51 protein-coding genes, 3 tRNA genes and 2 pseudogenes (1 of these 56 running past the window's edge) are annotated in these 54,951 nt (G+C 73.1%); 29 read left to right on the top strand and 27 right to left on the bottom strand.

All coding sequences use genetic code 11. The features are described from left to right. Positions 1-97 precede the first annotated feature (97 nt). Complete coding sequence (locus tag ACF09J_RS06890; RefSeq protein ID WP_392304319.1) at positions 98-1,339, bottom strand: nuclear transport factor 2 family protein; 1,242 nt, start codon at positions 1,337-1,339, stop codon at positions 98-100. 60 nt (positions 1,340-1,399) lie between these two features. Here ACF09J_RS06890 and ACF09J_RS06895 point away from each other — a divergent pair, with 60 nt between their 5' ends. After that, positions 1,400-2,344, top strand: coding sequence for a LysR family transcriptional regulator (locus tag ACF09J_RS06895; protein ID WP_392304320.1), 945 nt, complete (start codon positions 1,400-1,402; stop codon positions 2,342-2,344). 21 nt (positions 2,345-2,365) lie between these two features. Here the strand turns inward: ACF09J_RS06895 and ACF09J_RS06900 are convergent, their stop codons facing one another. Both ACF09J_RS06900 and ACF09J_RS06905 read right to left on the bottom strand, forming a co-directional pair. Beyond that, complete coding sequence (locus ACF09J_RS06900) at positions 2,366-3,421, bottom strand: SEC-C domain-containing protein (RefSeq protein ID WP_392304321.1); 1,056 nt, start codon at positions 3,419-3,421, stop codon at positions 2,366-2,368. A gap of 183 nt (positions 3,422-3,604) precedes the next feature. Further along, entirely contained in the window at positions 3,605-5,038 is a 1,434-nt protein-coding gene (locus tag ACF09J_RS06905) for an MFS transporter (RefSeq protein ID WP_392304322.1), read from the bottom strand. 137 nt (positions 5,039-5,175) lie between these two features. On the opposite strand from ACF09J_RS06905, the gene ACF09J_RS06910 reads away from it, so the two are divergent. From ACF09J_RS06910 to ACF09J_RS06925, 4 genes are all read left to right on the top strand, one after another. Beyond that, a complete protein-coding gene (locus ACF09J_RS06910) occupies positions 5,176-5,703 on the top strand; it encodes a winged helix-turn-helix transcriptional regulator (RefSeq protein WP_392304323.1) in 528 nt (175 codons plus the stop codon). Positions 5,704-5,797: 94 nt separating this feature from the next. Then, positions 5,798-6,163 carry a DUF6412 domain-containing protein gene (locus ACF09J_RS06915; protein WP_392304324.1) on the top strand — a complete coding sequence of 122 codons (366 nt, stop codon included), beginning with the start codon at positions 5,798-5,800 and terminating at the stop codon, positions 6,161-6,163. Between the two features lie 81 nt (positions 6,164-6,244). Further along, on the top strand, positions 6,245-6,949 hold the full coding sequence (locus ACF09J_RS06920; protein WP_392304325.1) for a YidC/Oxa1 family membrane protein insertase: 705 nt from the start codon (positions 6,245-6,247) through the stop codon (positions 6,947-6,949). A 169-nt stretch (positions 6,950-7,118) separates the two neighbouring features. After that, positions 7,119-7,985, top strand: a complete 867-nt coding sequence (locus ACF09J_RS06925; protein WP_392304326.1) for a fumarylacetoacetate hydrolase family protein — start codon at positions 7,119-7,121, stop codon at positions 7,983-7,985. Positions 7,986-8,032: 47 nt separating this feature from the next. Here ACF09J_RS06925 and ACF09J_RS06930 read toward each other — a convergent pair whose 3' ends face one another. Next, complete coding sequence (locus ACF09J_RS06930; protein WP_392304327.1) at positions 8,033-8,935, bottom strand: LLM class F420-dependent oxidoreductase; 903 nt, start codon at positions 8,933-8,935, stop codon at positions 8,033-8,035. A 171-nt stretch (positions 8,936-9,106) separates the two neighbouring features. Between ACF09J_RS06930 and ACF09J_RS06935 the strand changes: the two genes are divergently transcribed. Then, complete coding sequence (locus ACF09J_RS06935) at positions 9,107-9,499, top strand: type II toxin-antitoxin system VapC family toxin (RefSeq protein WP_392304328.1); 393 nt, start codon at positions 9,107-9,109, stop codon at positions 9,497-9,499. 29 nt (positions 9,500-9,528) lie between these two features. Here ACF09J_RS06935 and ACF09J_RS06940 read toward each other — a convergent pair whose 3' ends face one another. Further along, positions 9,529-10,023, bottom strand: coding sequence for a heme-degrading domain-containing protein (locus ACF09J_RS06940; RefSeq protein ID WP_392304329.1), 495 nt, complete (start codon positions 10,021-10,023; stop codon positions 9,529-9,531). Then, positions 10,020-11,090, bottom strand: a complete 1,071-nt coding sequence (locus ACF09J_RS06945) for a Gfo/Idh/MocA family oxidoreductase (RefSeq protein WP_392304330.1) — start codon at positions 11,088-11,090, stop codon at positions 10,020-10,022. The genes ACF09J_RS06940 and ACF09J_RS06945 overlap by 4 nt, the downstream gene beginning before the upstream one ends. 94 nt (positions 11,091-11,184) lie before the next feature. On the opposite strand from ACF09J_RS06945, the gene ACF09J_RS06950 reads away from it, so the two are divergent. The 8 genes and pseudogenes from ACF09J_RS06950 to ACF09J_RS06985 all read left to right on the top strand — a co-directional run bounded on the left by ACF09J_RS06950 (position 11,185) and on the right by ACF09J_RS06985 (position 17,416). After that, positions 11,185-12,348, top strand: a complete 1,164-nt coding sequence (locus ACF09J_RS06950) for an ROK family protein (protein ID WP_392304331.1) — start codon at positions 11,185-11,187, stop codon at positions 12,346-12,348. A gap of 215 nt (positions 12,349-12,563) precedes the next feature. Then, complete coding sequence (locus tag ACF09J_RS06955) at positions 12,564-13,304, top strand: hypothetical protein (RefSeq protein WP_392304332.1); 741 nt, start codon at positions 12,564-12,566, stop codon at positions 13,302-13,304. A 40-nt stretch (positions 13,305-13,344) separates the two neighbouring features. Then, positions 13,345-13,938, top strand: a pseudogene (locus ACF09J_RS06960) (NAD(P)/FAD-dependent oxidoreductase); the annotation flags it as partial. After that, positions 13,937-14,119, top strand: a pseudogene (locus tag ACF09J_RS06965) (2-aminoethylphosphonate ABC transporter substrate-binding protein); the annotation flags it as partial. The pseudogenes ACF09J_RS06960 and ACF09J_RS06965, both read left to right, overlap by 2 nt. 83 nt (positions 14,120-14,202) lie before the next feature. Continuing rightward, positions 14,203-14,982 (top strand): HAD-IIA family hydrolase, encoded by a 780-nt coding sequence (locus tag ACF09J_RS06970; protein ID WP_392304670.1) that lies wholly within the window; start codon positions 14,203-14,205, stop codon positions 14,980-14,982. Positions 14,983-15,112: 130 nt separating this feature from the next. Further along, on the top strand, positions 15,113-15,595 hold the full coding sequence (locus ACF09J_RS06975; RefSeq protein WP_392304333.1) for a hypothetical protein: 483 nt from the start codon (positions 15,113-15,115) through the stop codon (positions 15,593-15,595). Between the two features lie 13 nt (positions 15,596-15,608). After that, complete coding sequence (locus ACF09J_RS06980) at positions 15,609-16,304, top strand: sortase domain-bontaining protein (RefSeq protein WP_392304334.1); 696 nt, start codon at positions 15,609-15,611, stop codon at positions 16,302-16,304. An 83-nt stretch (positions 16,305-16,387) separates the two neighbouring features. Next, the gene (locus tag ACF09J_RS06985) at positions 16,388-17,416 is read left to right on the top strand and encodes a glycoside hydrolase family 6 protein (RefSeq protein WP_392304335.1); all 1,029 of its coding nucleotides are present in this window, start codon (positions 16,388-16,390) and stop codon (positions 17,414-17,416) included. Between the two features lie 63 nt (positions 17,417-17,479). On the opposite strand, the gene ACF09J_RS06990 is transcribed toward ACF09J_RS06985, so the two are convergent. The 3 genes from ACF09J_RS06990 to ACF09J_RS07000 form a co-directional block, all read right to left on the bottom strand. After that, on the bottom strand, positions 17,480-19,414 hold the full coding sequence (locus tag ACF09J_RS06990) for a galactose oxidase-like domain-containing protein (RefSeq protein WP_392304336.1): 1,935 nt from the start codon (positions 19,412-19,414) through the stop codon (positions 17,480-17,482). Further along, positions 19,411-21,426: a glycosyltransferase family 2 protein gene (locus tag ACF09J_RS06995; protein ID WP_392304337.1), complete on the bottom strand. Its 2,016-nt coding sequence runs from the start codon at positions 21,424-21,426 to the stop codon at positions 19,411-19,413. The genes ACF09J_RS06990 and ACF09J_RS06995 overlap by 4 nt, the downstream gene beginning before the upstream one ends. A 451-nt stretch (positions 21,427-21,877) precedes the next feature. Next, a tRNA-Lys gene (locus ACF09J_RS07000) sits at positions 21,878-21,954 on the bottom strand. Between the two features lie 187 nt (positions 21,955-22,141). On the opposite strand from ACF09J_RS07000, the gene ACF09J_RS07005 reads away from it, so the two are divergent. The 4 genes from ACF09J_RS07005 (at position 22,142) to ACF09J_RS07020 (ending at position 25,939) form a co-directional block, all read left to right on the top strand. Next, positions 22,142-23,434, top strand: coding sequence for a peptidoglycan-binding protein (locus ACF09J_RS07005; RefSeq protein WP_392304338.1), 1,293 nt, complete (start codon positions 22,142-22,144; stop codon positions 23,432-23,434). A gap of 73 nt (positions 23,435-23,507) precedes the next feature. After that, the gene (locus tag ACF09J_RS07010) at positions 23,508-24,653 is read left to right on the top strand and encodes an SPFH domain-containing protein (protein WP_392304339.1); all 1,146 of its coding nucleotides are present in this window, start codon (positions 23,508-23,510) and stop codon (positions 24,651-24,653) included. A 118-nt stretch (positions 24,654-24,771) separates the two neighbouring features. Continuing rightward, on the top strand, positions 24,772-25,377 hold the full coding sequence (locus ACF09J_RS07015; protein WP_392304340.1) for a lytic polysaccharide monooxygenase: 606 nt from the start codon (positions 24,772-24,774) through the stop codon (positions 25,375-25,377). Between the two features lie 100 nt (positions 25,378-25,477). Then, complete coding sequence (locus tag ACF09J_RS07020; RefSeq protein WP_392304341.1) at positions 25,478-25,939, top strand: DUF3592 domain-containing protein; 462 nt, start codon at positions 25,478-25,480, stop codon at positions 25,937-25,939. A 42-nt stretch (positions 25,940-25,981) separates the two neighbouring features. Here the strand turns inward: ACF09J_RS07020 and ACF09J_RS07025 are convergent. From ACF09J_RS07025 to ehuB, 5 genes are all read right to left on the bottom strand, one after another. Next, positions 25,982-26,055, bottom strand: a tRNA-Lys gene (locus ACF09J_RS07025). 133 nt (positions 26,056-26,188) lie between these two features. After that, positions 26,189-27,022 (bottom strand): ectoine/hydroxyectoine ABC transporter ATP-binding protein EhuA, encoded by an 834-nt coding sequence (gene ehuA / locus ACF09J_RS07030; protein ID WP_392304342.1) that lies wholly within the window; start codon positions 27,020-27,022, stop codon positions 26,189-26,191. After that, positions 27,012-27,656, bottom strand: coding sequence for an ectoine/hydroxyectoine ABC transporter permease subunit EhuD (ehuD, locus tag ACF09J_RS07035; RefSeq protein WP_392304343.1), 645 nt, complete (start codon positions 27,654-27,656; stop codon positions 27,012-27,014). Before ehuD ends, ehuA begins: the two co-directional genes overlap by 11 nt. Then, positions 27,653-28,396 (bottom strand): ectoine/hydroxyectoine ABC transporter permease subunit EhuC, encoded by a 744-nt coding sequence (gene ehuC / locus ACF09J_RS07040; RefSeq protein WP_392304344.1) that lies wholly within the window; start codon positions 28,394-28,396, stop codon positions 27,653-27,655. Before ehuC ends, ehuD begins: the two co-directional genes overlap by 4 nt. 15 nt (positions 28,397-28,411) lie before the next feature. Further along, complete coding sequence (ehuB, locus tag ACF09J_RS07045; protein WP_392304345.1) at positions 28,412-29,311, bottom strand: ectoine/hydroxyectoine ABC transporter substrate-binding protein EhuB; 900 nt, start codon at positions 29,309-29,311, stop codon at positions 28,412-28,414. A 216-nt stretch (positions 29,312-29,527) separates the two neighbouring features. Between ehuB and ACF09J_RS07050 the strand changes: the two genes are divergently transcribed. Further along, positions 29,528-30,022 (top strand): DUF3830 family protein, encoded by a 495-nt coding sequence (locus ACF09J_RS07050; RefSeq protein WP_392304346.1) that lies wholly within the window; start codon positions 29,528-29,530, stop codon positions 30,020-30,022. Here ACF09J_RS07050 and ACF09J_RS07055 read toward each other — a convergent pair. Both ACF09J_RS07055 and ACF09J_RS07060 read right to left on the bottom strand, forming a co-directional pair. Then, complete coding sequence (locus ACF09J_RS07055; RefSeq protein ID WP_392304347.1) at positions 30,003-31,406, bottom strand: amidase; 1,404 nt, start codon at positions 31,404-31,406, stop codon at positions 30,003-30,005. The two genes, ACF09J_RS07050 and ACF09J_RS07055, sit on opposite strands and share 20 nt — an antisense overlap. A gap of 18 nt (positions 31,407-31,424) precedes the next feature. Further along, positions 31,425-32,372 carry a D-2-hydroxyacid dehydrogenase gene (locus ACF09J_RS07060; RefSeq protein ID WP_392304348.1) on the bottom strand — a complete coding sequence of 316 codons (948 nt, stop codon included), beginning with the start codon at positions 32,370-32,372 and terminating at the stop codon, positions 31,425-31,427. Positions 32,373-32,554: 182 nt separating this feature from the next. Here ACF09J_RS07060 and ACF09J_RS07065 point away from each other — a divergent pair, with 182 nt between their 5' ends. The 4 genes from ACF09J_RS07065 (at position 32,555) to ACF09J_RS07080 (ending at position 36,856) form a co-directional block, all read left to right on the top strand. Further along, positions 32,555-33,400, top strand: a complete 846-nt coding sequence (locus ACF09J_RS07065; RefSeq protein WP_392304349.1) for a decarboxylase — start codon at positions 32,555-32,557, stop codon at positions 33,398-33,400. Then, positions 33,397-34,128, top strand: coding sequence for an aspartate/glutamate racemase family protein (locus tag ACF09J_RS07070; RefSeq protein WP_392304350.1), 732 nt, complete (start codon positions 33,397-33,399; stop codon positions 34,126-34,128). The genes ACF09J_RS07065 and ACF09J_RS07070 overlap by 4 nt, the downstream gene beginning before the upstream one ends. A gap of 185 nt (positions 34,129-34,313) precedes the next feature. Continuing rightward, positions 34,314-35,468, top strand: coding sequence for a glutathione-independent formaldehyde dehydrogenase (locus tag ACF09J_RS07075; RefSeq protein ID WP_392304671.1), 1,155 nt, complete (start codon positions 34,314-34,316; stop codon positions 35,466-35,468). 296 nt (positions 35,469-35,764) lie between these two features. Further along, positions 35,765-36,856, top strand: a complete 1,092-nt coding sequence (locus ACF09J_RS07080) for an LLM class flavin-dependent oxidoreductase (RefSeq protein WP_392304351.1) — start codon at positions 35,765-35,767, stop codon at positions 36,854-36,856. A gap of 6 nt (positions 36,857-36,862) precedes the next feature. On the opposite strand, the gene ACF09J_RS07085 is transcribed toward ACF09J_RS07080, so the two are convergent. Then, positions 36,863-38,920, bottom strand: coding sequence for a putative bifunctional diguanylate cyclase/phosphodiesterase (locus ACF09J_RS07085; protein WP_392304352.1), 2,058 nt, complete (start codon positions 38,918-38,920; stop codon positions 36,863-36,865). Positions 38,921-39,321: 401 nt separating this feature from the next. On the opposite strand from ACF09J_RS07085, the gene ACF09J_RS07090 reads away from it, so the two are divergent. Further along, the gene (locus ACF09J_RS07090) at positions 39,322-40,659 is read left to right on the top strand and encodes a M6 family metalloprotease domain-containing protein (RefSeq protein WP_392304353.1); all 1,338 of its coding nucleotides are present in this window, start codon (positions 39,322-39,324) and stop codon (positions 40,657-40,659) included. A 127-nt stretch (positions 40,660-40,786) separates the two neighbouring features. Here ACF09J_RS07090 and ACF09J_RS07095 read toward each other — a convergent pair. The 7 genes from ACF09J_RS07095 to ACF09J_RS07125 all read right to left on the bottom strand — a co-directional run bounded on the left by ACF09J_RS07095 (position 40,787) and on the right by ACF09J_RS07125 (position 47,362). Continuing rightward, positions 40,787-40,860, bottom strand: a tRNA-Lys gene (locus ACF09J_RS07095). Next, complete coding sequence (locus ACF09J_RS07100) at positions 40,851-41,489, bottom strand: bifunctional DNA primase/polymerase (RefSeq protein ID WP_392304354.1); 639 nt, start codon at positions 41,487-41,489, stop codon at positions 40,851-40,853. The genes ACF09J_RS07095 and ACF09J_RS07100 overlap by 10 nt, the downstream gene beginning before the upstream one ends. A 136-nt stretch (positions 41,490-41,625) precedes the next feature. Continuing rightward, the gene (locus ACF09J_RS07105; RefSeq protein WP_392304355.1) at positions 41,626-42,000 is read right to left on the bottom strand and encodes a hypothetical protein; all 375 of its coding nucleotides are present in this window, start codon (positions 41,998-42,000) and stop codon (positions 41,626-41,628) included. A 311-nt stretch (positions 42,001-42,311) separates the two neighbouring features. Continuing rightward, positions 42,312-43,664, bottom strand: a complete 1,353-nt coding sequence (locus ACF09J_RS07110) for an AAA domain-containing protein (RefSeq protein ID WP_392304672.1) — start codon at positions 43,662-43,664, stop codon at positions 42,312-42,314. 20 nt (positions 43,665-43,684) lie between these two features. Then, positions 43,685-45,289, bottom strand: coding sequence for a hypothetical protein (locus tag ACF09J_RS07115; protein WP_392304356.1), 1,605 nt, complete (start codon positions 45,287-45,289; stop codon positions 43,685-43,687). Further along, positions 45,280-46,452, bottom strand: a complete 1,173-nt coding sequence (locus ACF09J_RS07120) for a hypothetical protein (RefSeq protein WP_392304357.1) — start codon at positions 46,450-46,452, stop codon at positions 45,280-45,282. The genes ACF09J_RS07115 and ACF09J_RS07120 overlap by 10 nt, the downstream gene beginning before the upstream one ends. Beyond that, positions 46,364-47,362: a phosphatase PAP2 family protein gene (locus ACF09J_RS07125; protein WP_392304358.1), complete on the bottom strand. Its 999-nt coding sequence runs from the start codon at positions 47,360-47,362 to the stop codon at positions 46,364-46,366. The genes ACF09J_RS07120 and ACF09J_RS07125 overlap by 89 nt, the downstream gene beginning before the upstream one ends. A 199-nt stretch (positions 47,363-47,561) precedes the next feature. Between ACF09J_RS07125 and ACF09J_RS07130 the strand changes: the two genes are divergently transcribed. Next, positions 47,562-48,155 (top strand): histidine phosphatase family protein, encoded by a 594-nt coding sequence (locus tag ACF09J_RS07130; protein WP_392304359.1) that lies wholly within the window; start codon positions 47,562-47,564, stop codon positions 48,153-48,155. 48 nt (positions 48,156-48,203) lie between these two features. Here ACF09J_RS07130 and ACF09J_RS07135 read toward each other — a convergent pair whose 3' ends face one another. Next, the gene (locus tag ACF09J_RS07135; protein WP_392304360.1) at positions 48,204-49,655 is read right to left on the bottom strand and encodes a hypothetical protein; all 1,452 of its coding nucleotides are present in this window, start codon (positions 49,653-49,655) and stop codon (positions 48,204-48,206) included. Positions 49,656-49,995: 340 nt separating this feature from the next. Here ACF09J_RS07135 and ACF09J_RS07140 point away from each other — a divergent pair, with 340 nt between their 5' ends. Together ACF09J_RS07140 and ACF09J_RS07145 are read left to right on the top strand one after the other, a co-directional pair. After that, positions 49,996-50,376, top strand: coding sequence for a hypothetical protein (locus tag ACF09J_RS07140; protein WP_392304361.1), 381 nt, complete (start codon positions 49,996-49,998; stop codon positions 50,374-50,376). 86 nt (positions 50,377-50,462) lie between these two features. After that, on the top strand, positions 50,463-51,332 hold the full coding sequence (locus tag ACF09J_RS07145) for a spermidine synthase (RefSeq protein WP_392304362.1): 870 nt from the start codon (positions 50,463-50,465) through the stop codon (positions 51,330-51,332). Positions 51,333-51,387: 55 nt separating this feature from the next. On the opposite strand, the gene ACF09J_RS07150 is transcribed toward ACF09J_RS07145, so the two are convergent. Continuing rightward, on the bottom strand, positions 51,388-51,918 hold the full coding sequence (locus ACF09J_RS07150; protein ID WP_392304363.1) for a hypothetical protein: 531 nt from the start codon (positions 51,916-51,918) through the stop codon (positions 51,388-51,390). A 139-nt stretch (positions 51,919-52,057) separates the two neighbouring features. On the opposite strand from ACF09J_RS07150, the gene ACF09J_RS07155 reads away from it, so the two are divergent. Together ACF09J_RS07155 and ACF09J_RS07160 are read left to right on the top strand one after the other, a co-directional pair. Continuing rightward, complete coding sequence (locus tag ACF09J_RS07155) at positions 52,058-52,762, top strand: response regulator transcription factor (protein WP_392304364.1); 705 nt, start codon at positions 52,058-52,060, stop codon at positions 52,760-52,762. Next, positions 52,759-54,162, top strand: coding sequence for a sensor histidine kinase (locus ACF09J_RS07160; RefSeq protein WP_392304365.1), 1,404 nt, complete (start codon positions 52,759-52,761; stop codon positions 54,160-54,162). Before ACF09J_RS07155 ends, ACF09J_RS07160 begins: the two co-directional genes overlap by 4 nt. A 97-nt stretch (positions 54,163-54,259) precedes the next feature. Here the strand turns inward: ACF09J_RS07160 and ACF09J_RS07165 are convergent, their stop codons facing one another. After that, positions 54,260-54,951, bottom strand: the 3' end of a protein-coding gene (locus ACF09J_RS07165) for a GH1 family beta-glucosidase (protein ID WP_392304366.1). It continues 745 nt past the right edge of the window; the window shows 692 of its 1,437 coding nt (coding positions 746-1,437); its start codon lies off the right edge, out of view; its stop codon occupies positions 54,260-54,262.

Genomic DNA, 54,951 nt, shown 5'->3' on the forward strand with positions numbered 1-54,951 from the left:
CCGATCCCGGATCCGCCGATCCGATGAGTCGACCAACAAGCAGCACTTTAAAGCTTGTTGGGGAGGCAGCGATCAGGTGGCCCGAGGCGGTGGCCCCTCAGTGCGGCGTGAGCCGGGGGACTCCGGCCGGGGGCGGCCCGGTGAGCCGGTGGTACGCCTTGTTCGCGATGCGCCACCTCCCCTCGGACCGCACCAGCAGGAACACGTCGGTGAAGGTGTCCGGGCCGTGTCGGAGGGTCATGGACGCGGTGACTACGGTGCCGTGGACGTCGATGGTGTCGATGCGGCGGGTGCGGGTCGGTTCGTCCGTCGCCGGACGGCAGTCGAAGAGTGCGCAGTACTCGTCCAGGCGCCATGACACGAACGCGCCGTCCCGGATGCCCTCGATGTGGGCCGTGGGCAGGAACGCCTCGCGGAAGTGGGCGGGGTCGCCGGTGGCGTGGCCCTGGATGTAGCGGCGCAGCGGTTCGAGTACGGCGTCGTCCACGGCGGGAAGCGTGGCGGCGACGGCGATGTCGGCCTCCGGATCGGCGGGGACGCCGGCCAGGTCGGCCGCGCTGCGCAGGGGGCTGTTCGACGCGGCGGCCAGGAGCGCCATGTCCTTGGCCAGCGCGCCGATGGTGAACTCCCCAGGGGCCGTGGTCGTGGTAGACCCGTCGGCGAGGAAGGTCCGCTTGCGGGTGACCAGGCCGCCGAGCTGGCCGAGTTCGAGGACGTCCAATACCTGGGTGCGGGGCAGGTCCAGGGCATCGGCCTGCCGCAGTGCGTCACGCAGGGCGAGGACGGCGCCGGCGAGGCTGCTGTTGGCGATCAGTTTGAGCGCCGCGGCAGTGGCGGCGTCGTCGACGGGTCGCACGGTGCCCAGCGTTCGCAGGACTGGTTGGACCCGGTCCAGTGCCGCCTGGCCGCCGGCGGCGAGGATCCGCAGGGCGCCCGCGGTCACGGCCGGTACGGAGCCGAGCACGGGTGCGTGGACGTAGCGCGGGCCGAGCCGCCGGGCCAGTGTCGTGGCCTCGGCGGGGGCGATGGTGCTGGTGTTCAGCACGATCGCGTCCGGTCGCAGGGCGGGGCGTACGCGGTCGACGACCTCTTGGCACGCCTGGCCGTCGAACAGTGCGAGGAGCGTGATGTCCGCCCTCGCCACGGCGTCGTTCGGGTCACGGGTCGTCTCGAAGGCCCCGGCGGCCTGACGACCGGATCGTGTCCAGCCGACGACGTCCCAGTTCTGCTCGGCGAGTCGGGTCGCGATCGCGGTGCCCATGCGGCCCAGGCCGAGCACAGCGACGGTGTGGGGTGTGGTCATGCGTCCGAGCCTCGGACACCACGAGGGCTGCGACAAGCGCAGATCTCGCAGGGCTGCTCTGCGGGATATGCATACCGACGGGCATACTTGCGGGCCATGACGCTCACTTCATGGCGGACCTTCGTGACGGTGTGCCGGCTCGGGTCGCTGTCGGCGGCGGCCGACGAGCTCGGCTACACGCAGTCGGCCGTCTCCCGGCAGATCGCCGGGCTGGAGCGCGAGCTCGGCGTGCCGCTGGTGGAGCGGCACGCGCGTGGTGTGCGGCCGTCGCCTGCCGGAGACGTGTTCCGCCGTCACGCGACGACCGCGCTCACCGAGGCCGACCGGGCGGTCCGTGCCGTGCGGGGCCTGCGTGACGGGGCGCCGGCCCGGCCCCTGGCCGTCGGTGCGACGCCGTCCCTGGCCGCCGGGATCGTGCCCGTGGCGATACGCCGCCTGCTGGACACCGCCGGCCCCGTCCGGTGGAGCCTGTCGCCCGGACTGAGCCTGGAGCTGTACGACCGTGTGGTCTCGGGCGACCTGGACGTCGCCGTGGTCACCGACGCGCCACCGGGGCTGCCCGACGACCCGCGCCTCGAACGACGGTTCCTGGGAATGGACGAGATGGTCGTCGTGCTGCCCTTCGGCCACCCGCTGGCAGGAGGCGCCCCGGTGCGTATCCAGGCCCTGGCCGACCAGACCTGGGTGGAGGACAACGAGGGCTCGGCGGCGCTGCTGCGCCAGCACGCCGCCCGCGCCGGGGTGACCGCCCGCATCGACCTCGCCGCGGCCGATCTGCCCGGCAAGCTGGCGCTGGTCGCGACCGGCCACGCCATCGCGCTGATGCCCGGGGTGCTGGTGGGCGCGCTGCGGGCCGATGTCACCGCGGTGGCCCTCGTGGATCCCCCGACCCGCGGCATCCATACGCTCACTCCACGCCGCGACCCGCACCCTCGCTCGGCGCCGCTGCTCGACCTTCTCGTGACAGCCTTCGGCGCGAGTCGTCCGGCGCGGGCCGCGCACCGGCAGGCTGAGACGGACGCCCACGACGAAAGGGACTGAGTCCGCTCGCCTCCGGCCCGCTCAGACGGTTCCGGCGGGCTCGGCGGGTTCGGTGGACGCGGCGGGTTCGGCCGCCCCGTGGCACTTTCCGTACGCCTCTCCCGAACCGCACCAGCAGTGCGCTCCGCGCTGCGGTGGCCAGGCCACCGCGCGGCCCCGGGCCGCCAGGGTCGTCGCGTACTGGGGCAGGAGGGCCGGGTCGGACGGGGAGGCGGCCTCCGAGGCGGCGAAGGCCTCGTAGGAGGGGACCGTGCCCGTGACGATGCCCAGGTTGGGGGTTCCGGAGGAGGCCAGTTCGCGCAGGGAGGCCTCTATCGTCGCCAAGTGGGCGTCGTGGGAGGGGTATTCGGACGTCAGGCCGTCGTAGGCGGTGAGGAGTTCGGACAGTTCCTCCGCCGGCCAGTGGAGGACCGCCACCGGGAAGGGGCGGGAGAGGGCGGCGCGGTAGGCGCCGAGTTCGGCGCGCAGGCGGGTGATCTCCGCCTTCAGTTCGGCCGGGTTCTCCGAACCGAGGGACCAGACGCGCTTCGGGTCGTGGAGTTCGTCCAGCGGGACCGGGGAGGTGTGCAGGGTGTCGGCCAGCATGTCCCAGTCGTCGTGGACCGCGCCCAGCATGCGGCGGACGCGGTGGCGGCCGAAGAGGAGGGGGTGGGTGTCGCGCGGGGGCGCCTGGGCCTCCGCGAGAAGAAGCTCCACGCCCTGGGTGAACGTCTCGTGTGCTGCTTCGAGTTCGTCGTGAGTCTCCAGGGACTCCGCCACGATCACCCAGGGCGCCGGGTCGCGGGGCGCCGCGGAACGGACGCCCTCGATGATCGCTCTCGCCTCCGCCTCGTGGCCGTACTCCCAGAGGTTGGCTGCCTTGAGGGCCCGGACCAGGTAGGGCTTCTCCAGGGCGGCGGAGGACAGCAGACGGTCGTAGAGGGTCGTCGCGGCGGGGCGGTCCCCGGACAGTTCCCAGTGGGCCGCGGCCTGGAGGAGGAGGGCCTCGGCGTCCTCGGGGTACAGATCGGCGGTCCGTTCGAGGCGGGCCGCTTCGGTGGCGTGGTCGGCGTCTTCGGCGGGCGTGGCGGGGCGCATGGGGGACACCGTACTGCCGCAGAGTGACAAAGGTGAGGTATCTGCAGGCCAGGGGACCCCGCCAAGGCAGGGCCCGGCCCCCGCCCGCTCATGCCCCCAGGCCCGGCCCCCGTCCGTACGCCGCCGTGCCCACCTTCCTACGCCCCCGCCCCGCCCCCGTACCACGTCCCTACGTCCGCGCCCTCACCCCCGTTTCCGCTCCCGCGACACCCCCACGCCCACCGCGCCCGCAAGCGCCAGTCCCGCCGACATCACCATCGCCACGTCGGCGCCCCGGGCCACGCTGCCCGTCGACGTCGCGAGGGCGATGGTCAGGGCGACTCCGGCGCAGGAGCCGATGTAGCGGAGGGTCTGCTGGGCGCCGGAGCCCATCGCCGCGCGCTCCGGCGGGACCGACTCCACCGACAGCAGCGGCAGCGCGGCGTTCAGCAGGCCGGCGCCCACGCCGCCCAGCAGCAGGCCCGGCAGCAGGCGGAGCCAGGAGCCGGAGCCGATCGCGCCGAGCATCGTCAGGGCGCCGGCCGCGTGGAGGACGAAGCCCACGACCAGTTGCCGGCGCGGCGTCACCCGACCCGCCAGGCGCCTGGCCTGGAGGGCCACCGCGAAGCCGGTGCCCGACCACAGCAGCAACAGCCAGGCGGTGGTCATCGGCGACATCCTCAGCGCCTGCTGGAGCAGTGCGGGCAGGAAGCTGAAGAGGCCGATCACCGCGAGGCCGGTGAAGAGGCCGCCCGCGGAGGAGGCCAGGAAGCGGGGGCGGCGCAGCAGGGACAGGTCGATCATCGGCGTGCCGGTGCGGCGCTCCAGCAGCACGAAGAGCCCGAGCAGCGCGACGGCCGCCGCGAGCAGCAGTCCCACCGGCGCCCGCAGCCAGCCGTCCCGGCCCAGGGTCAGGGCGGCCACGAGGGCGACCAGGGCCAGTCCGAAGGCCAGTGCGCCGAGGACGTCCGGCCGGCCGCCCCTCGGCGCGCGCGACTCCGACAGTGTGCGGGTGCCGAGCGCGGCGGCGACCAGGGCGGCGGCGCCCAGGACGGCGTAGGCGGCACGCCAGTTCGGCAGGGCGCCCGTGACGAGCGGGCCGACCGCGATGCCGCCGGTCACGAAGGCGCCCCAGACACCGGTCGCCTGGAGCCGGCCGCGCGGGGTGGGGAAGGCGTGCACGAGCAGGCCCAGGCTGCTGGCCAGCAGCGCCGCGCTCGCCCCGCCCTGGGCGATACGGGCCAGCGTGAACTGCCAGGTCGTCGTCGCCAGGGCGCCCAGGACGGTGGTCAGGCCCAGGGTCAGTGTGCCGGCGAGGAAGATGCGGCGGCGCCCGTAGTCGTCGGCCAGGCTGCCGGCGATCAGGAGGAGGGCGGCCAGCCCCAGCGGGGTGCCGTTGAGCAGCCACGCCTGGGCGGAGACGGGAGTGTGCAGGGCGGCCGCGGTGCCGGGGAGGGTGATGATCGGCGCCGTGTACGTCATCAGGGCCACGGAGGTGGCCGCGCTGGTCACGGCCAGGGTGGCCCGGGGGTGCGGGGGCCCGTCCCGGCGCTTGAGGCGTGGGGCGGCGGTGCGGGTGGTGGTGCCCGCTGCCACAGGGGTCGCGGTGGGGGTCGTGGGGGAGTTCAGCCCGGTCATGGGCCCGTCCTTCCGAGGGGCTGGGCGGAGAAAAGGCTATGAAGGTTCGGTCATTGAACCGACCTACCTCCTGAACCGTAACACCTTGAGGTTCGGTCATTGAACCAAGTTCTCGGAAAGTGGCTACAGTGGACGGCATGGCACTGGGCAAGGACTACGCGACGCAGGAGTGCTCGATCGCCCGCGCGCTGGAGATCATCGGTGAGCGCTGGACGCTGCTGATCGTCCGCGACGCGCTCTACGGGGTCCGGCGCTACAACGACTTCCTGGTCCACCTCGGCATCCCCCGCGCGGTCCTTGCCGCCCGCCTCCAGACGCTGACGGCGGAGGGGATCCTGGAGAAGCGGCGGTACCAGGAATCGCCGCCCCGGGACGAGTACGTCCTCACCGAGCGCGGGATCGCGCTGTGGCCCACCCTGCGGGCGCTCGGACTGTGGGGGCGCGAGCACTTCACCGAGGTCCAGCTCCGTTGCTTCCGGCACGCGGAGTGCGGCACCGAACTCGGGCCGTACGGCGAGTGCCCGGCCTGCGCAACCGTCGTACCGGTCGAGGACGTCCTCATGGAGCCGGGACCCGGACTCGATCCGGACCCGGTGGATCCGGTCGGCCGGGCCCTGCTCAAGCCGAGGCGGCTGCTGCAACCGCTCGACATCGATCCTGTATAACGAGATGGCGGGACAACGGGACAACGAGTCAACGACATGACGGGCAACGAGCTGTAGGCGCCGGAGCGCCGCACGCTCACGGGAGGGAGCCGACGTGATCAACACCCGCGTCGCCACGCGTCCCTCCGCCGTGCCACTGCTCCTGTCTCTCTTCCTGCCCCTCGTCGTCCTGCTTCCGTTCGCCCTGTCCGGCGCCGGAGGCCTCTCGGAGACGGTGGCCGTCGCGCTCGCCGCGACCGCCGCGGCCGGTTCCGCGCTCGTCGCCTGCGCCGTGCTCGCCTCCCGCTGCGCGCCCGCCGTGCCGCCCACCCGAGTGCGTACGGCCATCAGGGACCGGGACCGCCGTACGGCGTTCCTGCCCCAGCGCGATCCCGACGCCGAGGGCCGGCCGCGGCCCAGGGCACCCGGGCACGCCCTCCCGGCGACCACCGTGCAGGGCACCGTGCACTCCACCCAGTGACCCCGCGCGGGTCGTCATGCCGTCATCCCCGTACGCCATTCCCGTACGCCCGGCACGACGAGACCCCCGGAGGGCTCACTCATGTCCGTTTTCGCCGGCCTGGTCGAGCGGCTCGCCGACCTGCTCCAGCCGCTGTTCCACGCCTCTGCGGCCGCCGCCGCGATCGTCCTGTTCACCGCTCTCGTACGACTCCTCCTCCACCCCCTCTCCCGGGCCGCCGCACGCGGGCAGAAGGCGCGGGCCGCGTTGCAGCCGAGGATCGGCGAGCTGCGCGAGAAGTACCGCAAGAACCCCGAGAAGCTGCAGAAGGCCGTGCTGGAGCTGCACGCCGAGGAGAAGGTGTCGCCGCTGTCGGGCTGCCTGCCCAGCCTGCTGCAGATGCCCGCCTTCTTCCTGCTGTACCACCTGTTCTCGAGGCCGGACGCGGACGGCTCCGGGCTGCTCGGCCACCGGCTGCTGGCCGCGCCGCTGGACGGGCGGTGGGCCGACGCGCTGGCCGGGGGCGGGGCGTTCGGGGCGGCCGGGGCCGTGTATCTGGGGCTGTTCGCGGTGGTGGCCGTGGTCGCCGCGGTCAACTTCGTCCGGGCGAGGAAGTCCCTGGACACGACGGATGTGGCGGGTATGGCGGGCGTGAGCCGCGGGGCCGCGGGCGCGGTCGGCAAGGCCGTGCCGTACATGTCCTTCTTCACGTTGGTCACCGTGGCGGTGGTGCCGCTGGCCGCCGCGCTGTACGTGGTGACCAGTACCGCGTGGAGCGCGGCCGAGCGGTTCCTGCTGTACCGGTGAGCGCGCGGGCCCGGCCGTCGTCCCGGGCGGGGCTACGGTCCAGTACGTGAACGCGGTCTTGCGGAGTGCGGGTTGACCTTGGACGATCGACCAGTCCTCCGATGGTCGCGTCCGCCGCACCCAGGTCGCCCTCATCGGCCGGGCGCCCGCGATCGAGGGAGTTGGACACATGAAGCTGCTGCGAGTCGGTACGGCGGGTGCGGAGCGGCCCGTGCTGCTGGACGCGACCGGGGTCCTGCGGGACCTGTCGGGCATCGTCCCGGACATCGACGGCGCGCTGCTGGCCGACGACGCGGCACTCGCCCGTATCCGCGAGGCCGCCGCTGCGGGGGAACTGCCCGCGCTGGACGGGACCGGGCCGGATGCGTCGCGGATCGGGCCGCCGGTCGCGCGGATCGGCAAGGTCGTGTGCATCGGGCTGAACTACCACGACCACGCCCGTGAGACCGGCGCCGAGCCGCCCACCGAGCCGGTGATCTTCCTCAAGGCGCCGGACACCGTGGTCGGGCCGAACGACACCGTGCTCGTGCCGCGCGGCGCCGCCAAGACCGACTGGGAGGTGGAGCTTGCGGTCGTCATCGGCCGCACGGCCCGCTACCTCGAGTCGCACGAGGAGGCGCTCGCGCACGTCGCCGGGTACGCGGTGGCGCACGACGTCTCCGAGCGGGAGTTCCAGAACGAGCGCGGCGGGACCTGGGACAAGGGGAAGAACTGCGAGACGTTCAACCCGCTCGGGCCCTGGCTCGTCACCGCCGACGAGGTCCCCGACCCGCAGGCGCTGCCACTGCGCCTGTGGGTCAACGGCGAGCTGAGGCAGGACGGGTCGACCGCCGACCAGATCTTCCCCGTCGCCGAAGTCGTGCGCTACGTCAGCCAGTTCATGACCCTGTACCCCGGTGACGTCATCAACACCGGGACGCCGGCGGGGGTGGCCCTCGGGCAGCCCGAGCCGAAGCCGTACCTGCGGGCCGGGGACGTGGTCGAGCTGGAGATCGAGGGGCTGGGCCGGCAGCGGCAGCAACTCAAGGACGCGTAGCGCTCCGCGGGTCGGGGCCGGGGACGCGTTCCTCGTCCCCGGCCCGCTCACGCCAGCAGGGAGGCCAGCCGGCGCCACTCCTCCCGGGGCAGGGCGTCGCGCGGGCCGTCGGTGACCACCTGGAGTGCCACGTGGTCGGCGCCGGCCGCGCGGAACGCCTCGATCCGTTCGCGGATCCGGGAATCCTCGCCCCAGGCGAACACCGCGTCGATCAGGCGGTCGCTGCCGCCGCCGGTGACGTCGGAGTCGGTGAAGCCTAGGCGCAGGAAGTTGTCGGTGTAGTTCGGCAGTTCCAGGTAGGGGCCGAGGTACTCGCGGGCCACCGCGCGGGCGCGGGCCGGGTCGGTCTCCAGGACGACCTTGAACTCCGGTGCCAGCAGCGCCGTACCGCCCAGGATCTCGCGGGCCTGCGCGGTGTGGTCCGGCGTGGTCAGGTAGGGGATCGCGCCGGCCGCCCGGTCCCGGGCGAGCCGCAGCATCCGGGGGCCGAGGGCGGCCAGGGCGCGGCGCCCGGCGGGCACACCGCCCTCGCCGGACCGGTCGAGCTCGTCGAGCCGGTCCAGGTACTCGACCATCGTCGAGTACGGCTTCCGGTACTGCTGCACGCGCGGGCCGTGGCTCACTCCGAGCCCGAGCACGAAGCGGCCCGGGTGGGTCGCCTCCAGCGCGGTGAACTCCGCCGCGCTGTCGGTCGCGTCCTGCTGCCAGACGCTCTGGATGCTGGTGGCGACGACGATCCGCCCGGTCGCCTCGATCAGCGGGGCGGCGTTGCGGGCGGTGCTGTTGCCGCCCAGCCAGACTGCTCCGTAGCCGAGTTCCTCCAACTCGGCCGCTGCCTCGGCGAGTTCGCCGCGACGGGCCGCGTTCTCCGAGCGGAGCCCGATGCTCCAGATGCCGTACCGGCCGATGGCCTCCGGCAAGGGGCGCGCGGGGCCTGTGGTGTCGCTCATCGCTTCCGATCCCTCCGGACGGGGTTGCAGTCCCTCGATCGTCACGTGTCCGGCGGGTACCCGCGGGAGGGCGTCCCGCGACGGCATCCGGCTTCCCCCGAGAGCACTAACGGTGCTCCGGGACCGCTCCTGCGGCCATGATCGCCGGCAGGCCGGTGGGGCTGCCCCCTGATGCCCGGCACGCTTCTCCTCGGCAGCGAGGGTCTCTCCAAGCTCTGTCTCAAGGACCGCACCGTCATGGCGCTCGTCCAGGCCGCAGTGGAAGAGGGCGTGCGTGTGGCCACCACGGCCATGACCACCCTCGAAGCCGACTACGAGCGGATCCATCCGGCACGGACCAGATGGGTCCTCTCCCGCATCGACGTCCACGACGTCACCAAGAAGATCGCCGACCAGGCCGCCGAACTTCTGCGCTCTCACCACCTGCACGGACACAAGTACGCGATCGACGCCGTCCTTGCCGCGATCGCCCGCACGGCACCCCGGCCGGTCACGGTTCTCACGTCCGACCCCGAGAACCTCACGTTCCTTTGTGGACCGGCTGTTGAGGCGGTCAAGGTCTGAGGCAGGTCCCGAACAGGCCTGAGCTCACCTCATACCCTCGCCAGGAACCGTTCCAGCGCCTCCACCACCAGCCGGTGGTCCTCCAACTGCGGCAGGCCGGAGACCGTCACCGCTCCGATCACGCCCGCGCACTCGACGTGCAGGGGGAACGAGCCGCCGTGGGCCGCGTACACGTCCGGGTCGAGGCGGGAGGAGGCCTCGAAGCTCGTGCCCTTGGCCCGGAAGCGGGCGCCGACCAGGTAGGAGGCGCTGCCGTAGCGCTCCACCACGCGGCGTTTGCGGGCGATCCAGGCGTCGTTGTCGGGGGTCGAGCCGGGCAGGGCCGCGTGGAAGAGCTGCTGGCCCGCGCGGTGGATGTCGACGGCGACCGGGGCCTGCCGCTCCCGCGCCAGTTCCACGAGGAGCGAGCCCAGCGTCCAGGCGTCGTCGTACGTGAAGCGGGGGAGAACCAGACGGCGTTCCTGCGCCTCCAGTTCCTCGATGCCCGGCGTGTCCGTGGGGGTCGAGTGCGCGTCGTTCGTCACAGCGGCACCGCCACGCCGTCGCGGGCCGAGCGGCGGGCCGCCTCCAGGACGTCCAGGGCGGCGGCGGCCTCCTGGGCCGTCACCGGGTTCGGGGCGCCGTCGCGCAGGGCGGCGGTCACGGCCGCGTAGTACGCCGGGTAGTCGCCGGGCAGGGTCGGTACGGGGCGGCCGCCGCCGGTCAGCGGGGACTCGCCGGAGCCGACGCGGCCCCACAGGGCCTCGTCCTCGACGCCCCAGCCGTCGGTACCCGGGCGCGTGCCTTCCCGCAACGCGGCCTCCTGCGGGTCCAGGCCGTACTTCACGTAGCCCGCCCGAGAGCCCAGCACCCGGAAGCGGGGGCCGAGTTGGGCGGCCGTCGCGGAGACGTGGAGGTGGGAGCGGACACCGCCCGCGTGGGTGAGCGCGATGAACGTGTCGTCGTCCGCCTCGGCGCCCGCGCGGCGCACCACCGACTCGGCGTACACCTGGGTGACGGGGCCGAACAGCACCAGGGCCTGGTCGACCACGTGGCTGCCGAGGTCGTACAGCAGACCTCCGATCTCCGCGGGGTCGCCGGACTCGCGCCAGCCGCCCTTCGGCTGCGGACGCCACCGCTCGAAACGGGACTCGAACCGCCATACGTCGCCCAGCTCGCCCTCGGCGACCAGCCGGCGCAGGGTGAGGAAGTCGTTGTCCCAGCGGCGGTTCTGGAAGACGGACAGGAGCAGTCCGCGCTCGTCGGCCAGGGCGGCGAGGTCACGAGCCTCGGCCGCGGTCCCCGCGATCGGCTTGTCCACGACCACCGGCAGGCCCGCGTTCAGGGCGGCCGCGGCGAGCGGGACGTGCGTCTTGTTCGGGGAGGCGAGGACGACCAGGTCCAGCTCGCCGGCGCGGGCGAACAGCTCGTCGGGGCCGGCGGCGAGGCGGACGTCCGGGAACTCCGCGCGGGCCTGTTCCTGCCGCTGCGGGTTCGAGGTGACGACCGTGTCCAGGGCCAGGCCCTCTGTCGCGGCGATCAGCGGGGCGTGGAAGACCGAGCCGGCGAGGCCGTAGCCGACGAGGCCGACGCGGAGGGGGGTGGCAGTCATGGTCCTACTTTCGCAACGCTGTTGCCGAAGTGCAAGCGCCGGGCAGAATGGGTGGGTGAGCAGTACCGGGTGAGCAGCGCTTTGTGAGCAGTGCTTGGTGAGCAGTGGGAAGGGCGGAGCGGACGCGGTGACGGTCTCGGGAGTGACGGGCAGGGCAGCGGCGGGGGCGAACCTGCTCGCCCTGCGCAGCCACAACGCCGCGCTGGTGCTCGATCTGCTGCGCGGGGCGGGCGCGGAGGGGATCAGCCGGCTGGAACTCGCAGAGCGGACCGGGCTGACCCCGCAGGCGGTCAGCAAGATCACGGCACGGCTGCGGCAGCAGGGCCTCGCGGCGGAGGCGGGCCGGCGGGCGTCCACGGGCGGCAAACCGCGCACGGTGCTGCGGCTGGTGCCGGAGGCGGGGCACGCGGTGGGGGCCCACGTCGACCGCGACGAACTCCGCGTGGTCGTCGTCGACCTGAACGGCACGGTGACCGGCGAACGCCGCTGCCCACTGGACCTCGGCGCGGGCGCGGAGTCCGTCGTGTCCACGGTGGCCCGCGAGGTGGAGGGGCTGGTGGGGGAGGCGTTGGGGGGCGGGACGGCGGAGGCCGTGTCGCTCGTCGGGGTCGGTGTGGCGTTGCCCGGCCCGCTTGATCATCGGCGGGGCGTGTTGCATCGGGTGACCGGGTTTCCGCAGTGGGACGGGTTCCCGTTGCGGGACGCGCTCGCGCGGCGGCTCGGGATGCCGGTCGTGGTCGACAAGGACACGAACGCGGCGGCGCTGGGACTCGCGGTCGCTGGGGAGGGCCGTTCGTTCGCGTATCTCCACCTGGGTACCGGGCTCGGGGCCGGGCTGGTGATCGGGGGGAGCGTGCACCGGGGGGCGCGGACGGGGGCGGGCGAGTTCGGGCACCAGGTGATCCAGTTGGACGGGCCGTTGTGCGGGTGCGGGGACCGGGGGTGCGTCGAGGCGCTGTGCCTGGCGGCGGTGGAACGGGGGGAGACCGCGGAGGCGGCTCGCGTGCTGGGGGCCGGCGCCGCGAACCTCGTCGGCCTGCTGGACATCGAGTCGGTGCTGCTCGGCGGCCGTACGGTGGCGGCGGCGCCGGAGGTGTTCGCGGCGGGCGTGGCCGAGGTGCTCGCGGCGCGGGCCCGGCGGGAGGGCTCGCCGGGCGACGCGGTACCGGTCCGGATCGCGCCGGGAGGGGAGCGGGGGGTCGCGGAGGGCGCGGCCCAACTGCTCCTCGCGCCGATGTTCGGCCGGGGGGACGGCTGAGGGTCGGGGCGCCCGACGTATTCACGCCCGCCCGCCGCCGCCCCCGCCCGCCGCTGCCCCCGCCCGCCCCTCACTCGGCCCCGCGCCCGCACGGCCCCGCGCCCGCACGGCCCGCCCGTCTCCGGGGCCGATCGGGCGGACTTGTGGGACCGTTCGAGGCCGTGCCGGGGTGGCTGACCTGCCGGCGTCGGCCCGTCCGGCACGGTCATGTGTTCATGCGCCCGTGCACGTCCCTGTTCCTCTGCCTCGCCGCAGCCGTCGCCCTCCCGGCCCTACCGGCCCACGCCGTGCCGGGGCCCACCTGCGCCGGGCCGGACGACCGCCGGTTTCCGATCACCAGCCGGATCCATGGGGGCCCCGACACCTACCGGGCGGGCGGCGGATACGGCGTCTTCCTCATCGACCTGACCAACACCGCCTCCCGCACCTGCGCCGCCATCCACCCGGTCGTGGTGCTCGTCGACACCAAGGGCGCCCTCGGGGCCGACCAGGCCCACATGGAGTTCTACGACGGCTCCGAAGCGCATCCGGTGTCCTTGGAGACCACCGACCAGCAGGAACTCGTCGGTCCCTTCGACGCCGGGCTGCCCGGCTTCACGGTCGGCCCGGGCGAGACCGTCACCGTGACCGTCCGGCTGGCCATCACGTCCGACGCCGTCGCCGACGAGGTCACCGCGACGGCCGCCGTGGTGCAGCGGCACGACGACGACGGGGACTGGGTCGGCCAGTCCGACGACTACGCGTTCCGCATCGAAGCTGATCCCGAGGACACCGGCACCGGACCGCACCACCGGAGGCCGCACGGCGGCCCCCACGCCCCCGGCGACCGCGTCCCCGGCGCCGGGGAACTCGCCCGCACGGGCCAGGACATCCCGCCAGGAGCGCTCACGGTCGCCGCCACGCTGCTCGCGGCCGGCGCCACCCTGACGCTGACCCGCGGACGCCGGCGGCCCTGAGACGCAGGGGCCCGGCGTCTCGCTGCGCAACTTCGGACAGATATGGGTCAGCGGCCGCGCGGTCGGCGAGGAGCTCGACACCGCCCTGCGCGCCCGGGAGCTGTGGGAGGAGATCGGCGACCGCGTCCCCGCGCTGGGCTTCCGCGCCAACGGCTCCCTGACCCCCGTGCGCGGCGACCTCGAACGCGCCGTCGCCGAGGCCGCCGTGGCCCGCCCGGAATCCGCCGTCCGCGGCCGCGAGCTGCTGACCCCGGACGAGGCCCGCGCCCTCAACCCCGCCCTGCGCGGCGCGTTCGACGCGGCCCTGTACTGCGAGCGCGACGCGGCCGTCGAGCCGCGCACCGCGCAACTCGCCCTGCGCGCCGAACTGCTCAGGCACCCGAACTACACCTTCCTGCCCGGCCGCGAGGTCCGCGACGTCGTCGGCGAGGGCGCCGTCCGCGACGACCACGGCGACGTCCACACCGCCGACGTGGTGGTGCTGTGCACGGGAGCCTGGCTCGGCGGACTCGTACGGGAACTCGCCGGCCCCGCCCTGCCGGTCCGCCGCGTACGGCTCCAGATGATGCAGACCGACCCGCTCGGCGAGGGCGCCGGGGACCGGGGCGACGAGGCCGCCGTACGCCCTCTCGAAGGGCGGGCTGCTCGTCGCCAACGGCGACGTCCAGATGAACTTCGCCCAGGCCAGGACGATGCCCGATCTCGGCATCCGGTTCCCTGCCCGGCAGGGCGGCAGGCCGACCATGTTCGCGAACGGCATCGACAAGAACCTCACGGACCACGTCGAGGCGTGGAAGCAGGCCACCGGAAGCTGAACCGGCCACCGGCCACGGGCAAGATCCGGCCACTGGCTAGGCTGGACTCACGCAAGCGCGCGTACGGCAGGAGGCCGAAGCACATGGCAGACCGCAAGCCCATCGAGTCGTGGCTCACCGACATGGACGGTGTCCTGATCCACGAGGGTGTTCCGATCCCCGGTGCCGACGCCTTCCTGAAGAAACTGCGTGAGTCCGGCCGGCCGTTCCTGGTGCTGACCAACAACTCCATCTACACCCAGCGCGACCTGCACGCCCGACTGCAGCGCATGGGCCTGGACGTGCCGATGGAGAACATCTGGACGTCCGCCCTGGCCACCGCGCAGTTCCTCGACGACCAGCGGCCCGGCGGCAGTGCCTACGTCATCGGCGAGGCCGGCCTGACCACCGCGCTGCACGACATCGGCTACATCCTGACCGACCACGATCCGGACTTCGTGATCCTGGGGGAGACCCGGACGTACTCGTTCGAGGCCATGACGAAGGCCGTGCGGCTGATCAACGACGGTGCCCGGTTCATCGCCACCAACCCGGACAACGTGGGCCCGTCCGCCGAGGGCGCCCTGCCCGCCACCGGCTCGGTCGCCGCCCTGATCACCGCGGCGACCGGCAGGAAGCCGTACTTCATCGGCAAGCCCAACCCGCTGATGATGCGCGCCGGGCTGAACGCGATCGGGGCCCACTCGGAGACCTCCGCCATGATCGGTGACCGCATGGACACCGATGTGCTCGCGGGCCTTGAGGCCGGGATGCGGACGTTCCTGGTGCTCAGCGGTGTCACGCAGGCGCACGAGATCGACCGCTACCCGTTCCGGCCGTCCCACGTCGTCGACTCGATCGCGGACCTCGTCGAGCGGATCTGAACCCCTCGTCCGTGGACCGCTTCCCGTCCACAAACCTCTCCTCACCCGTTCGGAGCAGCGCGGATCCCCAGCGGATGCGACGCGGGCCCGTCGGGAGTCTCCTGATGGCGGAGGTTTCACGATGGGCCCATTGCGCCTCACACTCTGCACGGGACTTCTGGCGGCCGCGGCACTCGTCGCCGCGGCCGACGCGGCGGACGGGACGGGCACGGGCGGCCCGCTCCCGCCCGGTACCCCGGCGGCCCCCGGCGCCCTCGCCGCCGTAGCGCCGTCGAAGCCGCCAGCGGCCGCCGCTCCCCCGAGCCCGCCACGCACGCCACCCGCACTCTTCATTCCGGCCACCCGGACCCCGGCCACCCGGACCCCGGCCACCCGGACCCCGGCCACCCGGACCCCGGCCACCCGGACCCCGGCCACCCGGACCCCGGCCTCCCGGACTCCGGCCCCCCGCACCACCGGGGCCACCGCCGCCGCCACCGCCACCTCCGCACCGGCCGCTCCGCCCGCGCCCGGCACGGCGCACGCGGTGACCGGGCTGGTGCTCGCGGGTGCCGCCGGGGCGGCCGTCCTCCTTCCCCGGGCGCGCGGCCGTCGCGACCGCGGATCGCACTGAGGGCGGGATCGGCATGTCCGACCACGACGGCACCCCCTCCCGCTCCCGCTGCACCGGGCGCCTCCTGGCCGGCCTGGCCTGGGTGGTGCTGCTGCTCGGCCTGTGGCTGTGGGGACGCGATCTGACCGACGTACGCGAGTCCCTGGCCCCGTCGGCCACCGGGGACATGGCCGCGGCCGGCCGGCCCGCCGCAGACCGGCCGTCCGCGGCGGCCGCCCCGCTGACCGACGCCCCGCCGCGGCGCCTGGACATCCCCGGCCTGGGGCTACGGGCGCCCGTGGTGACCCGCGGCCTGGACGCGCGCGGCGCCGTCGAACCGCCGCCGCCCGAGCAGTCCGGCACGGTCGCCTGGTACGGCGCCGGGGTGAGACCCGGGGCGTCCGGGACCGCGCTGCTGGTGGGCGACCTCGGCGCCGGAGGCAGGCCCGGGGCGTTCGACCGGATCGGCTCCCTGCGGCCCGGCGAGGCGGTCCGGGTGGTCCGCGACGACGGCAGCGTCGCCGACTTCACCGTCGACGACGTCACCGTCCTGCCCCGCGGCCCCCTCGACGTCCGGCAGGCGTCCGGAGCACGGCAGCCGGGCCGCGCCGAGCTGCGGCTGATCGGCTGCGGCGGCGGCACCGGCAGCACCCACGGCACCGGCAAGGAGAGCGGCGGCTGCACCGCGAACGTGGTCGTGTCGGCGTACCTCACGAGCACCGGCCGATGAGCCCCGGGGCCTCTCGACGACCCTCGGACGACCGGTGAGCTGTGACAGCATGGGACCCGGCCGAACGCACCAAGGGGGATGGCATGTACGGCATGAGGGGGGCCCTCTCGCGTGCCCGTGCGAGGGGGGTCCGGGCGTCCGTGGCGGTGCTGGGGGCGGCACTGCTGGCCGCCGGGTGCACCTCCGGGGGCGAGGACAAGGACGACGGCGCGGGGATCACCCAACAGCCCAGGGAGGCGGACCCGTTCTGGGTCAACCCGGACAGCAGGGCGGCCCGTCAGGTCACCGCCTACCTCAAGTCGGGGAAGACGGCCGAGGCCGAGCAGATCCGGAAGATCGCCGGGCAGCCGACCGGCGAGTGGATCGGCCCGGAGAACCCCGAGCGTGAGGCCCGCGGCTTCACCGAGGCCGCCGACAAGGCGGGCCGCACCGCGCTGCTCGTCCTCTACAACATCCCGCACCGCGACTGCGGCCAGTACTCGCAGGGCGGCGCCGCCGACGGGGCCGCCTACCGCGCCTGGGTGGACGGCGTGGCCCGGGGCATCGGCGACCGTTCGGCCACGGTGGTCCTGGAACCGGACGCCCTGCTGCACCTGGTGGACGGCTGCACCCCGGAGGAGTACCAGGACGAGCGTTACGACCTGCTCAAGGGCGCGGTGGAACGGCTCGAGTCCCTGAAGAACACCAAGGTGTACGTGGACGCGGGCAACGCGGGCTGGGGCCGGCCCGACCAGATCTTCGAGCCGCTGCGCCGCGCGGGCGTGGACCGGGCCGACGGCTTCGCGGTCAACGTCTCCAACTTCTATTCCACCGAGGACTCCCTCGCCTACGGCAGGCAGTTGTCCGACAAGCTCGGCGGCAAGCACTTCGTCGTCGACACCAGTCGCAACGGCAACGGCCCCTACGAGGGCGGGGATCCGGGCGAGCGCTGGTGCAACCCGCCGGGCCGCGCCCTCGGCGAGACACCCACGACCAGCACGGCCGACCCGCTCGCCGACGCCTATCTGTGGGTCAAGCGGCCCGGCGAGTCCGACGGCACCTGCAAGGGCGGCCCGAAGGCGGGGGACTGGTGGGCCGACTACGCGCTGAAGCTGGCGAAAGCCGGCAAGTAGAGGCGCCGGAACGTGCACCGGGGGTGCCCTCCAGGACGGAGGGCACCCACGGTGCACGTGGGGCTACGGAACCTTCACCCACTGCGCCCGACTGGGCGTCCCCTGGTCGTCGTCGACGAACAGCATGTACCAGCCCGACTGCACCAGGTTCCGGCCCTTCGGCACCGTCACCGTGATCCTGTCGCCGGACGTGGTGAAGTCCAGCGCGATCGAGCGCTGGTCGACGTCCGTGACGTGCGTGGAGGCACTCGGGCGGATCAGCCGGACCTTCCTGACCGTGCCGGCGTGCTGTGAGGTGAACGTGCCGGAGGCGCCCCGGGCGATCGTCTTCGGACCGCCCGACAGGGAGGGCCGCGCGTCCCGGTACAGATACGGCGGTGTGTAGATCTCGACGCGCTGCTCGAACGTGCCGGGCTTGGTGTTGCCCTTGTCGCCGTAGAGCGAGTCGGAGCCGAAGAACATCACCCGGCCGTCCGGCAGCAGGATCGAGCCGGCGTGGTAGTTGCGGCCCACCAGCGGGTCGGCGACCCGCTTGAAGGTGCTGGTCCCCGGGTCGTAGAGCCGGGCCTGGAGGATGTTGGAGTCGCCCCGGCCCCGGTAGTCCCCGGAGCCGCCCGAGACCAGGACGGAGTCGTCGGGCAGGATCGAGGACTGCGGGTAGCGGGTGCCCTTCTCCAGCGTCGGACCGTCGGTGAAGCGCGGGTTCCTGGCCTTCAGGTCGATGATGCGGGTCTTGTCGCTGGCCAGTTCGGACTCGCCGACCCCGCCGCCGCCGATCACCATGAACCGCTCGTCCTGCGCGGGCGGCAGCAGGACCGTGCCGGAGGTCTCCATCATGTCGGCGTCACTCAGGCCGGGCACCTTGGTGAACTTGTTGCTGTCCACGTCCCAGACGCCCGGGTCGCGGCCCACGTCGGCCGGGCCGTACCCCGCGTTGGAGCCGGAGTAGAACAGCTTGCCGTTCTGAAGCAGGAACAGCGCCGGGTAGGTCGGGAACTGCCGGACCTTCGGCGTGTACGTCCACTTCCTGGTCCCGGGGTCGAAGACCTCGTTCTTGCCCGGGACGAGCTGGCCGATGTCGTCCAGACCGGAGACGCTGAGGATCCTCCCGTCGCTCAGGGTGGCGAGCGTCGGGTACCAGCGGGCCTCGTTCATCGGGTCGACCTTGATGTACTTCTCGGCGACCGGATCGAACTCGTAGGCGTCCCGGATTCCCTGGAAGTCCTTCTTGTCCAGGGCGAGCTTCTCCGCGATGCCGTAGGTGTTGCGGGCGTCTTCGCCGGACAGGCCCTGGATCCGGTAGTTGTCCTGGCTGCCCGTCTCGTACCGGGCGCCGCTCTTCTGCGCCTCGACGTAGATGCGGCCCAGGCCCGGGGTGTTCCCCAGGAACCGGCCGGCCTTGTCGAAGTTCTTCTTGGCGCGCGGCACCAGCACCGGGTCCTTGGAGACGAACGTCCTGCCGTTCGCCTTCCCGGTGAACGTCGTGCCCGCGGGCAGCGTGATCGGCTTGTCCGGGTTCTCGTTGTGGACGATCATCAGACCGCCGGCCTTGGTGACGTCGCCCTGGAGCTTCTCGTAGCGCTTGGTGCCGCCGGCGATCAGGATGTTGCCGTCGGCGAGCTGGGTGTGGCCCGTGCAGAACAGGTCCTCGGGCGTGGGCACCTTCTTGACCGTGCCCTTGACCGGGTCCCAGACACGGGTGTCGAACCGCCTGGCGTCGAAGTTCTTCTTGTTGTTGCCCGAGCCCGCGACCATCAGCACCTTGCCGGTGTGCAGCAGCACGGCGTGGATGGTGTTCTGCCGGTACTCCTCGGGGAACTCGACGATCTCCCAGTGGCCGTTCCCGGCCTTGTACTCGGGCTTGTTGATCTTGTACTCGTGATAGCGCTCCGTGCCGAAGCGGTAGAGCCACGGCCCGTTCATCCCGGCCAGAGCGGCTACCACCACCGCGCCGATCCCGAGCCGTCGGGCGCGCCGGAGGCCGGACTGGTTCCTCATTCCTTACGTCCCCCCAGCCCGCCGAGGGCGATCTCCATGGTGTGCTCGCCGGTCGTTCCGTCCGTCCCGGCCCAACTCGGCCCCTGCTGACCCGCGCCGCCCGGCGCCCCTCCCGGCGGTGCCTCCTCCACCGGGACCGGCATCCCCTGGGCCGGGGCGTGCGCCGGGTGCGCCGGGGCGGCGGCCGGCTGAGGAGCGGCGGCCGCGGACGCCTGCCGGCGCCTCTCCTGCCGCAGGCTCCACCGCCAGACGAGGATCGGTGCGGCGGTGACGAGCATGGCGAAGATGGCCCAGGTGATCATCGCCGGGTGGGAGTGCCCGAGGGCGAAGCCCGCGACGAGCGAGCCGCCGAAGACCAGGATGAAGAACCAGTGGATGCGGAACGTACCGAACAGCGTGTCGGGGCTCGCCGACTCGCCCTTCGGGGTCACCACGAACTTGCTCTTGCGGCGCAGCACGGCGTCCATCAGCGAGCGGGCGTAGACCGGCGCCGACAGCGCCGACATCATCATGCCGGCCACCCCGCCGGAGCCCTCCGGCTCGTGCGGGGAGACGTTGTGGCGGCGGTTCCAGACGTACAGGCCGATCTGGAGCGCGGAGGCGTTGCCGTACAGCATCAGCCACACGGTCGGGTCGATGTTCACGCCCGAGGCGCCGAGGCCCAGGAACAGCGCGCAGCTCAGCGCCGCCAGGATCCAGTTGAGGGCGGACATCGGGTAGAAGATGATCATCATCGTGTAGTTGAAGAGCCTGCCCGCCGGCAGCGTGCCGAAGCCCTTCCAGTACTGCTTGAGGATCGTCTCGTAGGTGCCACGCGACCAGCGGAGCTGCTGGGTGAAGAAGTCGGTCCAGGCGTTCGGGCCCTCGCCGACCGCGAGCACGTCCGGGGTGTACACCGACTTCCACTTGCGGCCGGTCGCCGGGTTCTTGGCGCGGTGCATCTCGAAGCCGGTGGCCATGTCCTCGGTGATCGAGTCGTACAGGCCGCCGATCTGCTTGAGCGCCTTGATCCGCACGGCGTTCGAGGTGCCGACGAACATGGGCGCGCCGTAGCGGTTGCCGGCCCGCTGGATCAGCGCGTGGAACAGGAACTGCTGCGACTCGGCCGCCTTGGTGACGAACGTGTCGTAGTTGCCGTAGACCTGCGGGCCGATGACGAAGCCGACGTCCGGGTCGCGGAAGTAACCCAGCATCCGTTCCAGGTAGTTGGGCAGCGGCACATGGTCGGTGTCGACGGACGCGAAGAAGTCGTACTCGTCGCCGTGCGCCTGGAGCCAGGCGTTGTAGTTGCCGTGCTTGGTCTTGGCGCGGTGCGGGCCCTTGGCCTGGTTCCAGCGCTCGACGCCCTTGCGGCTGAAGTGGTGCACGCCCAGGCGCGCGCAGACCTCCTTCACCTCCGGGTCGTCGCCCTCGTCGAGCAGCCAGACGTGCAACAGGCCCCGGTGGCGCAGCCGTACGGCGGCCTCCAGGGTTCTGGTCACCATCTCCAGCGGTTCCTTGCCGGGCACGAAGGAGGTCAGGAACGCGACCCGCGTGCCGGTCTGCGGCACCACCGGGACCGGGTCGCGGGCGACCAGGGTGGCGTGCGCGTTGGACAGCACGTTCATGCAGCGGAAGAACTCGATCAGGCCGATCGCGACCAGCATCACCATGTCGAGCGCCGGCAGGAAGTCGTAGGCCGGGTGGTCGCGTTCGGTCCAGTGCCCCGGCTGGAGCAGCCAGGCCAGCAGGACCAGCGACAGCAGCGGCGCGGCGGCGAGCATGAGCGCGACCCGGAAACGGTGCGGCTCCTGCGAGATCAGCGAGCGGTACCGCACCGTGTACGGCTTGTCGGGATCGGGTTCGGTGAGGGGGCCGGCGAGCCGGCTGTAGTGCTCGTAGTCGTATCTCGGCAGGGACTTCTTGATTCTGCGGAAGGCCCCCGTGGTGGCGGTGCGGTGTCCCGGCACTTTCAGCCGGGTCGTCTCAGAAGGATCGGATTCGTGCCGGGCGCCCGTCGGCGTCGACGTCATGACTCATCCCCCCCACACGCATGCGAGCGCGTGTTCGTCGGTTCCTTCGCCCGTTCGAGCCCCCCTCGGCCCGTCACGGACGTGTGCGTGCCGGCCGCGCGTCACCAGTCGTCGGTCCCACCCCTGAGACACGGCGTCACGGCCCACCGGATGCACGGCCGCCCCCCACGGAGGCCCTCGGCGCGCGGGAGCCATGGCTCACCGCCCCGCCGGGCAACCGGCTCCTACAACCCCCCCCACACCCCCCAACATCCCCCGCACCCCCCAAGTGCCGCCAAAGAGGCGGCAGTTCGACATCCAGGGTTCTACGGTGCTCATCATGATCGCAAGACGCGAAACTCGGAGTTTACCGGCCATACGCGCGCATTGTGGGAAAGTCTCATGCAGAGGGATTCGGCAGCAAAAAAACGAAGGCGGGCACGGTCCCGTAGGACCGTGCCCGCCTTCGTCATGGTGCGCCGCCAGGGACTCGAACCCCGGACCCGCTGATTAAGAGTCAGCTGCTCTAACCAACTGAGCTAGCGGCGCCTGCTGACACCGTTCACTTTACATGACCTCCCCAGGCCTCCCGACCACCCGCGTCAGGCGCCGGGGCCCGGCCGGGCCGCCCCTGTACATCATTCGGACCGTCAATGTTCGCGCCCGGTGGACAGTTGTGGCAATGATCAACGTGCACAGATCGTGATATGTACCTATGAAGTGTGAGGGAGATCGCATGATGTCTCCGGTGTTCGATGACATCGACCCCGCGAGCGACTGCGACCGCCCCGGGCGCGTGCACGGACGTGGCCTCTTCCGTTCCCCGGCCGCCCGCACCCCGGCCCGTCCGGCCGCCGCGCACCGCGCGCTGGTCGTGGCGGCCGTCACCGCCGTCGCCCTCGGCGCGGGCCAGACGGTACCGGCGGCGGCAGCCGGCCACACCGCTCCCCGGCCGCCTGGGCCGCGGGCCGACCAGCCCCCGGGCGGCGGGTCCGGGACCCCGCAGGGCGGTGTGGGCGCGCTGTTCGGGGCGGACGGGCCGACCAAGGCGGGGGAGCAGACCGCGGCCGGCGCCACCACCCGGTCGCTGATCGTCGGCCGGGCCAGGAAGTGGGTGGACGCCCGGGTGCCGTACAACATGAACCGCTTCTGGCGCGACGGGTACCGCCAGGACTGCTCGGGCTTCGTGTCGATGGCCTGGAACCTGCCGCGCAACGAGTGGACGGGCAGCCTCGGCGGGTACGCGGTGCGGATCACCAAGGCGCAGCTCCAGCCCGGCGACATCCTGCTCTTCCACAACCCCGCCAACCCTCAGAAGGGCTCGCACGTGGTGCTCTTCGGCGGCTGGAAGGACCCGCGGCACATCTCGTACATCGCCTACGAGCAGGTGCCGCCGCACACCCGCCGCATCACCACCCCGTACGCCTACTGGACCAACTCCAAGCGGTACGTCCCCTACCGCTACAAGGGCGTGACCCGGGGCGTGGCCGGCCCCGCCGCGGCGTCTCCCGCGCCGTACCCGGGAGCGGCGTACTTCGGGCCCGGCGCCGACAACCCGCAGGTCGCCCGGCTCGGCCGGATGCTCGCCGCCCGCGGCGGCGCCTCCTACTACACCCGGGGGCCCGGCTCGCGCTGGTCGGAGGCGGACCGGCGGGCCACCCGGGCCTTCCAGCGGGCCCAGGGCTGGACCGGGGCGGCCGCCGACGGGCTGCCGGGGCCGGGGACATGGCGACTGCTGGTGACCGGGAAGGGCAAGGACATCAAGGCCGCGGCCCCCGCCTCGCACGGGGTGCCCGGCTATCCGGGACGGGGCAAGTTCCGGCCCGGCGCCGACAACCGGTACGTCACCGAACTGGGCCGCCGGCTCGTGAAGAAGGGGTACGGCCGGTTCTACCGGAACGGGCCGGGTCCGCGCTGGTCGGACGCGGGCCGGCGGGCCGTCGAGGCCTTCCAGCGCGCCCAGGGCCGGCGGGGCGGCGCGGCGGACGGCCTGCCGGGGCCAGAGACCTGGCGCCGGCTTTTCGCATGACCGCGGCCCCGGCGGGGCCGCCGATCCACCGTACGAACGTCTGAACCATCTGGCGCGGAGGCTGGAGGCAGGTATGAGTACGACCACGTCCCCCACACCCGAATCCGAGGGGTGCGAGGCGATGACGGCCCCGGACGGCCGGGCGGGCCGCGGGGTCCCCCGGCTCATCCAGAACGAGTCGACCACCGAGATCCCCGTCCATCTGCTGTTCCGCGACGATCCCGATCCGGCCTCGCCGCCGGTCAGGCCCGCGGTGGTGGGCAGCAGGAAGGGCACCGGCGAGCAGCCGCGGCTGGGGCGCGGGCGCCGGGTGCCCGCGCCGGCCCGCCCGGTGCCGGAGAGCTTCCCCGACCTGGCGGAGCGTCCGGCGCGGGTGCTGCCCGGGGCGGCCGGGGTGCTGGCCGGGGCCTGCGGGGCGGCGGGCTGTGCGCTCACCTCGTGGTGGGCCGGGGCGCTGCCGGACGTGGCGGCGCGGGCGCTGCGGCTGCCCGAGTCGGCGGGCGCCGGACTCGGCGGGCCGCAGTGGGCCGCGTACGCCGGGGCGGGGGCGCTGGCCCTGTTCGGCTTCGGCGGGCTGGCCCGGGGCGGGACCGGGCGGGCCTGGGTGCTCGGCCTGTTCGGCCGCTACCGGGGGACCGTCCGGCGCACCGGGCTGCTGTGGCTCAACCCGCTGATGCCGCGCCGGCGGATCGACGTCAGGCTGCGGCACTGGCGCAGCGAGCCGATGCCGGCCGCCGATCCGGGCGGGGTCGCGCTGCGGGTTGCGGTGCTGGTGGTGTGGCGGGTGCGGGACACCGCGCGGGCCACGCTTGCGATCGACGACCACGAGACGTATCTGCGCGAGTGCGTCGAGGCGGCGCTGGCCCGGGTACCGGTGGATCCGCCGGGCGCCGCGCGGGGCGGAACGGCCACCGCGGACACGCTGACCCGGCTGGTGACGCGGGAGGTGGCGGCGGTCGGTCTCGAGGTGTTCTCGGTCCAGCCGGTCCGGATCGAGTACGCGCCGGAGGTCGCCGCCGCCATGCACCGGCGCAGCGTCGCCGCGCTGGATGCGCAGCACCGGGCGACCGTGCTCACCTCGGTGGTGGACTCGGTGGAGGACACGGTGATCCGGCTGACCACGCGGGGCCTCGTCGAGCTCGACGACTACGAACGCAAGCTGCTGGTACGGGACTTGACGGTGGCGTTCTGCGCGGGGGGCCGGGAACCGGTGCCGTGACGGGCGCGGGGGAGGTCCCGCCTTTGGTATGGACATGTTCAAGTAACGGCAATAGCCTGAACTTGGTCTAGACCTGCACAGCTCACTGAACCTCCCCCACGTCTCCAGGAGCGGCAGTATGCGCACCAAGGCCAAGATCTCCGCAGCCGTGCTCGGCCTCGCGACCGCCGGAGCCTTCGTGCTCTCCACCGGCGGCGCGAGCAGCCACGGCTACACCGACCTGCCCATCAGCAGGCAGAAGCTCTGCAACAACGGAACCGTCGCCAACTGCGGCGACATCCAGTGGGAGCCGCAGAGCGTCGAGGGCCCGAAGGGCTTCCCGGCCTCCGGGGCGTCCGACGGGCAGCTCTGCTCCGGGAACAACACCCGGTTCAGCCAGCTCGACAGCCCCAAGACCCCCTCGGGCGGCGCCTGGCCGACCACCAAGGTCAACGGCGGCCAGAGCTACACCTTCCGCTGGCAGTTCACGGCCATGCACGCCACGACGGACTTCAAGTACTACGTGACCAAGCAGGGCTGGAACCAGAACCACGCCCTGACCCGCGCCGACCTGAACACGACCCCGTTCCTGACGGTGCCCTACAACGGACAGCGCCCGCCGTCCACCCTCAGCCACAGCGGCACCCTGCCCAGCGGGCTGAGCGGTCACCACGTGATCCTCGCGGTCTGGACGATCGCCGACACGGGCAACGCGTTCTACGCCTGCTCCGACGTCACGTTCTGAGCGCGGATCTGAGCATTCCCTGAGCCGCCGGACCGGCCGGCGTGGGTAGATTTTCCCCACGCCGGCCGATCAAGGCGGCACCGGAGTTCGGGGGGATCTCATGGAAGCGCTGTTCTACGTCGTGCCGCTGCTCATGATCGGCGCCGCGGTCTTCACCCTGACCAGGGTCCTCGGCCGTGCCCGTGAGGTGCGCGGCGCCTGGGGCAGCGGGCTCACGGCCGAGGCACGGTGTCTGCGGACGTACACCAGCACCAGTGGCGGCGGGGAGACCACGGTGAGCACGACGCTGCACCACGTGTACGAGTTCACCACGCGGGACGGCCGCAGCGTCCGCTTCGAGGAGAGCAACGGACCCGCGACGGTCGTCGAGGGCGACATCGTCACCGTGTACTACACGCCCCAGCGGCCGGAGCGGGCGACGGCCCACGCCCCGGCGCGCGGGAAGCTCGCGGCGGAGTCGGGCTGCCTGCTGGCCTTCCTGGGCGTCTTCATCACCGGCTGTGTGATCTTCATGGTCGTCGTCCACCTGTCCTTCTCGGCGGCGGACGCCTTCTTTCCGTGATCACGAGAAGGGCCCCTCGTGATCACGAGGGGCCCTCATCCGTGCGCCGCCAGGGACTCGAACCCCGGACCCGCTGATTAAGAGTCAGCTGCTCTAACCAACTGAGCTAGCGGCGCATGACTCCCGCCGTCCGCTTCCCGCGGTCGGCGACGAAGAAAATACTACCTGGTCCCCGGCGGTGCTTCGACCACCCCGGAGGCCGGGGGCGCCGATGCGGCCCGGAAGACCGCCGGCGCCCCCGAGCGGCCCCTACAGAACAGCGCTCAGGAACTCCCGGGTGCGCTCGTGGTCGGGGTCGCCGAAGAGTTTCTGAGGCGGCCCGGACTCGATGACCCGGCCCGAGTCGAACATCAGCACCTGGTCGGAGATGTCCCGGGCGAAGTTCATCTCGTGGGTCACGCAGAGCAGCGTGATGTCGGTGGTGTGCGCGATCTCCCTCAGCAGGTCGAGCACGCCGGCCACCAGCTCCGGGTCCAGGGCCGAGGTCACCTCGTCCAGGAGCAGGATCTCCGGCCGCATGGCGAGCGCCCGGGCGATCGCCACCCGCTGCTGCTGGCCGCCGGAGAGCTGGGAGGGATGGGCGTCGATCTTGTCCGCGAGCCCGACGAGGTCGAGGAGTTCGCGGGCGCGCTCCTCGGCCTCCTCCCGGCCGATCCCGAGCACGTTGACGGGCGCCTCCGTGATGTTCTGGAGCACCCTCATGTTCGGGAACAGGTTGAACTGCTGGAAGACCATCCCGATCTTGCGGCGGATCCGGCGCAGATGCTTCTCGTTCGCCGGCCGCAGGGTCCCGTCCGGTCCTGGCATGTGGGACAGTGGCTCGCCGTCGACGTGGATGACGCCGTCGCTGACGCGCTCCAGCGTCATCAGCAGCCGCAGGATGGTCGTCTTCCCCGAGCCGCTCGGCCCGATCAGCGTCACGTGCTCACCGCGCTGGACGGCGAAGTCCAGACGGTCGAGCACGACATGATCACCGAAGCGCTTGACCACCTGGTCGAAGCGGACCAGATCCGCGGGCGGCGCGTCCCGCGTCACGTTCTCGGGCGCCTGCGGCGGCGTCTTCTGCAAAGGGTCAGTGGCCAAGGCGCTTCTCCAGCTTTCTCATCAGAAGCGAGGTCGGATAGCTTGCCGCCAGGAAGAACAGGCCCGCGAGGGTGAACGTCTCGGCGTAGGTGAAGTGGTCCGCGCCGTACTCCCGGGCCTTGGCGACCATCTCCTGGACCGTGATGACGGCCAGGAACGGGGTCTCCTTGAACATCGAGATGCCGTAGTTGCCGAGCGCGGGCAGCACCTTGCGCACCGCCTGCGGCAGGATCACGGCCTGCCAGGTGCGGCGCGGCGACATGGACAGCGCACGGCAGGCCTCCCACTGGCCCTTCGGCACGGCGTCGATGCCCGCCCGGTACACCTCCGAGAGGTAGGAGGCGTAGTGGATGCCGAGCACCGCGACGCCGATGGTGAGCGGGTCCACCGTGTTGAAGACCGCGTAGGCGCCGACGAGCTGCACCAGCAGCGGGGTGGACCGCACGAACTCGGTGACCGCCCGCACGGGCACGGTGACCAGCCGGGTCGGCACCCGCCCGGCCACGGCCACGAGCAGGCCGAGGACGGCGGCCACCGCGGTGCCGAGGACCGTCGCCAGCAGCGTGGTCATGAAGCCGTGCCACAGCAGCGGCAGCGAGTCGCGGACCGCGCCCCAGTCCCATGCGTAGTTCACGAGGCGCCTCCCGCCATCTCGGGCTCGCGCGCCGACTCGGCGCTGCGGCGGCGCAGCAGGGAGCGGCGGTCCGTGTGCAGGCCGAGCCGGGACTTGGCGTGCCGCTCCAGGGCGTTCATCAGCAGGGTCAGCGCGTAGGCGAGGACGAAGTAGATCACCAGCAGGGTCAGATAGGCCCAGGTGGTCGCGCCGGTGCGGTCACGCATCTGCTGGACCACCGTCGTCAGGTCGGCCGCGGAGATCAGCCACAGCAGCGGGGTGCACTTCAGCAACTGGATCAGCAGGTTCGTGAACGAGGGGATCATCTGCACCCACGCCTGCGGCAGGATCACCCGGCGCATGCGCTGCAGCGGCGTCATGTTCAGCGCGACGGCGGCCTCCCACTGCGCCTTCGGCACGGCGTTCAGGGCGCCGCGCACCACCTCGGAGCCGTAGGCGCCGTAGTTCATGCCGAACGCCACCACGCCGCAGAACAGCGGCGACAGCTCGTACCCGGCCAGCAGCGGGAACGCGTAGTAGAGCCAGAAGAGCTGGACGTACAGCGAGGTGCCGCGGAGGAACTCCACGACCACCCGCGACACGCCGCGGGCGAGCAGGTGACTGCTGCCTGCCGCGAAGCCGAAGACGAAGGACAGGGCGAGCGCGACGACCGAGCCGAGGACCGTGGCCTCGACCGTCACAAGGAGCCCCGACCACACGGTGGACACGTGGTCGAAGAAGTACGAGTAGAAGTCACCCATGGACAGGCGGCCCCGTCAGCCCTTGCACAGGTCGGCGGTCTTCAGGTCCGCCGGCGGGATCGTGTCCTTGCCGAACCCGTACTCCCCGACGAGCCGCACGTACCGGTCAGGATCCGCGGTGATCTTCTTGAGCTGCTCGTCGAAGGCGTCCCGGAGCTCCTCGCTGCCCTTGCGGAAGACGGCGCCGCCCGGGCTGTACTGCTTCACACCGTTCACCACCGGCACGAACGACTCGGTGACCTCCACCTTCGGGTTGGTCCTGGCCAGCCAGCGCAGCGAGATGCCCGTCAGCACGAAGGCGTCGATCCTGCCCTGCGCGACCGCGTCCGCGCCGTCCTGCGGCTTCTGCAGCGTCCGTATGCCGCTCTCGGAGATCCCGGCGGCGGTGACGTAGCCCTTCTCCACCGCGCCCGACATCACGCCGATGGTCGCCCCGGCCGACTTCGCGGAGGCGAGGTCGGTCAGGTTCTTCGGATTGCCCTTCTTCACCATCATCGCGGTGGGCGAGACGAACTCGGGCTCGGAGAACAGCGCCTTCCGGCAGCGGTCCGGGATGATGGCCATGCCGGCGCTGATCACGTCGTACTTGCCGGCCTGGAGTCCGGGGATCAGACCGTCCCACTCGGAGAAGGTCGGCTTCAGCTCGTCCACTCCGAGGGCCTTGAAGATCTCTCTGTGCAGCGTCGGCGCCTCGCCCTTGAGCTGCCCGCCCTCCTCGAAGCCGTACGGGGCCTCGTTGGCGTAGGCCACCTTCACATAGCCCTGTTTCTTCAGCTGTTCCAGCTTCGAGCCCTTGCCGTCACCGCTGTCCGTCTTGCTGCACGCGGCCAGCAGCCCGGGGACGGTGAGCATGCCGCCCACGGCCGCCGTCCTGGTCAGAAAGCCCCGACGGGACAGGTTTGGGAACTCGGACATGGACACTCACCCTCCAAGAGAGCCTCGTCGGCTCGGGCCCTTCGCGGATAGTGGTGGCACCTGCCCGCTCTGAGTGGTCTATGCGGGTGGACATGGGGATGTGATCCAACGGTGTCCGGGCGGATATCGTTCCGTTGTCCGGACGCGGAGGCGCGGGGCGGGTGTGAACTCCCGTGCCCCGGGCAGACGGGCCCTCAGTGACCGCGAGGAGGCGCCATGGCGGAACGCCACGTCGAAGTCGCGCTGGAGAAGCGCGGAATCCGCTGCACCGCACGGCTGTTCGACGACCGGGCGCCGCGCACCTGCGCCGCCGTCTGGGACGCGCTTCCGCTGAGCGGGGACGTCTACCACGCCAAGTACGCGCGCAACGAGATCTACGCCCTCTTCCCGCCGTTCGCCCGGGCGGAGCCACCGCTGGAGAATCCGACGGTCACTCCGATCCCGGGCGATCTGTGCTACTTCTCCTTCACCGGCGCCGAACTCGGCACGCAGGCCTACGGCTACGACCGCGTTCCTGGCGCGGGGCCGACCGTCGTGGACCTCGCCCTGTTCTACGAGCGCAACAACCTCCTGCTCAACGGTGACGTCGGCTGGGTGCCCGGCATCGTCTGGGGCCAGGTCACCGAGGGCCTGGACGCCATGGCCCAGGCATGCAACGACCTGTGGCGCTCGGGTGCCGCGGGGGAGACCCTCAGCTTCCGGCGGATGTGAGCCGGGTCGCCACCCCCGCCTCGTACAGGGCGTGGGCCGTCCGCAGCACCAGGTCGTCGCGGTGCCGCGCGGCCACGATCTGCAGGCCGACCGGCAGGCCCTCCTCGTCCGTGCCCACCGGCACGGACGCCGCGGGCTGCTGGGTCATGTTGAAGGGGTACGTGAACGGCGTCCACCCGGTCCAGCGCCGGTGCCCCGAGCCCCTCGGCACCTCCGCGCCCGCCTCGAACGCCGTGATCGGCAGGGTCGGCGTGACCAGCAGGTCGTAGCTCTGGTGGAAGTGGCCCATGACGCGGCCGAGTTCCATGCGCGCGTCCACGGCCGCCAGGTAGTCGAGCGCCGACAGCCGGGCGCCGGCCGCGCAGATCTCCCGCAGCCCCGGATCGAGCAACTTCCGCCGCTGGGGCCCCAGATGCTGCACGACACGGGCCGCACCGCTGAACCACAGGGTGTGGAAGGCCTCCACGGGCTCGGCGAAGCCGGGGTCGCTCTCGGTGACGTACGCGCCGAGGTCCGCCAGCCCCGCCACCGCCCGGCGCACCGCCGTGGCGACCGCCGGACGCACCGGCACCTGGCCGCCCAGGGACGGCGAGTAGGCGACCCGCAGCCCCCGCACCCCGCCGGCCAGCGCCTCCGTGAACGAGCCGGCGGCCGGTCCGAGCGCCGACCAGTCCCGCGCGTCGGGCACCCCGATCACATCGAGCAGCAGCGCCGCGTCCGCCGCGTCCCGGGTCATCGGACCCACGTGCGACAGCGTGCCGAAGGCGCTGGGCGGATACAGCGGGACCCTGCCGTACGTCGGCTTCATCCCGAAGATCCCGCACAGCGCCGCCGGGATGCGCACGCTGCCGCCGCCGTCCGTGCCCAGCGACAGCGGGCCCGCGCCGAGCGCCACGGCCGCCGCGCTGCCGCCGCTGGAGCCGCCGGCGGTGCGGGACGGGTCGTGCGGGTTTCGGGTGATGCCGGTCAGCGGTGAGTCGGTGACGCCCTTCCAGCCGAACTCGGGGGTCGTGGTCTTGCCGAGGAAGACCGCGCCGTGCTCGCGCAGCCGGGCCACCGACGGGGCGTCCTCGTCCCAAGGGCCCTCCTCCGGCACGGTCCTGGAACCGCGCAGGGTCGGGTGGCCGCGCAGCAGCAGGATGTCCTTGACGGTCACCGGCACCCCGTCCAGTCGCCCCGACGGCCGCCCGCGCCGCCACCGGTCCTCCGACTCCCGGGCTCTACGGAGGGCGTCCTCGGCGGTGATCCGGACGAACGCGTTCACCCCCGGCTGGATCCGCTCGGCCCGCTCCAGGGCCGCCCTGGTGGCCTCCACCGGGCTGAACTCGCCCTTGCGGTAGCCGTCGAGCAGTTCTCCCGCGGTCAGCTCGGTGAGCTCGGTCATCGCGCCTCCAGGCAGGGGTCAGTGTCCCGGTACGTACCCACGTCGCTTGTCGACGACGTTCGGCAGCGGCTCGCCCGCCTCCCAGCGGCCGTACAACTCGACGAACTGGGCCGACAGCTCGTCCCGCCAGTCGACCGTGTCACCGCTCATGTGCGGGGACACGACCAGGCCCGGCACCCGCCACAACGGGCTGTCGGGCGTGAGGGGTTCGTGCTGGAAGACGTCCAGGGCGGCACCCGCGATCCAGCGGTCCGTGAGCGCCCGGACGAGCGCGTCCTCGTCGACGAGCTGCCCCCGGCCGACGTTGACGAAGCGCGCCGAGGGCTGCATGAGCCCGAACCGGCGGGCGTCGAACATGCCGCGGGTCTCCTCGGTCAGCGGGGCCGCGGCGATCACCCAGTCGGCGCGCGCGACGAGCCGGTCCAGGTCCTCCGGGCCGTGCACACCGGCGCGCGCGGTACGGCCGACGACCGCCGCCCGCACCCCCAGCGCACCCAGCGTGCGGGTGATCGCCCGGCCGATCGGGCCGGAGCCCACGACACACGCGCGCGTACCGGCCACCCGCTGCGACTCGCGGTGCCGCCACCGCCCCTCGCGCTGGAGGTCCAGGGTCCGCGGCAGGTCCTTGGCCAGGGCGAGGACGAGCGCGGCGACGTACTCCGCGATCGGCTCGTCGAACACGCCCCGCGCGTTGGTCACCACCGTGTCGGACGCCGCGAGTTCCGGACACATCAGATGGTCCACGCCCGCGCTCGCCGTGTGCACCCAGCGCGGCCGCGGCCCCTCGCCCGGCCAGGCCTCCCGGACCGCGGTGGAGGCGAAGTCCCACACGAGCAGCACGTCCGCCCCGGGCAGCCGCGCGGCCAGCCCGGCCGCGTCCGTGCGCACGATCCGGGCGCGGCCGGTGAGCCGGCCCAGACGCGGCGGCGGATCGTCGTCCAGGACAAGCAGGACGGGGACACTCATGGCGGTTCGTTTCTCGAAAGGGACGGCCGTCCGACGTGCACGGATTGACCACGCTCGCACCCGAATCTACCTTCGTCAACACGGGCGCCCGTACGGACGGTTGCTCTCTGCTGTCCCACCGTGTCGTTCACCTGCCGTCAGTGGCGCCCACCCGTCTCCCGCACGTGAGGCAGGTGTCTGCCATGGACGCCACGAACGACATGAACGGCACGGGGATCGCCTTCCTCGGCGGACCCTGTCCGCAGCGCGGGGTCGGGGTTGTCGCACCCTTCGACTTCGCGCTGGACCGCGAGCTGTGGCGGTGGGTGCCGGACGAGTTCTCGCTGCATCTGACCCGGACGCCGTTCGTGCCGGTGGAGGTGAGCCTGGACCTGGCCCGGCTGGTCAGCGAGCACCGGACGCTCGACGCCGCGGTGCGCGCCCTGACCGCCGTCACGCCCGAGGTCGTCGCCTACGCCTGCGCCTCGGGCAGCTTCGTCGGCGGGATCGCCGGTGAGCGCGCCCTGTGCGCGGCCATGACACGGGCGGGCGCGGTGGCCGCGGTCACCACCTCCGGAGCCCTGCTCGAGGCGCTCACGGAACTCGGCACCCGGCGGGTGGCGCTGGTGACCCCCTACACCGTGTCCTTGACGCGCTCCCTTCAGGACTACCTGGCCGAGGCCGGCGTCACCGTCACCGGATGCGCGTACATGGGCCTGACCCGGCAGATCTGGAAGGTGCCGTACCGCGGCGTGGCCGACATGGCCCGCCGCGCCGCCCGCCGCAACCACCCGCAGGCGCTGTTCCTGTCCTGCACGAACCTGCCGACCTACGACGTGATCCCACAGCTCGAGGCCGAACTGCGCATACCGGTGATCTCGGCCAACCAGGTCACGATGTGGGCTGCGCTGCGCCGGCTGGGTACCCGAGCCGTGGGGCCGTACCAGGCGCTGCCCTCCGGTGTGCCTCCCGCGCCGCCCAGGCCGCGGCACGAGGACGGCGGCGCCTGGCCCGTACTGTCCGACGAACCGCAGGAAGGCAGGCCATGACCGCACTCGGATTCCTCTACCCGGGCCACTCCGCAGAGGACGACTATCCGCGCATCGAGCAGCTCCTGGGCAGCAACATCCGGGTGGACGTGGTCCACACCGAGATCGGCGAGGACGCGCACCGGGCGGACGCCCTCCACGAGATGGGCGCTCCCGAGCGTCTCGCCCGGGGTGTGGCGGAGCTGCGGCTGTCCGGCGCGGAGGCGGTGGTGTGGGCGTGCACCAGCGGCAGCTTCGTACGCGGCTGGCAGGGCGCGCACGAGCAGGTCCGCGCGCTGGCCCGGGCGGCGGGGACACCGGCCTCCTCCACCTCGTTCGCCTTCGTGCACGCGGCGGCCGAGCTCGGCGCCCACCGGGTCGCGGTCGCGGCGACCTACCCGGAGGACGTCACCGGTCTGTTCACGGACTTCCTGCACGCCGGGAAGGTGGAGGTGGCCGCCGCCCGCAGCGCCGGGATCGTCACCGCGGCCGAGGTGGCCACCTGGGGCGAGGCGGAGATCCTGGCCCTGGCGCGGGAGGCGGACGTCCCCGAGGCGGACGCGGTCCTGCTGCCCGACACGGCCCTGCACACCGCGTCCCACCTGCCCGCCCTGGAGAAGCACCTCGGCAAGCCCGTCCTCACGGCGAACCAGGTGACCGTCTGGGAGGCGCTGCGGCTCACCGACCGCCGGGTCAACGCGCCCGCTCTGGGCGCGCTGTTCACGCGGGAGCCGATCGTCCAGGTGTGACCCGGGAGCGGTTGCGGTCGCGGTCGCGCGGGCGGACCCTGGAAGTGTCCGGCGGTGCAGCGAGAACGCCCGGGGTCCGGGACGACCGACGCCCCCGCCTTCCTGTGTCATCCCCCTGGTTGGTGTCCCCCGGCAACGCCCGTGGTCGCCGCCGTCGTCCAGCGTTCGACGCGGAGGTGACCCAGGTGAAAGCCGTCGTCTACGAAAAGCCCTTCAACGTCACGGTGAGGGACGTCGACGATCCTCAGATCCAGCACCCGAACGATGTGATCGTACGCGTCACGTCCACCGCGATCTGCGGGTCCGACCTGCACATGTACGAGGGCCGCACGGCCGCCCAGTCCGGCATCGTCTTCGGCCACGAGAACCTCGGCATCGTCGAGGAGGTCGGGGACGGCGTGACGTCGCTGTCCCGGGGCGACCGGGTCGTGATGCCGTTCAACGTCGCCTGCGGGTTCTGCAAGAACTGCCTCGCCGGGAAGACCGGGTTCTGCCTCACGGTGAACCCCGGCTTCGCCGGAGGCGCCTACGGATACGTGGCGATGGGCCCCTACACCGGCGGCCAGGCCGAGCGGCTGAGGGTGCCGTTCGCCGACTTCAACTGCCTGAAGCTGCCGCCGGGCGACGAGTTCGAGACCGACTTCGTCCTGCTCGCCGACATCTTCCCGACCGGCTACCACGGCTGCGAGCTCGCCCAGGTGAAGCCCGGCGAGTCCGTCGCCGTCTTCGGCGCCGGACCGGTGGGCCTGATGGCCGCCTACTCGGCGCTGCTGCGCGGCGCGTCGAAGGTGTTCTCGGTCGACCGGGTGCCCGAGCGGCTCGCCAAGGCGGAGGAGATCGGGGCCATCCCCATCGACTTCACCAAGGGCGACCCGGCCGAGCAGATCAAGGAGATGACCAACGGCGAGGGCACCGACAAGGGTGTGGACGCCGTCGGCTACCAGGCCCAGTCGCACAAGGACGTCAGCCACGAGGAGCCGGCCGTCGTCCTGAACACGCTCGTCATGACGGTACGGCCCACCGGCATGCTCGGTGTACCGGGTCTGTACGTGCCCTCCGACCCGGGCGGACCCGACGAGCACGCCAAGCACGGCCAGCTGCTGGTCTCCATCGGCAAGATGTTCGAGAAGGGCCAGCAGATGGGCACCGGCCAGTGCAACGTCAAGCAGTACAACCGGCAGCTCCGCGATCTGATCATCGCCGGGCGCGCCAAGCCCAGTTTCGTGGTCTCCCACGAGCTGCCGCTGACCGACGCGCCCCAGGCGTACCAGAAGTTCGACAAGCGGATCGAGGGCTACACCAAGGTGGTCCTGCACCCGGGCCACGCGCTCGCGGCATGATCGCGGGCTGAGAAAACCGGACGGGATCCTCCGCCCCGGGCCCGACGGGCCCGGGGCGGAGGCACGGGGTCCGGCGTCCGGGGACGGAGCCTCGCGCCCCCGGGGGGTCCGGGGCGGAGCCCCGTGGCGGTTCCCGGGAATTCGACCGAGTCGGGTGGCGGGGTCCGGGGCGGAGCCCCGTGGCGGTTCCTCGGAATGCGACCGAGACGGGTGGGTGGGCGGGAAAGGAACAAACGGCAGCGGCACCCGGTTGACCCCGATCAGGAAAGTGAACGGTCAACCAGCTGGAGGCACTCGTGGCGGGCGACGAGATCAGGGGCACCACACAGGGGACCGCCCCGGTCCCCCTGTCCGTACTGGACCTGGTGACCGTGGGCGCGGGCCACACGGCCACCGACGCACTGCGCACCAGCGTCGCCCTGTCGAAGACCGCGGAGGCCCGCGGCTACCACCGCTACTGGGTCGCCGAGCACCACTCGATGCCGGGCGTGGCCTCCTCCTCCCCGGCCGTGATCCTCGCCCACCTCGCCGCCCACACCGACCGCATCCGCCTCGGCTCGGGCGGCGTCATGCTGCCCAACCACGCCCCGCTGGTCATCGCGGAGCAGTTCGGCACCCTGGAGGCCATGGCGCCCGGCCGGGTCGACCTGGGCCTCGGCCGCGCCCCCGGCACGGACGGCGCCACCGCCGCCGCCCTGCGCCGCACCGACCTCCCCAGCGACCGGGGCGTCGACGACTTCCCCCAGCAGCTCGCCGAGCTGATCCGGTTCCTCGACGACGACTTCCCCGACGGCCACCCCTACCGCCGTATCCACGCCGTGCCCGGCCCGGTCCAGGCGACCTCGCCGGGTGGTGTGCAGTCCCCGCACCGCCCGCCGGTCTGGCTGCTCGGTTCCTCCGGCTTCAGCGCCCGCCTGGCCGGCACGCTCGGCCTGCCGTTCGCCTTCGCCCACCACTTCTCCGCGCAGAACACCGTCCCGGCCCTCGACCTCTACCGCGACTCGTTCCGCCCGAGCGCAGTGCTCGACGCCCCGTACGCCCTCATCGGCGTCGCGGCCCTCGCCACCGAGGACGAGCGCGAGGCGCGCCGCCAGGTGCTCGCCGCCGCCCTGAACATGGTCCGGCTGCGCACCGGCCGCCCCGGCCTCGTGCCCACCCCGGAGGAGGCGGAGGCCTACGAATTCAGCCCGATGGAGCGGGAGTTCGTCGACTCCTGGAACGCCAACGTCGTCCACGGCACCCCCGACGAGGTCCGCTCCGGCCTCGACGACCTGCAAAAGCGCACCGGCGCCGACGAGTTGATGATCACGAGCAACGCGCACAGCGGCGCCGTACGCCTGCGCAGCTACGAACTCATCGCGGACGCCTACGGACTGCCGGCCGCCTGAGCGGGCTCAGACGCGGCCGCCCAGCAGCTCGGAGATGCGGTCGGGCGACACCGGCCGGGAGTACAGCCACCCCTGCCCGGTGTCGCAGCCGATCCGGCGCAGCCTGCTCGCCTGGTCGGACGTCTCCACGCACTCGGCGGTGACGGTCAGCCCCAGCCGGTGCGCGAGCTGGATCATCGCCTCCACGATGACCTCGTCCGCGGGACTCGGCCGGCTCGCCGCGCCCTCCGGCTCCTCGTGCTGGAACCCCCGTACGAAGGAGCCGTCCAGCTTCAGCGCCGACACCGGCAGACGGCTGAGGTAGGCGAGGTTGGAGTACCCGGTGCCGAAGTCGTCGATGGCGATGTGCACGCCCATGTCGTTGAGGGACCGCAGCGCCTCGAGCGGCCGGCCGGCCGAGCCCATCACGGCCGACTCGGTCAGTTCGAGCTGGAGCAGGTGCGGCGCGAGACCGGTCTCGGCGAGCACCTCGGCCACGTCCGAGACCAGGTCGGAGTCCCACACCTGGCGCACGGCCACGTTGACGCTGACGAAGATCGGCGGCTCGTCCGGGTGGTCGAGCTGCCAGCGGCGGGCCTGGTGGCAGGCGGTGCCCAGGATCCAGCGGCCCAGCGGCACGATCGAGCCGTCCTCCTCCGCCAGCGCGATGAACCGATTCGGCGTCAGCGTGCCGAACTCCGGGTGCCGCCAGCGGACGAGTGCCTCGACCCCGCGCAGCCGCCCGTCCTCCATGCCGACCAGCGGCTGGTACTCCAGGGCGAACTCGCCGCGTTCGACGGCCGCGCGCAGGGTGGAGACCAGGGCCTGACGGGTCATGCGGTGCGCGTTGCGCTCGGGGTCGAACAGGGTCCAGCGGGCCTTGCCGTCCGCCTTCGCCCAGTACAGCGTCGTGTCGGCGGCCTGCATCAGCGCGGTGGCCGACGAACCGGCCGCGTGCCGCTCGACCACGCCGATGGACGCCGACACCGACAGGCGCCGGCCGGCGACCTCGAACGGTTCCTGGAGTGCCGAGAGCACCGACTCGGCCAGTTCCGCGAGCTGCTCGGTGCCGGTCGAGTCCTCGACGAGCAGCGCGAACTCGTCGCCGCCGAGCCTGGCCACCAGCGGCGTGCTCGTCCGGCCGTGCCCGGCCGCGTCCGCGCACCGGGTCAGCCGTTCGGCCACCGCGGCGAGCAGCCGGTCGCCGATGCGGTGGCCAAGGGTGTCGTTGACCGCCTTGAAGCCGTCCAGGTCCAGGTAGCACAGGCCGACCCGGCCGCTCCCGCCGCCCTCGTACGGCTCCGTCTCCAGCGCGGCCGACAGGCGCTCGAAGAACAGGGTGCGGTTGGGCAGGCGGGTCACCGGGTCGTGGTTCTTCAAGTGCCGCAGCCGGGCCTGGAGTTCACGCCGGGCGCTGATGTCGGTCACGGACAGCAGCACACCCGGGGAGCCGGGGGTCAGCGGTGCGACCGTCACCTGGACCCACAGCCGGTGGCCGTGGGGGTGCTTGAGCCGGCGGGCGCAGCGCATCCGGGCCTGCCGGCCGCGCAGTACCTCGTCGTAGGCGTGCCGGGTGCGGGCGTCGGAGGCCAGGTCCACCAGATCGGCGGCGGGCCGGCCGGTCAGTTCGTCGGGGGCGGTGCCGAGGAGCGCGCCGAAGGTCTCGTTGGCGCTGACGACCAGGCCTTCCTCGTCGACGACGGCCATCGCCAACGGCGCCGCGGAGAAGGCGGACCGGAAGGGACGCTCGGCTCCGGTGTCCTGGGTGGAACCAGGAATGGGGTCAGGGGCGGTGCCGGCCGGTGCCGGCCCGAGCAGGTCCATGACGGCGGTGGGCGCGGATTCGGCCAGGACGGTGAATCGGGGGGCGGCGGGGGCCGGTTCCGCCATCGGGGTGAGGCCGAGGGCGGGCAGGAGCTCGGCGGGACCGGTGCCGCAGGGCGCGGGCGCGGTGGGGGCGACGGCCCGCTCGACGGCGGCGGCCGCGACCGGGTCCGTACCCGGAGGCCTCGCGGCATCACTCTCCGTGACAGTAGGTCGGATGAGGTCTGCCGCGGGCGTCGGCCCTTCGGACGTTCCGCTCACCGCTCGCTCCCGCAGTGCACTCGGTCTTCTTTTCGGTCTCGTCGGGTGGTCCGCCGAGTGGTGGACGGCGTACCGGCCCGTGTCCGCGCAGGAAAGTGCAGGGAAAGTGTGTCGATCATAGATGCCGTCGGCGAACCCCTTCCAGCCACTCGCCTGTCCCGCGCGGCGACCGGCCACTCACCGAGATCGTTTTCGACCACACATGGACGAGGTCTTTCTACGGCTGACCACCTGTGACGTTCCGTGAGCGGTCCCGAGGTGCTCTTTCCCCAGGCCCCTTTCGGACCGTCCTGCCGTGAACTCGCCTCTCTCACCCTTCCGGTGCAGACAAACAAGGCATACCTCTACAAACTCCCACAGGCTGGGTTCGGTGTCCCGCGAACCGCCTCCGGAGGTCCCCCGTGCCGCGTCAGCTGCCCCCGAAGGCGCTGGGCCATGACGCCCGCAGGGCGCCGAACCGGGCCGGGGCACGCCCCAGGCTGCGCAGCACCGCGGCCGTGCTCACCACCATGTCGGCGGTCGCCGCCACCTCGATCCTGGGCGGTCCCTCGGTCGCCGAGCCGTTCTCCCCCGCGGCCTGCGCCCTGCAACGCACGGACGCCCACCACTCGGAGGGGCTGGACACCTGGAACCCCGCCTACGTACGGCCGACCCGGACGCTGAACGCCGTCCTGGTGTTCCTGTCCTTCCCGGACTCCACCCCGCGGACCACCCCGGCCGAACTCGCCGCCGACCACTTCCCGGCCACCAGCCGGTACTACGAGCAGGCGTCGTACGGCAGGTTCACCCTGCGCCCCCACCCGCTGCGGCGCTGGATCCGGATGCCGCGCCCGTCCACCGCGTACGCCATGCACCGGGACTGGAACGCCCGGGACCGCACCGCGTATCTGCGGGACGCGCTCGCCGTGTCCGACCCCGAGGTCGACTTCTCGCGCTACGACGTCGTCTACCTCGTCGCCGACCCGGACGCGCCCGGCGTCGACTCGGACGCGACGAAGGTCGTCAATCTGGACACCCCGCTGGTGGCCGACGGCAAGGAGATCCGGCGGGTGGTGACCGTCTTCGAACGGCACCCGCCGGACCGGCTGGTGCTCGCCCACGAGTCCGGGCACGTCTTCGACCTGCCCGACCTGTACCACCGGCCCGCGGACGGCAAGGGCGACTGGGACACCTACGTCGGGGACTGGGACCTGATGGGCAGCCAGTTCGGTCTGTCGCCCGACCTCTTCGCCTGGCACAAGTGGAAGCTCGGGTGGCTGGACCCCCGCCAGGTGACCTGTGTGCGGGGAGGCGGGCCGACCCGGCTGACCCTGGAACCGGTGGAGGTGGGCCCGGCGGGAGCGAGCCCGTCGGATGCGGGTTCGTCGGTGACGGCCGCCGCCGGGTCGCCGCTGTTCGGGCTCGGCGGCGGAACGAAGCTGGTGGTGGTGCGGACCGGGAGCGACAGCGTGCTGGCCATCGAGGCGCGGGCCTCGATCGGCAACGACGTGACCGGGTGCCGGCAGGGGGTGCTGGTGTACCGGGTGCGCAGCGGGGCGGCGTCGGGGGGCGGACCGATCGAGGTGATCGACGCCCATCCGCACACCGAGGCCTGCGAGGAGTCCTCGGTCCAGCCGGCGCTCGCCGACGCCCCGATCGACGTGGGGGAGAGCTTCACCGTGCCGGGCGACGGGGTCCGGGTGGAGGTGGAGAACCGTACGCCGTCCGGCGCGTACACCGTCAAGATCACGTCTGGCTGACATCCCCGGCCACGGAAGCCAGGGGGTGTGGGTGGCAGAGCCCCCGCAACGCGCTGCGAAGCCGCGCGAGAACAGCGATGGCGAGGCCGTTCGCGCTTTCCGCGAACCTGCCTCGCCATCGTCATCGTGCGCCGCCAGGGACTCGAACCCCGGACCCGCTGATTAAGAGTCAGCTGCTCTAACCAACTGAGCTAGCGGCGCCTGCTGACGTCGTAGACCTTAGCATCCTGGTCGCTGGGAGGAAAAATCGATATCCGCACCGCCGCGCGGGCGGCCCGTACGGCCGCCCAGAGCATGATCTCCGGGCCCGGCAGCCAGGGGTGGCGGGTGTCCGGGGCGACGAGCCAGCGGGAGGCCGGACGTACGGGCGGGGTGTCGCCGGACAGGGCCGGGAGGGTCACCGCGTCGCCGTTGCCGTGGCACAGCAGGGGCGGGATGCCCTCCTTGCGGCCGTCCTCCCGGCCGCGTGAGCCCCACTCCTCCCACTCCAGCAGCGACGGCAGCCGGTGCGCGGTGCCGGATGCGGCGAAGAGCAGCATCCGCCCCCGGTGAACGGCCACCGGCCCCGACCCGGGGCCGTCGTCCCACAGCCGGTCCAGCATCCGGCGGCCGAAGATCGCGGGCACGTTCACCACGTCGAAGACGGTGCCGCAGGGCAGTACGAGCGGCGCGTCCGGCCGCTCCCGCCAGAGGGCGAGCGTGCTGCGGGGATACGCGCCCGCCGAGGCCAGCCAGGCGGCGCCCTCCGCGGTGACGCCCGAGGCGTCGGAGCGGTGGCCGGCCCACTGGTCGAGGTGGTCGACGAAGGGTTCGTTCCCTGTGCGGCTCATGGCGGATACATCTACCCGCTGTGAGGGGGCGATTCCCCAGAGTTGCGGGAAATCGGGACACGCGACGGGGGGTGGGGGTATCTTGCCTGCCCGGCATATGCCAGAGCCGGGCAGCGTGGACGCGAGGCGCGTGGGGTCAGACCGGGTCGGCCGGGTTGGCGTGCACGCCGCCCTCGGCTCCGCTCAGCAGGTCCCGACCGAACTCCACCATCTTCTTGGCGTAGTCCTCGGTCCAGTCCGCCCGCTCGGCGATGGCCGCCGGGGTCAGCCGGTCGAACCGCCGCGGGTCGGCGAGCTGCGCCGCCGCGATGGCCTGGAACTCCACCGCCCGGTCGGCCGCCGCGCGGAACGCGACCGTCAGCTCCGTCGCCCGCGCGAGCAGCGCCCGCGGATCGTCGATCGACTCCAGGTCGAAGAAGTGCTCGGGGTCGGCGGCCGCCTCGGCGGGCTCGAAGAGCAGGGGCGCGGGGCGCAGCCGCGGTTCGTCACGACGCGGCGTTGGCTCCGCCATGTCTCGACCTCCTCGTACGGTTCGGATGACACCGCCCTGCGAAAGGGCCACCCTCCATTGTGTCCCGCGAACGCAAGGCCCCGACCCCGCCCCACCCGCAACTTCTCGGGGCCGCCGGGCTGCCGCGCCCGCAGCGTGCGTCAGGGGACGCGGTGTTCTCGCAGGTGGGCCAGTACCGCGTGGTTCGCCTCCCAACCGTCCGGGCTGTGTTCGTGGGCCGCCTGCGGCGGCGTGCCGGACTCCGTCCGGTGTAGGGCGGGGTGGCGGTCGTGGTTGTCGTGCCGCTTCGGTCGCCGCGCCCGGGGGGCCGGTCAGGGTCGCCAGGGGACGCGGTGTTCTCGCAGGTGGGCCAGTACCGCGTGGTTCGCCTCCCAACCGTCCGGGAACTTCACCGTCACTCCCAGTTGGACCGGTTCCGTGGACGGGTGGTCGTCCAGGAGGTCGGTCACGCCGGCGCGGCAGACCACGACGCAGGCGTGCCGGTGGCGGGAGGCGAGGACGCACAGGCGGCCGGTCTCCAGGTGGAAGGCGGTGGCGTCGGGGCGTCCGGACAGCGGGTGCAGGACGACCGTGACGTCGAACTCACGTCCCTGGAGCCGGTTCGCCGTGTCCACGGTGACATCCGTCACGCCCAGTTCCGCCAGCGCCGCCCGCACGGCGGCCGCCTGGTCGCGGTGCGCCGTACCGACGGCGATCCGGTCGGCGGTCAGCGGCGCCGGATCCGGCGACCGCTCCGAGACGGCCGCACCGCCCCGCTCCAGCAGCCGCCGTACGACCGCCGCCACCGCCCGCACCGCCTCCGGATCGGTGCGCGGAGTGTGCCGCGCGGGCAGCTCCAGCAGGCCCCAGCCGGACTCGGCGGCCTCGTCGAGCACCCGGTCGGGACCGGAGCCGTCCGAGGGGACCGCGAACGTCAGCCGCCGGTCCCCGGCCGACGTGCCGCTGCGGAACGGCGTGTACGGGTAGAACGCGTCGGAGACCAGCGGCGCCGCCGACGCCGGCAGCCGCCAGGACACCGGCAGCCGGTGCTGGGGCAGCCGCGGATTGTGGGCCAGCAGCGTCGTCACCGCGGACGCCGACGGGTCGTAGGACAGCCCCGCCCACTGCTCGCTGCCGACGATCGCGAACGGGTCGAGCTGACCCGGATCGCCCACGAACAACGCCCGCTCGAACAGCCCGGCCACCGCGAGCAGGGCGTCCGAGCGCATCTGGTACGCCTCGTCGACGATCGCGTGCCGCCACGGCTCGTCGACCTTCACATGCGCCCACTTCGCGGCGGTCGACAGGACCACGTCGAGTCCGGCGAGGTCGGCGGCCTTCGCCGACTTCCGCACGTTCGGCAGGTCGTCGAGCGCCTTGTCGTACGGGTCGGTGTCGCTGCTGTGCAGCCGGCCCACGGGCACTTCGGGGTTCTTCTCCGCCAGCCGCAGCACCAGGTCGTCGACCTGGGCGTTGGTCTGCGCGACCACCATCAGCGGCCGTCCCGCGGCGGCCAGCTCCAGCGCCGCGCGCACCACCAGCGTCGACTTCCCGGCGCCGGGCGGGGAGTCGACGACGACACCGCGGTGCGCACCGTGCAGGGTGTCGCGGAGGATCGCGTCGGTCGCGCGGGCGGCCGCCGCCCCGGGATCGAAGGGCGTCCGGAGGCCGGCGGGGCCGGCCACGGGGTCCTGGGCGGTGGCGGTCACAGAAGATCCTCCTCGGTCACCGGGTCCGGGGCCTCCGGCGTGCTCTCCTCGCCCGGCGGGCCGCCGTGGGTCCATGGGGTCTGCTCCGGGTCGGGCAGCTTCGCGCCGCCGCGCTGCTCGTGCTCGAAGAGCGTGAAGCACAGGCGGTCGCCCTTGTCCGGCACGGAACCGGCCGCGGGCTCCTTGCCGCGGCCCATCCTGTCCAGGATCCGCAGGACGACGAGCGTCCCCTCGGCGGTGTCCTCCTCGCAGGCGACGAACTCCGCCGACTGCGGCTTGCCGTCCAGCGACCGGTACACCCTGGCCCGCTCGCCCAGGTGCGGCCGGTCGTCGGTGCGCACGGTGACCAGCGGGCGCGGACTGGGCCGCCTGCCCTCGCTGTAGGCCATGACGACGTCCGTGACCTCGCCCGCGAACGCCTCCCCGGCCAGCCGCCGCCCCGCCATGACGAGCGGGTCGTCCAGAGCCTCCTGGGCCTCCAGACGGGCCTGCTCACGCTCGCGCGTGGCCAGCTTGTTCGCCGCGGTCACCGCGTCGTCGCGGCGCGGCTGCGGCGGTTCCCCGGCCCGCACCCGGTCGCGGTGGCCGGTGAACGACCAGCGGTCGCGCGTCCAGCGCTCCTCGGCGTGCCCGCCCTCGGGCAGTGTCCGCAGCAGGTCCAGGCCGCGCCAGACGGTGTCCCAGGTGGGTCGGGCGCACTGCTCGATCAGGTCGCGGATGTGCCGCTCGGCCGCGGTGAGGGCGCCGAGCCGCGCGTCGGCCTCCATGCCGTCCTCGGCGGCGGCGAGCGCGGTCCGGGCGCGGTCGTAGCGCTCGATCGCCGGTGCCAGCAGTCTGTTGTCGAAGGCCGGGTCGGTGGCGGGGCCCGCAGGCGGGCACTCCAACTGGCCGTCGGCGGTGCGCGCGAGCTCGGCACGCAGCGCGGCCTCGGCACCCGACGCGCCGTCCGGCGGGGCGATCCACGCCAGCAGCGCCCCCAGGTGCTGGTCCTCCAGGCTGGACTGGCCGGTCGTCCAGTGCTGGGCCAGCAGATCGGTCATCGCCGGCAGCAGCGAGGAGCCGGGCACCCGGGCCCGCTCCCCGAAGTGGGTCAGCCACCGCCCGAGCAGCGGCACGCGCGGCGGCGCCGGATGCGGGGTCTCCGGGTCCTGCTCGGCGGTGCGGCGAAAGCGCATCGAACGTCCGAGCAGCCGTACGAAATCGACGCCCGCGCGGCTCGGCACGATCAGCTGGGGCGCGTCCGCGCACAGCTCCACCTCGACCTTGACCCGCTTGCCGCTCTCCGGGTCGGTCTCGCTCCGCTCGGCGGCCTCGACCGTGTCGGCGTAGGAGTCGATGTACGGCAGGACGACGTCGGCCAGTTCGGCGAGGAACGCGAACCGCAGGTCGCGGTCGCGCGGCTGCGGCACGGCCAGCAGCCGCGGCGCGTCACGGTCCGTGCCGACCAGCGCGCCGAGCGGGGCGCCCGCCTCACCCGCGGTGGTCAGCGGCACGAACACCAGCGGCTGCTCCGACAGATGCCGGTGCCGGACGGTCGCGGCGGGCTGGGCCCGCCCGGACCGCACGGCCTCCAGACGGCCCAGGGTGGCGATCAGCGACACGCCGCCTCCCGCCCGGCCGGCTCCAGGGCCTCGGCCCGCAGCGCGGCGGCCCGGCGCAGGGCGGCCACCGCCGGGTCGTCCGGGTCGCCCGCCTCGCCGTGGGCGGCCGCGAGCACGTCCTCGACCGTCGACAGGCCGCCCAGGTCGGCGCGGACCGAGCGGCCGAGCGCCGTCACCGCGCCCCGCTCGCGGGACCGGGCACGGCAGTGGAAGGCCAGCTCGCACGCGGCCAGGCACTCGGGCGCGTACGTCGCCGGGACCGCCTCCACCGCGGCCGTCAGCTCCTCCGGGGACAGCTCGGGGGAGAAGCACACGCCCTCGGGCAGGGCGTCTGCGATGTCCTCGACGCGGGTCAGCCGGGTCAGCTGGCGGGCGGTCACAGCGCGCTGCTTGCGGACGTCGACGGCCGACGCGGTGGGCAGGTTGGAGAAGTCCTTGGGGCACACCAGGAGCACACGATGCCGCACGCGCGGGGCGGGGTCGAGGCGCGCGGCGACGTCCTCCAGCGCCAGCACGTACACCGCCGACTGGCGGGCGGCCGCGCCCACCTTGGCCGGGTCGGCGGAGCCGTCCAGCATCGGGAAGGACTTGATCTCCACCACCGTCCAGCTCCCGTCGGGGTGCACCACCACCGCGTCCGGCTCCAGGTGAACGGGCGAGCCCGCCACCTCCAGGGCGAGCATCGGATGGTCGAGGAGCGTCCAGGCACCCGCGCGCGTGGCCTCGCGCAGCGCCAGCGCCGTACGCGCCGTACGCCCCTCCGGGCCGACGGCGCTCAGGTCGGGCATCCGGCCCTCGTGCGGCGGTTCGGCGCCCGGGTCCAGCCTGGTGTGCGCCAGTGTCAGCAGCTCGGCGCCGCCGTCCGCCTTGACCCGCGCCTCGAACGCGTTGCCCCGCATGAAGGCGAACTGCGACTGCCCGAAGACGGCGGGCGCGCCCAGCGCTTCGGCGAGCGCCGCCTTGTCCACGCCCGCGCCGTCCAGGACCGCGCGCCGTCCGCAGCCGGGGTTCGCGGCCAGCGCGGCCAGGGCACGGGCGTCGAGCGCCCGGGGCGGTACGCCGGGACCGCGCAGCTCAGCGAGCCTTCCCCAAGCTCTCGACTTCGCTCGGGCGGGGGAGGCCCCAGGCCGGAGCGCCGTCTCCCGCGTCCTCGGGGACGGCATCCGGTTCGGCTCCGGGACCGAACCGTGCTTCGCGCTGCCGTGGAATTCGCTCACCCGCCGAAGTCTGGCATCCGCCACTGACAATCGGGGAACCCGCGGCACCGGAGTCCCCCGTGACGGCCGTGGCGCCGGGTGTCAGCAGTGCCTTGGCGCGGTCCGCGCCCCGCATCACGAACGGCGCGAGCAGCATTCCGGCCCCCATGACGGCCACGCCCGCGACCGCGTCCAGGAAGTAGTGGTTGGCGGTGCCCATCACGACCAGCGCGGTGAGCAGCGGGTAGGCGACGCCCGCCGCCCTCGCCGTGCGCGTGCCGCCGTGGCGCCACAGCATCACCCCGCACCACAGGGCCCAGCCCACGTGCAGGCTCGGCATGGCCGCGTACTGGTTGGTCATGCCGCCCAGGCCACGCGGCGCGCTGGCCTCGCCGCCCCACCAGCCGTACGCGCTGTACTGGGCCATCGTGTCCACGAACCCGTGGTCCGGGGAGAGCAGACGGGGCGGGCAGGTGGGCAGCAGGGTGAAGCCGATCAGTCCTATGAACGTGGACGTCATCAGCCAGGTGCGGGCCGCCCGGTAGTGCGTGGTGCGCGCCCTGAACAGCCACACCAGGATCACGGGGGTCACCAGGTAGTGCAGCGACGCGTACCAGAAGTCGGCGGGGACGCCGAGCCACGCCTCGCGCGTGAACAGGCGGTTGAGGGGGTGCTCCGCGTTGAGACCCAGCAGCTTCTCGACGCGCAGGATGGCCAGGCCGTGGTCGACGGCCGTGGAGACGTCGCCCCGGGCCAGCAGCCGGCCCGCCGAGTAGCAGCCGTACACCAGCAGTATCAGCGGCAGCTCGGTCCACCAGCGCAGCCGGTTGTGCGGGGCCGTCCCGGTGCGCCGTGCCGGTGCCTCGGTCTGCGGCATCCGATGCCCTCCCCCTTCGTCGCTGCGCTGCCCGGCGGTGCCGGACGGTCGTGCCACTTTACGGTGCCCGACCCGGCCACCTCCGAGTGGCCCCGGCCGTGATAGACGCACAGACCGTCCCCCGGGTTGCCCTCCGGCGGCGTGCGCGATGATGGAGGGATTCCGTCCGACGATCTGACCTTTTTCCGGAAGGTTCTCCATGGCACCGCGCATCCTGTTGGCCCGGCACGGACAGACCGAGTGGTCACTGTCCGGCAGGCACACCGGCAGGACCGACGTCCCCCTCCTGGAGGAGGGCCGGCGCGGCGCCAAGCTGCTCGGGGAACGGCTCCAGCGGGCGCCGTTCGACGGCCTGTCCGGGGTCGAGGTCCGCACCAGCCCGCTGGCACGCGCGCGTGAGACGTGCGAGCTCGCCGGCTTCGGCGACCGCGCGATGTGCTGGGACACGCTGATGGAGTGGGACTACGGCGCGTACGAGGGCCTGACGCCGCGGGAGATCCAGGCCGAGCGGCCCGGCTGGCTGATCTGGCGGGACGGGGTCCCGCGCGGGGAGACGCTCGCCGAGATGACCTCCCGCGCCGACGAGGTGGTGGCCTGGGCCCGCGCCGAGGACCGCGACGTCCTGGTCTTCGCCCACGGCCACATCCTGCGGTCGATCGGCGCGCGGTGGCTCGGCCTGCCGCTCGACTTCGCGGCACACATCCGTCTCAACCCCACGTCACTGTCGGTACTGGGCTGGGCATACGGAGAACCGGCCCTCGAACACTGGAACGACGTGGGTCACCTCTCGTAGCCGGCCGCCGCGGCGCCGGGTGTTGTGGGGCCGGGTGCTGTGGGGTCGTCACACCGCCCGAGGGGCGCTCGCGTGTCTTTCCAGGAAGACGGAGACGCCGGCCGCCCGGCGGTGCGGGAGCAGCACCCGCGCCGTTCCCGCCAGCATCGTCTGGATGCGGGACGACTGGACCTGGCCCAGCAGGTCCAGCACCCGCATTCCGGCGACGGCCGCCTCGTCCGGCAGGCCCCCGCGCGCGAGGTCGTCGGCCAGTTCGGCCGTGTAGAGCGCGATGTTCCGCGTGAAGTGGGGATCCTGCAGCTGCGCGGCACGCCGCGCGTGCCGGGCCGCCCGCGGCCAGTCGCCCAGCGTGGACCAGCACTGCGCCTCCAGCCCCGCCAGCTCGGCCTCGCCGTAGAAGCTCATCCACTCGGGGTCGGCGTCCGAGGCGCCCCGCTCGTACAGGGCCCGTGCCCGCGCGAGCGCCCGCTCGCACCCGGCGCGGTCGGCCAGTCCGGCCCAGCCGCCCGCCTCGCGCAGCGAGAGCAGCGACATCAGCCGCGCCGAGCCCAGCCCGCGCCCGACGCGCTGCGCGGCCTGCGCGGCCCGCACCGCCTCACGGGGCCGTCCCGCGTCCCGCGCGAGGAACGCGGTGTTGCAGAAGGCGTGGGCCTCCAGGGCCGGATCCCCGGTCATGCGCGCGGTGGCCAGTGCCTCGGCGTAGTGCGAGCGCGCGTCGTCGAAACGCCCGGAGTCGTGGGCCAGCCAGCCCACCGAGATGGCCAGTTCGCCCGCGCCCGAGTGCAGCCGGTCGGCGGTGGTCTGCCGGGTCGCACCGGCGTCGAGCAGCGCGTAGGCGGCGCGCAGCGGAGCGGCCGCGCGGCGGTAGAGCCCGTCCGCTCCGTGCCGGTCGTCGAGCAACCGGATCCTGCGGACGGCCTCTTCGACTGCCCCGGCGTCGCTCGCGCCGGCGCGGCGCGCGGGGCGGTCCGCGGCCGAGGCGTCGAAGGCGGGTCCCAGGGGGCCCAGCGAGGCGGCGGCCACGGTGGCGCCCCCGCGGGTCATGAATGCGCGACGCAGCACGTCGCTCTCCTCGTGGTTCTCGTGGTCTTCGTGCGGGTGGTACGGATCGTGCGGGTCGTACGGGTGATACGGGTGACACGGGTCCGGCGACTCGGTGGAGTGGTACGGGTCACGTCCCTCCCGTGCCTCGGGCACGGCGCGCGAGGCGCGTCCCCGAACGGCCGACCGGGGTGCGAACCCCAGGTCGGTCAGCGTGCGGCCCGGGAACATGTGCAAGAACACACGTTCGTAGGCGTAGTTGGGGCAGCGGATCTCACCCGCCTCCACCCGGCCGATGTAGCGCGCGTCACAGCTGACCCGCTCACCGATCGCGTGGGCGGCCCGCCGTACCGCCGCGGCGAACTCGGCCGGGGAGCGCTGTCCGCGCAGCCGCCGGAAGGCGAGATTCGGCCGTGGTGGACGGGGGGACTGGGACGAGGTCACCGTCGACGACGTCATGGCCGGGCCCTCTCGTGCGAACCGTCGAACCATGCCGGACCCAGGGGAAGTTGCCCGAGTCACCCGGTCGTCCGCGTCACCCGTCGCCCGAGTCGTCCCGGTCGTACGGGTGGCGCCCTGTTTCCGGCGAGCAAGAAAGTACCTGCTGTGTCCGCCCATGCACGCTGCGTTTGGCTACAAACCGGATATCTCATCCTTGATCTGCCATGAAGTGCCACCCTTCATGACGGACTTCGCCCGTAGCCGTTGACGCCCTCTCGCGTTGAACCCCATGGGCCGGGAGCCGCCGGGCTCCGAGCCCGCTCGTTCACGAGGAGGGATTTTCGTGATGGAGGCCGGGATGGAAACCCCGCGCAGTGCCGATCCCTGTACGCCGTCCCCGTGCGACGTGGTCACGGTGCCGGCCCGGCAGGGGCTCGAGACGGTCGACATCCTGCGCCGCGGGCCGGGCGACACGGTGGGGCCCGTCCTGCACGACGAAGGCGGCGACACACTCGGCTTCGTGGTGCCGGCGGGCACGGCGGCGGCCTGGGACGTACCCGGGAGCACCTGCACCAGGACCGACGGACGGGGACTGCGACTGGCCCCGGAGCCGCCGGTGGAGGGCTCGGACTGGCTGGTCCCGCCCGACGAGGCCGACCTCGCGACCGACCCCGCGGCGCTGCGGCGGGCGCTGGGGGAGGCGGCCCGGACGATCGAGGCGGCGGACAGCTGCCGCTGACCCGGGCGCCCCACCCGCCCGGAACGCCCGCCCACGGCTCCCGCCACCTGTGGGTGGCACACCGCACGGCTTGCGACAATGGGCCAATGGGAAGGACCAGGAGCCCCCGCCGCGGGCGAGGAGCCGTCGAAGCCGTCGCCGAACAGGTCGACGGCGGGCTCGCACAGCTCATACCCGACCGGGAGCGGGCACGGGCCTGGACCCTGCTGATCGACGGCGCCCCGCAGTCCTACGTCGACCTCGACGACCCGGCGTACCTCTCCTTCGAGTACCAGCGCCGGCTCGGGCACGTGATCGACCTCGCCGCACCGCTCGGCCGGCCGGTCCACGCCGTGCACCTCGGCGGAGGGGCGTTCACCCTCGCCCGGTACGTCGCCGCCACCCGGCCCCGCTCCACCCAGCAGGTGGTCGAGCGGGACGCGGCCCTCGTCCAACTGGTCCGCCGCGAGCTGCCGCTGGATTCCGGAGCCCGCCTCCGGGTGCGGTCGGTGGACGCCCGCGAGGGGCTCGCCAAAGTGCCGGACGGCTGGGCCGACCTGGTCATCGCGGACGTGTTCAGCGGCGCCCGTACACCCGCCCACCTCACCTCGACGGAGTTCCTCGAAGGGGTGCGCAGGGTCCTCAAGCCGGGCGGTGTCTACGCCGCCAACCTCGCCGACGGCCCGCCGCTGGCCCATCTGCGCGGCCAGATCGCCACCGCGGCCGCCCGGTTCACCGAACTCGCGCTGGTCGCCGACCCGACCGTGCTGCGCGGCAAGCGCTTCGGCAACGCCGTGCTCGTGGCCTCCGACCTCCCGCTGCCGGTCGCCGAACTGACCCGCCGGGCCGCCACCGACCCGCACCCGGGCCGCGTCGAACACGGCCGCGCCCTCACCGACTTCACCGGAGGGGCCGCACCGGTCACCGACGCCGCGGCGGTCGCCTCACCGGCCCCGCCGCCGTCCGCCTTCCGCTGATCCGGCCGGACTTCCCGGTCCGGCAGGACCGGGCGCGCTCAACCCGGCGTTCCTCTTAGTAGTTGCCGATCTCCACATGCGGCGGCCCGTCGTGCCAGGCGCAGATGACCGACACCCGGTCCGTGCCGGAGGTGAACTCGACGCGGATCCAGGTCTCCGTCTTCCACACCTGCATCGACCAGTCCGTGCCCGGAGTCGCGGAGACCAGGTTCGCCGAGACCTCGCCGAGGTCGAAGACCACCCGGCCGCCCTCGGTGTCGTAACTCCTCACCCGGCCCGAGGCGGTGGGGGAGGGGGCGGGACCGCTCGCGGGGCGCGCGGGCCGGGAGGGGACGGGAGTCACCGCCGGTCCGCCGGACGAGGCGCTCGGACCGGCCGAGGGGGGCTTGGACACGGCCGGCCGAGAGGTGGGCGAGGCGGCCGGTGCCGACTCCTGACGGGGCGCCTCGGCCGCGGCGATGGGCAGGGCGCGCGGCGGATCGTAGGCGGTGCCCGCCATCACCGTGTGGACGCCCCACCACGACAGGGTGGCCGCCGCGCCCGTGGCGAGCGACCACGCCAGCAGGTGTACGAGTCCTCTGAGCATCGCCGCCATCCTGCCCCACCCGTCTCCATCATGTCGCGGGAACACGGTCGGGGTGAGGTTGTCCACAGGCGGCCGGAGCGCGGGCGGAGTTGTCCACAGGCCCCGGCCGGGCCCGCCCGCATGGCGTACGGTGCGGCGCATGGCAAGTGTTCTCGTGGTCGAGGACGACCCGTTCGTGCGCTCGGCACTCATCCGGCACCTGACCGACGCCTCGCACACCGTGCGCAGCGTCGGTACGGCGCTCGAGGCGCTGCGCGAGGTCGCCCACCTCCGCTTCGACCTGGTCGTACTGGACCTCGGACTGCCCGATCTGGACGGCTCGGAGGCGCTGAAGATGCTGCGCGGCATCACCGACGTGCCCGTCATCATCGCCACCGCCCGGGACGACGAGGCGGAGATCGTCCGGCTGCTCAACGCCGGGGCGGACGACTACCTGACCAAGCCGTTCTCCGTCGAGCACCTGTCCGCGCGCATGGCCGCCGTGCTGCGCCGGGCCCGCTCGGCCACCGGTGGGCCCCCGCCGTCCACCGTGCTCCGGGTCGGCGGCCTGACCGTCGACCCGCTGCGCCGCCAGGCCGAGTTGGACGGGACGCGGCTGGACCTGACCCGCCGTGAGTTCGACCTGCTCGCCTTCCTCGCCGAACGGCCGGGCGTGGTCGTGGCGCGCAAGGAACTGCTCGCCGAGGTGTGGCGGCAGTCCTACGGCGACGACCAGACGATAGACGTCCATCTGTCCTGGCTCAGGAGGAAGTTGGGCGAGACCGCCGCCCGGCCCCGCTATCTGCACACCCTGCGGGGCGTGGGCGTGAAGCTGGAGCCGCCCGGAGCGGAGCCGCCGCGATGAGATGGGCACTGGTCAAGGTCTGCCTCGCGGTCACCACGATGGTCGTGATCGCCTTCGCGGTCCCGCTCGCCCTGGTCATCAAGGAGATGGCCCGGGACCGCGCCTTCTCCAACGCCGAACGCCAGGCCGCGGCGGTCGCGCCCGCCCTGTCCATCACCACCGAGCGCGAGCCGTTGGAGCGGGTCGTCGCCTCGGCGGGCTCGGACGCCCGGATGGCCGTGCACGTACCGGCCGTCGACGGCGCCGCCGCCGTCGAGATCGGCCGTGCCCGGGCCACCGGCGAGGACATCGCGACCGTGCGGCGGACGGGCCGCGCCTCCACCGCCGACGTGCCCGGCGGGTCCACGCTGCTCCAGCCGGTCGCGCTGAGCTCCGGCGCCATCGCCGTCGTCGAGGTCTACGTCCCCGAGGCCGAGGTCGGCAAGGGCGTGGGCACGGCCTGGGCGGTGCTCGCCGGTGTGGGCGCGGCGCTCGTCGTCGGCTCGGTCGCCGTCGCCGACCGGCTCGGCGTACGGATGGTGCGGCCCGCGCAGCGGCTGGCCGAGAGCGCGCACGAACTGGGCGAGGGCAGGCTGGGCGCCCGGGTGCCCGAGGACGGCCCGACCGAACTGCGGCTCGCCGCCGTCGCGTTCAACTCCATGGCCGACCAGGTCGTCCAACTGCTCGCGAACGAACGCGAACTGGCGGCCGACCTGTCCCACCGGCTGCGTACGCCGCTGACCGTGCTGCGGCTGAACGCGGCCTCGCTCGGAGCCGGGCCCGCCGCCGAGCAGACCCGGACGGCGGTCGCCCAGTTGGAGCGGGAGGTCGACACGATCATCCGCACCGCCCGGGAGGCCAAGCCGCAGACGGCGGCGGCCGGTCCGGGCGCCGGCTGCGACGCGGCCGAAGTCGTCCGGGAGCGGATGGAGTTCTGGTCGGCGCTCGCCGAGGACGAGGGCCGCACGTGGCGGCTGGCCGGGGTCGAGCGGCCGGTGCGCATACCCGTCGCCCGCGCCGACCTCGCGGCCGCGCTGGACGCCCTGCTCGGCAACGTCTTCCGGCACACCGCCGAGGGCACCGCCTTCGCGGTCGACGTGCACAACGGCGACGACGCGGTGATCGTGCTGGTCTCCGACGCCGGACCGGGCATACCCGACCCGGACTCGGCGATGCTGCGCGGGCGCGGCTCGGGGAACGACGGCTCCACGGGACTCGGCCTGGACATCGTGCGCCGGCTCGCGGAGTCCACCGGCGGGGACGTGCGGATCGGCTCCTCCGTGCTCGGCGGCACGGAAGTGCGGATCCGGCTCCAGCTCGACGCCCGCTCCCCGGTCCGCTCGGGTCACCGGGGAGCGGTGCGCCGCCGCCGGCCGGGCAGACCGGCCGCACGCCTCGGCCGTACCCGGTCCCTTCCCTGAGCCGCCACTGCCTGGGCAGCCGCGTCGAGGAGCGGGAAAGCGCCCCGGCCGGTTCACCCCCGAGCCGGCCGGGGCGCGCTGTGGGCCGGACGGGCCGTCAGGCGGCGTCCGGCGCAGGCAGCTCCCCGGTGCGGGCGGCCCTGCCGTACCAGTGGGCGCTGGACTTCGGGATCCGGGCGAGGGTGCTGTAGTCGACGTAGACCGCGCCGAACCGCTTGCTGTACCCGTAGGCCCACTCGAAGTTGTCCATCAGGGACCACAGGTAGTACCCGCGGACGTCCGCGCCGTCCGTGATGGCCCGGCGCACGGCCGCCAGGTGCGAGTGCAGGTACGCGATGCGCTCCGGGTCGTGCACGCGGCCGTCGGCGTCCACCTTGTCGTCGTAGGCGGCGCCGTTCTCGGTGACGTACAGGGCCAGCCCCGGCGCCTCCCGGGAGTAGCGCATGATCAGCTCGTGCAGGCCGCTCGGGTCGATCGTCCAGCCCATTTCGGTGCGGTCGCCCGGCGTCTGGTGGAACGCCACGTCGTCCGCGCCGGGCCATGGCGAGTGGGCGCTCGCCCCGTGACCGTCGGCCCGCGGGCCTTCCAGCGCCGTGTCCGCCGCCGACACCAGGGCCGGCGTGTAGTAGTTGAGGCCGAGCGCGTCCAGCGGCTGGTGGGCGGCTCGCACATCGCCGTCCTGGACGAAGGACCAGTCCGTGATGGAGGAGGTCGCCTCCAGCAGCGTGGCCGGGTACGCCCCGTGCAGCATCGGGCCGTGGAAGACCCCGTTGGCCAGGTCGTCGATCT

This window comes from Streptomyces sp. NPDC014889, assembly GCF_043081205.1.
GTDB lineage: Bacteria > Actinomycetota > Actinomycetes > Streptomycetales > Streptomycetaceae > Streptomyces.

Excerpts from the sequence above, each read along its gene's own strand:
- ACF09J_RS06895 (WP_392304320.1), top strand. The coding sequence starts at position 1,400 with ATGACGCTCACTTCATGGCGGACCTTCGTGACGGTGTGCCGGCTCGGG.
- ACF09J_RS06900 (WP_392304321.1), bottom strand. The coding sequence starts at position 3,421 with ATGCGCCCCGCCACGCCCGCCGAAGACGCCGACCACGCCACCGAAGCG.
- ACF09J_RS06905 (WP_392304322.1), bottom strand. The coding sequence starts at position 5,038 with ATGACCGGGCTGAACTCCCCCACGACCCCCACCGCGACCCCTGTGGCA.
- ACF09J_RS06910 (WP_392304323.1), top strand. The coding sequence starts at position 5,176 with ATGGCACTGGGCAAGGACTACGCGACGCAGGAGTGCTCGATCGCCCGC.
- ACF09J_RS06920 (WP_392304325.1), top strand. The coding sequence starts at position 6,245 with ATGTCCGTTTTCGCCGGCCTGGTCGAGCGGCTCGCCGACCTGCTCCAG.
- ACF09J_RS06925 (WP_392304326.1), top strand. The coding sequence starts at position 7,119 with ATGAAGCTGCTGCGAGTCGGTACGGCGGGTGCGGAGCGGCCCGTGCTG.
- ACF09J_RS06930 (WP_392304327.1), bottom strand. The coding sequence starts at position 8,935 with ATGAGCGACACCACAGGCCCCGCGCGCCCCTTGCCGGAGGCCATCGGC.
- ACF09J_RS06935 (WP_392304328.1), top strand. The coding sequence starts at position 9,107 with ATGCCCGGCACGCTTCTCCTCGGCAGCGAGGGTCTCTCCAAGCTCTGT.
- ACF09J_RS06945 (WP_392304330.1), bottom strand. The coding sequence starts at position 11,090 with ATGACTGCCACCCCCCTCCGCGTCGGCCTCGTCGGCTACGGCCTCGCC.
- ACF09J_RS06955 (WP_392304332.1), top strand. The coding sequence starts at position 12,564 with ATGCGCCCGTGCACGTCCCTGTTCCTCTGCCTCGCCGCAGCCGTCGCC.
- ACF09J_RS06970 (WP_392304670.1), top strand. The coding sequence starts at position 14,203 with ATGGCAGACCGCAAGCCCATCGAGTCGTGGCTCACCGACATGGACGGT.
- ACF09J_RS06980 (WP_392304334.1), top strand. The coding sequence starts at position 15,609 with ATGTCCGACCACGACGGCACCCCCTCCCGCTCCCGCTGCACCGGGCGC.
- ACF09J_RS06985 (WP_392304335.1), top strand. The coding sequence starts at position 16,388 with ATGTACGGCATGAGGGGGGCCCTCTCGCGTGCCCGTGCGAGGGGGGTC.
- ACF09J_RS06990 (WP_392304336.1), bottom strand. The coding sequence starts at position 19,414 with ATGAGGAACCAGTCCGGCCTCCGGCGCGCCCGACGGCTCGGGATCGGC.
- ACF09J_RS06995 (WP_392304337.1), bottom strand. The coding sequence starts at position 21,426 with ATGACGTCGACGCCGACGGGCGCCCGGCACGAATCCGATCCTTCTGAG.
- ACF09J_RS07005 (WP_392304338.1), top strand. The coding sequence starts at position 22,142 with ATGATGTCTCCGGTGTTCGATGACATCGACCCCGCGAGCGACTGCGAC.
- ACF09J_RS07010 (WP_392304339.1), top strand. The coding sequence starts at position 23,508 with ATGAGTACGACCACGTCCCCCACACCCGAATCCGAGGGGTGCGAGGCG.
- ACF09J_RS07015 (WP_392304340.1), top strand. The coding sequence starts at position 24,772 with ATGCGCACCAAGGCCAAGATCTCCGCAGCCGTGCTCGGCCTCGCGACC.
- ACF09J_RS07020 (WP_392304341.1), top strand. The coding sequence starts at position 25,478 with ATGGAAGCGCTGTTCTACGTCGTGCCGCTGCTCATGATCGGCGCCGCG.
- ehuC (WP_392304344.1), bottom strand. The coding sequence starts at position 28,396 with ATGGGTGACTTCTACTCGTACTTCTTCGACCACGTGTCCACCGTGTGG.
- ehuB (WP_392304345.1), bottom strand. The coding sequence starts at position 29,311 with ATGTCCGAGTTCCCAAACCTGTCCCGTCGGGGCTTTCTGACCAGGACG.
- ACF09J_RS07050 (WP_392304346.1), top strand. The coding sequence starts at position 29,528 with ATGGCGGAACGCCACGTCGAAGTCGCGCTGGAGAAGCGCGGAATCCGC.
- ACF09J_RS07055 (WP_392304347.1), bottom strand. The coding sequence starts at position 31,406 with ATGACCGAGCTCACCGAGCTGACCGCGGGAGAACTGCTCGACGGCTAC.
- ACF09J_RS07060 (WP_392304348.1), bottom strand. The coding sequence starts at position 32,372 with ATGAGTGTCCCCGTCCTGCTTGTCCTGGACGACGATCCGCCGCCGCGT.
- ACF09J_RS07065 (WP_392304349.1), top strand. The coding sequence starts at position 32,555 with ATGGACGCCACGAACGACATGAACGGCACGGGGATCGCCTTCCTCGGC.
- ACF09J_RS07070 (WP_392304350.1), top strand. The coding sequence starts at position 33,397 with ATGACCGCACTCGGATTCCTCTACCCGGGCCACTCCGCAGAGGACGAC.
- ACF09J_RS07100 (WP_392304354.1), bottom strand. The coding sequence starts at position 41,489 with ATGAGCCGCACAGGGAACGAACCCTTCGTCGACCACCTCGACCAGTGG.
- ACF09J_RS07105 (WP_392304355.1), bottom strand. The coding sequence starts at position 42,000 with ATGGCGGAGCCAACGCCGCGTCGTGACGAACCGCGGCTGCGCCCCGCG.
- ACF09J_RS07120 (WP_392304357.1), bottom strand. The coding sequence starts at position 46,452 with ATGCCGTCCCCGAGGACGCGGGAGACGGCGCTCCGGCCTGGGGCCTCC.
- ACF09J_RS07125 (WP_392304358.1), bottom strand. The coding sequence starts at position 47,362 with ATGCCGCAGACCGAGGCACCGGCACGGCGCACCGGGACGGCCCCGCAC.
- ACF09J_RS07130 (WP_392304359.1), top strand. The coding sequence starts at position 47,562 with ATGGCACCGCGCATCCTGTTGGCCCGGCACGGACAGACCGAGTGGTCA.
- ACF09J_RS07135 (WP_392304360.1), bottom strand. The coding sequence starts at position 49,655 with ATGACGTCGTCGACGGTGACCTCGTCCCAGTCCCCCCGTCCACCACGG.
- ACF09J_RS07140 (WP_392304361.1), top strand. The coding sequence starts at position 49,996 with ATGGAAACCCCGCGCAGTGCCGATCCCTGTACGCCGTCCCCGTGCGAC.
- ACF09J_RS07145 (WP_392304362.1), top strand. The coding sequence starts at position 50,463 with ATGGGAAGGACCAGGAGCCCCCGCCGCGGGCGAGGAGCCGTCGAAGCC.
- ACF09J_RS07150 (WP_392304363.1), bottom strand. The coding sequence starts at position 51,918 with ATGCTCAGAGGACTCGTACACCTGCTGGCGTGGTCGCTCGCCACGGGC.
- ACF09J_RS07155 (WP_392304364.1), top strand. The coding sequence starts at position 52,058 with ATGGCAAGTGTTCTCGTGGTCGAGGACGACCCGTTCGTGCGCTCGGCA.
- ACF09J_RS07160 (WP_392304365.1), top strand. The coding sequence starts at position 52,759 with ATGAGATGGGCACTGGTCAAGGTCTGCCTCGCGGTCACCACGATGGTC.